A 57,671-nucleotide genomic window follows, 5' to 3' on the forward strand; every position below is an offset into this window, starting at 1 on the left:
AAATGACCCCGTAACTTCGGGAGAAGGGGTGCCTCGGTAGGGTGAATAGCCCGAGGGGGCCGCAGTGAAAAGGCCCAAGCGACTGTTTAGCAAAAACACAGGTCTGTGCGAAGCCGCAAGGCGAAGTATACGGGCTGACGCCTGCCCGGTGCTGGAAGGTTAAGGGGAGTGGTAAGCCCTTCGGGGCGAAGCTATGAACCGAAGCCCCAGTAAACGGCGGCCGTAACTATAACGGTCCTAAGGTAGCGAAATTCCTTGTCAGGTAAATTCTGACCCGCACGAATGGCGTAACGACTTGGGCGCTGTCTCAACGAGAGATCCGGTGAAATTTTAATACCTGTGAAGATGCAGGTTACCCGCGACAAGACGGAAAGACCCCATGGAGCTTTACTGCAGCTTGATATTGAATTTGGGTACGATCTGTACAGGATAGGTGGGAGCCGTAGAACTTTGAGCGCCAGCTTGAAGGGAGGCATCCTTGGGATACCACCCTGATCGTATCTAGGTTCTAACTTGGTACCGTGATCCGGTACGAGGACAGTGTCAGGTGGGCAGTTTGACTGGGGCGGTCGCCTCCTAAAGAGTAACGGAGGCGCCCCAAGGTTCCCTCAGAATGGTTGGAAATCATTCGAAGAGTGCAAAGGCAGAAGGGAGCTTGACTGCGAGACCTACAAGTCGAGCAGGGACGAAAGTCGGGCTTAGTGATCCGGTGGTACCGCATGGAAGGGCCATCGCTCAACGGATAAAAGCTACCCTGGGGATAACAGGCTTATCTCCCCCAAGAGTCCACATCGACGGGGAGGTTTGGCACCTCGATGTCGGCTCATCGCATCCTGGGGCTGAAGTAGGTCCCAAGGGTTGGGCTGTTCGCCCATTAAAGCGGTACGCGAGCTGGGTTCAGAACGTCGTGAGACAGTTCGGTCCCTATCTGTCGTGGGCGTAGGAAATTTGAGAGGAGCTGTCCTTAGTACGAGAGGACCGGGATGGACGTACCGCTGGTGTACCAGTTGTTCCGCCAGGAGCACCGCTGGGTAGCTATGTACGGAAGGGATAAGCGCTGAAAGCATCTAAGCGTGAAGCCCCCCTCAAGATGAGATTTCCCAGTATGTAAGACCCCTTGAAGACGACGAGGTAGATAGGTTGGGGGTGGAAGTGCAGTAATGCATGGAGCTGACCAATACTAATCGGTCGAGGGCTTATCCTAAAGATAAAACGCAATGAAGTTTCGGATCCAGTTTTCAGGGTGTAACACCTTGAATTAGGCTTGATATTCAGTGTAATATGTAGAATAACTAGTTTGACTATCGCTAAGTGTGTCTATTTATTTGGAGAGATACCCAAGTGGCTATAAGGGGACCCTCTGCTAAGGGGTTAGACTGCGAAAGTGGTGCGAGGGTTCGAATCCCTCTCTCTCCGCCATTTAAGACAAGCTTGCGAAATATATGTTATGGCGGTGTAGCTCAGCTGGCTAGAGCGTACGGTTCATACCCGTGAGGTCGGGGGTTCGATCCCCTCCGCCGCTACCATACATACCCAGGAGGCTTAGCTCAGCTGGGAGAGCATCTGCCTTACAAGCAGAGGGTCGGGGGTTCGATCCCCTCAGCCTCCACCACCGTGCCGGTGTAGCTCAACTGGTAGAGCAACTGACTTGTAATCAGTAGGTTGGGGGTTCAAGTCCTCTCGCCGGCACCATTTATGAAAAATATAGGGAACTGTGGTGTAGAGGCCTAACATGCCTGCCTGTCACGCAGGAGATCGCGGGTTCGAATCCCGTCAGTTCCGCCATTTTTCAAATTTTATAGTTTACCGTATTAAAGTGGGAAGGGGAATCCCTCCGCACTTTATTTTTGTTAATGGATATGGCTCGGTAGCTCAGTCGGTAGAGCAGAGGACTGAAAATCCTCGTGTCGGCGGTTCGATTCCGTCCCGAGCCACCTTTATATGGAGGATTAGCGAAGTGGCCAAACGCATCAGACTGTAAATCTGCTCCCTTACGGGTTCGGTGGTTCGAATCCATCATCCTCCACCAGTTTTTATGAGCCATTAGCTCAGTTGGTAGAGCACCTGACTTTTAATCAGGGTGTCGAAGGTTCGAGTCCTTCATGGCTCATCGAAAGTCATCAACTATAGGTTGATGGCTTTTTTTGTGTTGTTTAGGTTATGTTTTTAATCACTTTTTTATTTTACGGTATCGACAGGTTATAATGATTTCATTATGTTCGCTTTGTGCATATCAAAAAAAGTGAAGTGGTGATCGCGTGACTCTGAATACGGAATGGATTCAGCAACAGCTTCAGAATATTATTCAAGCGCCTTTTACCATAGTGCCCTGGTGTGCAGAAATGATGGCGGAAGGTCAGACAGCAGATTCAGTTATGCCGGATAGATCGTTTATACGTGATAGCAAGTTATACTTCCCGTTTCGTGCATCGGTAGGTGAACTGGCTGCCTTTATGGTAGAGGCCAGACACTTGACCGACCGGGAACGACAGTTGGTAGAGGCGCTGTTGGGGAACATGGAGCAGGTTTGGCAGAATGGGACACAATTGGCGATGAATCCGATTTATAGCGAAGAAGAGCGAATGAATCGTTTTGGACAATGGCTCATACAGCAGGCTGCTAATCTGCACAATGAAGAGGAGGCTCCTGATGAATTGCAGCTTCATGATTCGCTCTCGGCCTGCATGGTTCCGATTTTACTCCATGGTGAGGGAACACAGGAGGGGGGGATTGCCTTCCCGCAGCTGCATCGACTGTTAGTCAGTTATTTTGGCGGAGAGCTGCTGCTTGTTCCACTTGATAAGCAATCTTGGTTGATTATGGCTAAAAAAGAGCTTCTGTTGGGAGCTGACGACGAACGGGATAAAGACACAGAAACCAAGGATGCAGATTTTATGGAATCGCTGGAGGAGGTCCTTACGGCTTTTAGTCTGGGCTTATACGAGCTTATCGCGAATGAGTGGGTAGGTGTATTCCATTTGGCGGTATCCAAGCCGTTTATACCTTCACGGAATCTTCCCAAGGAGCTGAATATGCTATGGGAGACGATCCACCTTGGGAAAATTTTTCGCGTAACAGAGCACATTCACTTTTCATGGGAACTTCATTTGGAAAGGCTGTTAAACCGTATTCCCAAGGAACAACGGATACTATTTTTAGAGCAGTTAATGAAGTCATCTGTCATATTGAAAGACTCAGAAACGGTGGCTACATTAGATATCTTTTTTCAACTGGACTGTAATGTAAGTGAGACAGCTAAGCGTTTGTATGTACACCGGAATACGCTGATTTATCGTCTGGACAAAATTAAACAGGAGACGGGGTTGGATGTACGGACGTTTAATGACGCAGTTTTGGTCAAGCTATATCTACTATTGTACAAAGTGACAAAAAGGAAATAGCATTTTTGTGCAGTTTGCGAATAGCCATGCTTTGGGTACTAGGGTAAGATACAAGTAGAAAATGTATTCGATTTCAAAACTTGATCTTGGGGAGGCAAAAGCTATGGCTGGTGTACGTTTAGAGCATATTTTCAAGAAATATCCGGGTGCAGAAAAAGCTACGGTTGTTGATGTCAATTTGGACATTCAAGATAAAGAATTTCTCGTATTGGTTGGTCCTTCCGGCTGTGGTAAATCTACTACACTCCGTATGATCGCTGGTCTGGAGGAAATCTCGGACGGTAAATTGTACATTGGAGATCGTGTTGTGAACGACGTGGCTCCAAAGGATCGCGATATCGCGATGGTTTTCCAATCCTATGCCTTGTATCCGCATATGAACGTGTACCAAAACATGGCTTTTGGTCTGAAGCTTCGTAAGGTGAAGAAAGAAGAAATTGACAAACGTGTACGTGAAGCGGCTAAAATTCTTGATATTGAGCATCTGCTGGATCGCAAGCCGAAAGCGCTGTCCGGTGGTCAGCGTCAGCGTGTTGCCTTGGGACGTGCGATTGTACGTGACCCGCAAGTCTTCTTGATGGATGAACCGCTGTCCAACTTGGATGCCAAGCTCCGTGGTCAGATGCGTGCTGAAATCACGAAGCTGGCTAAGCGCCTGGAAACAACCGTTATCTACGTAACGCATGACCAGGTCGAAGCCATGACAATGGGTGATCGGATCGTAGTTATGAAGGATGGTATTATCCAACAAGCTGCATCACCGGATGAACTGTACAACCGTCCAGTGAATCTGTTCGTGGCTGGTTTTATCGGCTCTCCGACGATGAACTTTATCACAGGTCAGCTGGTTGAAAAAGAAGGTGCCTTGCATTTCACTGCACCAGGTCTGGATCTGTTCGTACCTGAAGGTAAGGGGCAGATTTTAAAAGCGAAGGGTTATATCGGTAAAGAAGTAATCTTGGGCATCCGTCCTGAGGATATTCATGAAGAGCCTGTATTCCTGGAGGCTTCTCCGAATACGATCTTTACATCCACTGTGGATGTAACGGAAAATCTCGGTCATGAAATGCTGTTGTACCTGAGTGGTGCCGGAAATGATACGATTATTGCCCGTGTAGATGGACGTTCCAATACTCGTGATGGTGTCAAAGCGAAGTTGGCTGTCGATATGAACAAGGTTCATATTTTCGATAAAGGATCGGAATTGAGCATTTTGGTTGGTGAATAAGACCAGCCTGTTGAAGGAGTCGCCGTTTTCCCAATCGGGAGATGGCGGCTTTTTTTGTATATGTCCTACAGCTGCAGCTTCGGCATTGCATTCATTGGAAAATTCCGATACGATGGGTACAATGGTACAGGTCTGGGTTCAGGCAAGCTTTGTAGCTGGGTCATAAATGTGATCAATCCAACTGTCGGAACAGAGATAGCCTGAAATCATATGATTAAATACAGTGAGGCTTGGGCTGGTGCAGAATAGACTAGCGTTGGGCTGTATGGTTGATAGGGTAAAGCTACATAAATCAAATAACGTATAGAATCCGGTTTTGCAGATGAAGGGGAGAATACGATGGCTAAACAGGTAAAGGTATCCGAGCTTGTACAGCAGTTTCAAATGGAGGTTATTTCCGGTGAAAAGGGTCTGCGCAGACTGATCACAGTTGACGATTTGAATCGTCCGGGTTTGGAGATGGCCGGGTATTTTGAATACCATGCACAGGAGCGGGTGCAGCTTTTGGGAAGGTCTGAGTTGGCTTTCCTGGGTATGCTGCCTCCTGAGGAGAGAAAGGATCGGATGGAGCGCCTGTGTACAGAGCTGACTCCATGTATTATTGTTACTCGTGGTCTGGAGGTACCCGCTGAATTAGTGAAGGCGAGCGCCGAGCGAGACGTTCCTGTACTGCGGACCAATATGGCGACGACGATTTTATCAAGCCGCATTACGGGCTTTCTCGAAAGAAAGCTGGCTCCTACGGCGACTATTCATGGTGTGCTATGTGATGTCTATGGCGTAGGTATGCTCATCACAGGCAGTAGCGGAATTGGTAAAAGTGAAACCGCGTTGGAGCTGGTTAAACGTGGACACCGTTTGGTAGCGGATGATGCGGTGGAAATTCGGCAGACGTCTGACTTTCAGCTGCATGGTACTGCACCTGAGCTGATTCGTCACCTCCTAGAAATTCGAGGCGTGGGCATTATTAATGTGATGACGCTGTTTGGTGCTGGTGCTGTTCGTAATAATAAGCGGATTACATTGGTTGTCCGTCTGGAGGCATGGCAGCAGGATAAGCAGTATGACCGTCTTGGCCTAGATGAAGAAACGACACGTATTATTGATACGGAGGTTCCACTTGTTACGATTCCGGTTCGTCCGGGCCGAAATTTGGCTGTTATTATCGAGGTGGCAGCGATGAACTATCGTTTGAAGCAAATGGGCGTTAATGCAGCTCTGCAATTTACGAACAAGCTGACGGCTACGATCTCCGAAGATATGGAAGATATGGATTAAGGTTCAGTTGCTTGCAAGGAAGAAGAAGGAGTGAGAGAAACATATGTCAACGGCAACATTATTGCTGAATCCGATTGCTTTTTCAATCGGGGCAATTAAGGTCCACTGGTATGGGCTAATTTTGGGGCTGGCGGCGCTTGTGGGTTTATATCTCGCCATCCGTGAAGGAAAAAAATTTGGTATTCCGCAAGATTTTTTTATGGATATGCTGTTGTTGGGGGTACCATCGGCTATTATTGGAGCGCGTATTTATTATGTGGCCTTCAAGTGGGAAGACTATAAAGATAATCTATGGGATGTTTTCAAAATTTGGAATGGCGGTATTGCGATCTACGGCGCGTTGATTGGCGCGATTATCTGTGCTGTCATTTATTTTCGCTATAAAGGGTATAACTTCTGGCGTATCGCTGATATTTGTGCGCCGGGGCTACTGATTGGCCAAGCGATTGGACGCTGGGGTAACTTTGTCAATCAGGAAGCCTATGGTGGACCGACAGAAGAAACCTTTTTGCGGAATCAACTGCATTTGCCGGATTTCATTGTGAATCAGATGAACGTTAACGGAGTATTCCACCACCCTACGTTCCTGTACGAATCGCTGTGGAGTATCGTAGGTGTGATTTTGTTGCTTGTGATTCGCCGCATGAAATTTGTACGTGCGGGCGAAATGTTTGCATTCTACTTCATTTGGTACTCTATCGGTCGCTTCTTCATCGAGCGTGTGCGGACGGACAGCTTGGCCTTTCAGGGGCCGGACTGGATGGCTTCTTTTTTGAATGCACTCTGGTCCCCTATGGTGTGGCTAGGGTTTGAACCAGGGTACTTGGACCCGAACTATGGTAATGTACGGATTTCACAGCTGCTTGCTATCTTCATCATTGTAGCTGCCGTGATTTTTATCCTGGTTCGTCGCCGGAAGGGCTCATCCGTTGCAAGTTATAGCGACCCGATTGTCTCCAGCAAGACGGGGATTGATCAGGTACCTGACGTGACGCCAGAGCAAGCATCCCGCCCAGGACAAGATACGGTTCCTCCGACTGCTACAGCAGATAAGCTTCCCAAGGAGGAAACGGACGAGGATAAGAAGGAGCATCTATGATAAACACGATTTTGTTTGATTTGGATGGCACCATCATGGATACGAATGAACTGATTATCAGCACGTTTTTGCACATTATGAATCATCCAGATGCTGATCCGCTAACTCGGGAGCATATTATTCCACATATGGGTGGAACGCTGGATGATCAGCTCCGTACTTTTTCAGGATTAACGGATGTGTCTGAGCTGGTTAAAGCCTACCGTGCTTATAATCATATTCATCATGATCAAATGGTGAAGCCATTTCCGTATGTGATTGAGGTTATTCAGGAACTGCGTGCACGGGGAATTAAGCTAGGGGTCGTGACAACCAAAATACGACCATCCACGATGCGTGTACTTGATCTTTTTAATATGACCTCCTCTATGGACTATATTGTGACGGTAGACGATGTGGAGCATCCGAAGCCACATGCAGAGCCAGTGCTCAAGGCATTGGCTGGCTTGAACGCTGAAGCAGAGCATACGTTGATGGTCGGAGACAGTTCCTTTGATATTTTGTCAGCTAAGGCGGCAGGTGTGAAATCTGCGGGTGTTGCCTGGTCGCTCAAGGGTGAGGAGACTCTGCGTGGGTATGGACCAGATTACATGTTGCATGATATGCGCGACTTGCTAAAGCTTGAGCTTCAAGGTGTCAATGTATCGTGAGAAAGGTGAAACGCTATCCTGTAGAAGGTCCTAACGCGTTGTGGCAGATTTATCGAACGGTGAGCCCTTGGAAAGGCGTTAAAAATTTTATTTTTATACAGGTTGCCCGGTATTGTCCTATGCTTTCTCTGAAAAACGTCATTTACCGTAAAATGCTGGGTATGAAAGTGGGCCAACATTCGGCCTTCGGCTTGATGGTCATGGTAGATGTTTTTTTTCCAGAGCATATTACGATAGGAAACAATTCGGTTATCGGATATAACACGACTATCCTGGCCCATGAATACCTTATACAGGAGTATCGTATCGGTAAAGTGGTGATTGGCGATCATGTGTTGATTGGTGCAAACACGACCATTTTGCCAGGGGTCACCATCGGTGATGGAGCAATCGTGGCCGCTGGAGCGGTGGTGCATAAAGACGTGCCTGCTGGAGCGTTCGTAGGCGGTAATCCATTGCGTGATTTAGGACGACCCGATGTGGAGGTATAGTAAATAGCACACAAGAAAGGCCCCTTTATGGATTAAGGGGTCTTTTTGCACTGTTTTTTGTATAATAAGTAGAGGAATGGATGTTGGTTATGTTTAAATATAGAAAATAAATATATTTACAAGGCGATATGGGAGCGTGTTGATTTGGTCAAAAAGGAACGTATACCGGAGCTTGATATTTATCGGGGAATATTGATTGCAGCCGTTGTTACTATTCATGCGACTTCAATGGCTTTGATTGATGCTCGTCATTCGCTATTATTTTATCCTTTTTTATTTTTAAATGTGTTCAGTAGCTTTGCAGTGCCGGTGTTTATCTTTGTGAGTGGATTTGTTTTATTTTACAATTATGTGGATCGACCGCTTCGGGGTAAGAATATGCTTGTGTTTTTTCGGAAAAGGCTGATGTTTATTGTATTGCCTTATATTTTGTTTTCACTTCTCTACTATTTGACCCTGGTGACACGCGGGCTAATGCCGCTCAGTGATCTTCCTCTGGTGCTGTTAACAGGAAAGGCATATACGCATTTGTATTATGTAATCATCATTATCCAATTTTATTTGGTCTTTCCGCTGTTGCTCTGGGGAGTACGACGTTTAAGACAGTGGATAGTAAGCCCACGGAGAGCAGCCCTTGTTATTTTGGCAGCAGGTCTGGCCATTCAATGGGGGTTTGTATTACTGAACAAATACGTTTGGGGAGTCGAAAGAGGAAGTCTTGCGATTACATATATCAGTTACTTTGCTCTGGGTGCAGCTGTAGCGATTGGCTATGAAGAGATCAAAAAGTGGCTTTTTCCATTACCAGGAACAACAATCAGTCGCAGACAGTTGATGAGCTGGTGTGCCTTGTGGACGGCTTGGTTACTGGTGGGCATAGCTTATGTGCAGATATGGTTTGTAACGTATCGCAAAGCCATCTATGCAGACTCACTGGTCTATGAACTGCTCCGCAATGCACATGCCCTCGTATCTGCGCTAGTGCTGTTTCAGTTTTCTGTTTTATTCTATCGCCATGTGAATGGGAGGCTGCGAGCCTGGATCAGTTGGATGGGTGCATGTTCGTTCGGTATTTATTTACTTCATCCGGCATTATTGCGAGTGTATCGCAAGCTGGATCTGCATGGAACGCCGATAGAATATATTTTCTACGTTGCCGGTGGATGGTTGTTGGCACTGTTTGGCTCATGGCTGATTGTGACGTTATGTTTCCGATATCTACCGTTTTCCTGGGTCGGATTGGGCACGATTCCGAAATTACCTCCTTCACGGACTAAAGGTGAACAGGTGAGTGGCTAAATATTTTAAGATGGACTGTTGGCTGAGAGGCTGGCAGTCTTTTTTTAGGATTCATGAATTCGGCAGTGGATACAATATAGAGCGGGGTAGCGTATGGATGAAAACTTTAAAAATGGGCAGCTCCGTTCGGTTGACGTTGACAAGCAGGGCATGATAATATATCGAATATACTTTAGTTTGTTAGCACTTTACCATGATAAAGATATTGTGAAATCATGAGGTGATAGAGATGTCTAAGCCAAAAGGGTTTGAAATTCCTGTAGGGGTTCGGGATTACCTCCCACGTGCAGTGTCGAAGCTGCGGGCGATTGAATTGAATGTGCTCGAATGCATGGAGCGTTGGGGCTACCGTCAGATTATGACGCCTACGATGGAGTACTACGATACAGTGGGTGTAGCCAGCTCCACCTCGGATCAGAAGCTGTTTAAGCTGCTCAATAACCGGGGGACTACGCTGGTGTTGCGGTCTGATATGACTGCCCCCATTGCACGGGTGGTATCGTCGCTATTGAAGGAAGAGGAAGTGCCCCTTCGGCTTTCCTATCACGCCAATGTATTTCGGGCGATTGAGGAAGAGGCGGGAAGAGAAGCTGAATTCTTTCAAACGGGTGTGGAACTGGTAGGCGATGATTCGGCGGAGGCTGATGCAGAAATTGTAGCCTTGGCGATTGCATCGTTACAGGCCGCAGAAGTCACCTCTTTTAAAATTGCCATGGGACATGTGGGATTCCTGAACAGTCTGTTCGAGGAAATCATTCCAGGTCGCCAGGGTGAACAGGAGGCGCTAAAGGAGCTGTTGCTGGGCCGTGATGTAGTAGGCTACCGCACAGCGATTGAGGCTTTGGGCTTGGCTGCTGAACATCGGGATAAGCTGGAGGCTATTCTTCGGCTGCGTGGTGGAAAAGAAATTTGTGAACAAGCTACCCGTCTTAGCGTAGAGCAGCAGACGCTTCAATCTATTGCACATTTGTGCGAGGTGTGGGAAGTACTGGAGGCTTATGGCGTATCTGAGCATGTGCTAATTGACCTTACCATGATCGGGGATTTTTCATATTATACAGGAATGACTTTTGAGGGCTATGCGGCGGAGATTGGATTTCCCGTATGCAACGGAGGTCGCTATGACAATCTGCTTCAGCAGTTTGGTCGGTCTGTACCTGCGACGGGATTTGCACTGAAGACGAACCGGATCGTCGACGGTGTAGACGGCATTGAGATTGAGACGAAGCGGCCTGCGCTTATCCTTTATGACGAACAGGGACGCCAAGAGGCGTTATCGGCTGCAGCGCAGCTTCGTACAGCCGGCCGGATTGTGGTTACAGGCTTGGCGGGAGGGCCAGAGGATGGGCGGCGCCAGCAGCAGGACTTATATGCGGAGGTATACAGCTATACAGCCGCAGAAAGGCGACCGGTAAAAGGGAGGGAATTGCCATGACGGAAACATTGAAGGTAGCCATGCCGAAGGGACGGATTTATAAGCAGGCTTCCGAGCTGTTTCGCCGAGCGGGTGTACCGATTCCCCTAGATGTGGATGATACGCGCAAGCTGGTCATTCCGCTGCCTGAGCTGGGAATGGAGTTCATCATGGCGAAGCCGGTCGATGTCCCTACGTATGTGGAGTATGGGGCTGCGGACATTGGCATTGTAGGCAAGGATGTATTGCTGGAGGAAAGCAAGGATGTGTACGAACTGTTGGATTTGGGAATCGCCCGTTGCCGGATGTCGGTGATTGCTCTGCCGGATTGGCAGCCGGGTATTCGCCAGCGGGTCGCTACCAAATATCCGAATGTGGCTTCCCAGTATTTTCGGGAGCAAGGCCAGCAGGTGGAGGTTATTAAGCTGAACGGTTCCATCGAGTTGGCGCCGTTAATCGGCCTGGCAGACCGCATTGTTGATATGGTGGAGACAGGGCAGACCTTGCGGGAGAACGGATTGGTCGAGCAGGTCAGCATTCTGGATATTACCAGTCGCCTGATTGCCAACCGGGTCAGCTATCGGATGAAAAACGGCCCGATTCAGGCATTGTGTGACCGATTGCATCAGGTGATTCCAGCTGCGGTGGCACCGCGGGACTAATCTAATGGAATGAGGCCAATGGTTGAAATAGCTTTTTGCAAAGCAAGCTGCAAGTGAGGGGGAGTGGACAAATGAAGATCGTATCAGCCCGTGATTTCAGTCTTCAGCGTGAGGTGGATTACGGTACACCAGAGCAAAATGAGGCTGCTCGTGCCATTATCCGATCAGTACGGCAGGAGGGAGATGCGGCTGTCCTGCGGTATACGGAATCGTTTGATGGAGTATCGCTGACAGCGGAGCAGCTTCGTGTGACAGATGAAGAATTGAAGTCGGCATATGACAAGGTGGAGCCTTCTTTTATACAGGCGATTCAAGAGGCGGCGGAAAATATCCGTGCTTTTCACATGAAGCAAAAACGAAATTCGTGGATGGATTGGCAGCCGGACGGCAGCCTGCTCGGCCAGATTATCCGACCGTTGCAGCGTGTAGGCGTGTATGTTCCGGGCGGTAAGGCGGCCTATCCATCCTCGGTGCTGATGAATGTCATTCCTGCTCAGGTGGCGGGTGTACCGGAGATTGTCATGGTGACACCCCCGGCAACAGGCGGCAAGGCGGGTATTGATCCATATACACTGGTAGCTGCGGCAGAGGCTGGTGTGACGGAAATATACCGGGTGGGCGGAGCACAGGCGATTGCCGCTCTCGCATACGGAACACATCGCATTAAACCAGTCGATAAAATTTGCGGTCCCGGCAACATTTATGTAGCGCTGGCAAAGCGTGAGGTGTACGGTGCGGTGGATATCGACAGTATTGCTGGACCGAGTGAAATTGTCGTGCTGGCTGATCATACGGCGAATGCTGCTTACGTTGCAGCAGATCTGCTGTCGCAAGCTGAGCATGACGAAATGGCCTCGGCCATTCTGGTTACACCCTCGCAGCGCTTGGCGGAAGAGGTATCTGCTGAGGTACAGCGCCAATTGGCCGATCTGCCCCGCAGAGATATTGCCTCTGCATCGGTAGAGTCCTACGGGGCCATCATTGTCGTCGACACTCTGGAAGAGGGCATCAGTATTGTCAATCGGCTTGCACCGGAGCATCTGGAGATCATGACAGAGCAGCCAATGGAGCATGTGGGTCTGATTGAAAATGCGGGAGCTATTTTCCTGGGAGCGTACAGCTCGGAGCCGGTAGGCGATTATTTTGCCGGGCCCAACCACATTATTCCGACGAATGGAACCGCGCGGTTTTCTTCGCCGGTGGATATTGATGATTTTATCAAGAAGTCGAGCATGATCTATTACAGCAAGGAAGCGCTGCTGCGTAATGGAGAGACGATTATGCAGCTTGCCCGGCATGAAGGGCTGGAGGGCCACGCACGGGCGATACAGGTTCGATTGGACAATGAAAAGAAGGCGGTGGATGGCGATGGGGAACGAAAATAACGAAGCAGGACGCACAGGGAGCGTCAGCCGGAAGACGAACGAAACGGATATTCAGCTGTCTTTTGCGGTAGATGGGACAGGACAGGCCGAGATCGAAACGGATGTTCCTTTTCTAAATCACATGCTGGATTTGTTCACGAAGCACGGACACTTTGACCTGAGTGTGCAGGCCAGAGGGGATGTTGACATCGACGATCACCATACTGTGGAGGACATTGGTATCTGTCTGGGGCAAACCTTGCTGGAAGCACTGGGTGATAAAAAAGGAATCAAGCGCTATGCCAGCGTCTTTGTACCGATGGATGAGGCGCTCGCGCAGGTCATCATTGATCTCAGTAACCGACCTCATTTTGAGTATCGTGCGGAGTATCCGTCACAGCAGGTAGGGAGCTTTTCGACGGAGCTGGTGCATGAGTTTCTGTGGAAGTTTGCATTAGAGGCCCGTATGACGCTGCACGTTATCGTTCACTACGGGCAAAATACCCATCATATGATCGAGGCGGTGTTCAAAGCACTGGGACGAGCGCTGGACGAGGCGACCTCCATTGATCCACGGGTAACGGGAGTGCCTTCAACGAAGGGAGTGCTATAGTCCATGTCCATTGCTATTGTGGATTACGGCAGAGGCAATCTGCATAGTGTGAGCAAGGCGGTTGAGCGTCTTGGATATGAGGCTGTAGTCACAGGAGATGCCCAGGTGATTTGTTCCTCCAGCGGTGTGATTTTGCCGGGTGTAGGGGCATTCGGAGATGCGATGGAGCATTTGCGTTCCAGTGGATTGGATCGGATTATCCAGGAGGTGGCGAGCGCTGGACAACCGCTGCTCGGTGTTTGCTTGGGTATGCAGCTGTTGTTCACTCGTGGTGAAGAATATGGCAGTCATGAAGGGCTTAATATTTTACCGGGCGAGGTCGTCCGCTTTGCTCCCGATAGGGGCGTCAAGGTGCCGCATATGGGCTGGAATCGTCTGCGTATGACACAGCCGGGCCATCCGTTGCTCCAAGGGCTGGAGGAAGGACATGTGTATTTCGTGCATTCCTATCATGCGAAGCCGGAGGTTGAAAGTGACCTGCTGGCAGTGACCGACTACGGCGGGCCTGTAACAGCTATCGTTGGCAGAGGCCATGTATATGGCATGCAGTTCCATCCCGAGAAGAGCGGAGAAATGGGCATGCGGCTGCTGCGTCAGTTTTTGGAGCTGGCGGAGGCGGCAAAGCGAGCGTAATTATGCATCAGTGCGCGGGAGTGTGGTACGGCCAGCTTTGGGCGTTGATGGATGTGAAGGCCTATAAATGTTGAATAGCTCACAAGGGGGTCATACTTTGTTCACGATATATCCGGCGATTGATATTCGCGATGGCAAATGTGTACGGTTGGTACAGGGGGATTACAACCAGGAGACGATATACAACGAAAACCCGGTGGAGGTAGCCCGGGAATGGGAGCGCAAGGGCGGCTCTTACATTCATCTGGTTGATCTGGACGGTGCTAAAGCAGGCCAACCGGTGAACGATGAATTAATCGGGCGTATCGCTTCTGCAGTGCAGGTGCCTGTACAGGTGGGTGGCGGCTTGCGTACACGCGAGCATGTGGAGCGACTGTTGTCATTGGGCGTGAGCCGCGTGATTTTGGGCACGGCGGCAATTGAGGACCGCGCCTTTACCGAAGCAGTGCTCTCTGCCTACGGTGATCGGATCGCTATCGGTCTGGATGCGCGAAATGGCTATGTAGCTACGCGCGGGTGGCTCGAGACCTCGGAGGTACGCGCGGATGAACTGGCCGCTGAGCTGGCCGCCAAGGGGGCGCAGACGTTCATCTTTACAGACATTTCACGCGATGGAATGATGCAGGGACCGAATGTGGAGGCGATCGTAGCGCTTGCAAAAAGCAGTGGACGTACCGTAATTGCTTCCGGGGGTGTCAGTCAGATGGATGACCTGATCACACTGAGCACGTATGCACAAGCAGGTGTAGGCGGTGCCATTGTGGGTAAGGCATTGTATACGGGAAGCATTGACTTGCAGGTCGCCGTACAAGCTGTAGCGAAGGCATAGGGGGAGTAAACATGCTGGCTAAACGTATTATTCCCTGTCTGGATGTAAAGGATGGCAGGGTGGTCAAGGGCGTCAATTTTGTGAATCTGCGCGATGCTGGCGATCCGGTGGAGCTGGCGGCGCTGTATGACCGGGAAGGTGCAGATGAGATTGTATTTCTGGATATTTCCGCATCGGTTGAAGGTCGTGCCACTATGGAGGCGGTCGTTCGCCAGACAGCCGGGGAGATCGCTATTCCCTTCACGGTCGGCGGCGGGATTTCCCATGTCGATGATATGAAACGCATTTTGCGTGCCGGGGCCGATAAAATTGGCGTGAATACGGCGGCTGTGCGTAACCCTCAGCTGATTGCGGAGGGTGCACGCAGCTTTGGTTCACAATGCATCGTTGTTGCGATTGATGCCAAGTACAATGAGGCGTGGGGCGAGTGGGAAGTATATACGCACGGAGGCCGCACACCATCCGGTATCCGTGCCTTGGCCTGGGCCAAGGAGGCTGAACAGCTGGGGGCTGGAGAAATTCTGCTGACCAGCATGAATGCGGACGGAACCAAGGATGGATTTGACCTGCCACTCACGGCTGCGGTGTCGGATACGGTGGGGATTCCGGTCATTGCGTCCGGTGGAGCTGGCAAGCAGGAGCATTTTTATGACGTGTTTACGACGGGCAAGGCGGATGCTGGATTGGCGGCAACGATTTTTCATTATAAAGAAATAGGAATCCCTGAGCTAAAACGGGATTTAAAGCGCAGAGGAGTGGAGATACGATGAGCAACGAATTAAACCAGCAGCTATCTCTGGAGCAGATATTGGAAAATATCCGCTGGAATGAAGCGGGGCTTGTCTCAGCCATTGTCCAGGATGTTGCTACGCTTCAGGTGCTGACCTTGGCCTACATGAACCGCGAGTCGCTGAAGCTGTCTCTGGAATCGGGAGAGACCTGGTTTTGGTCTCGTTCCAGACAGGAGCTGTGGCACAAGGGGGCAACCTCCGGGAATACGCAAAAAATCTCCTCCATCCAGCTGGATTGTGACGGTGATGCTCTGCTTGTACGTGTCATTCCCAACGGTCCTGCCTGTCATACAGGAGCAACGAGCTGTTTCTCCCGCGAGATTTCTGCGCCGGGAACGGCTGTAGCATCTGCTGCCGGGCATGCAGTTCAGGCGTCGGCTACCCAAACGGACGGCACTGTAAGGGCTACAGCAGACCGCTTTGAGGTGCTCGCCCAGCTGGAGGCGATCATTAAGGAACGTGAAGAGACACGCCCTGAAGGAGCTTACACGACCTATCTCTTTGATAAAGGAGTAGACAAAATCCTGAAAAAGGTTGGCGAAGAAGCGTCCGAGACGATCATTGCTGCCAAAAATAAAGATAATGAGGAGCTGCGTCTGGAGGTCAGCGATTTGGTTTATCATCTGTTGGTGCTGTTGCAGGAGCGGAAGCTACCGCTGGATGATGTGCTGTCTGAGCTGAATCGTCGCCATGAGCGTCCTCGTCGAGATTAAATGGGTGTTTTAGTGCAGAAAGGGGCGAGGGCTGCATGAAAATTGACTATCATACGCATCATGCCCGTTGCGGTCACGCGATAGGAAGTCTGGAAGAGTATGTGCAGCAGGGGATTCGATTGGGACTGGATCAGCTTGGCTTATCAGATCACATGCCCTTACTGCATGTAAAACCAGCCGACTATTACCCGGAAATGGCAATGCCTATGGAGGAGCTGCCCCGATATGTGGAAGAGTGTCTGGAACTGAAGGACCGCTATAAAGGGCAGATTGATATACGTGTCGGCCTGGAAGGTGACTACATTGAGGGCTGGGAACGGGAAATCGAAGATATTATTAGCGCGTATCCGTGGGATTATGTGATTGGTTCCGTTCACTTTCTCGGTGAATGGGATGTCACGGACTTCCGTCAGGTACATCATTGGGAAGGCAAAAACGTGCTGGAGGTATACCGTACGTATTACGATGCGGTTTCCAAGGCGGCAGCTACCGGCTTATATGACATCATGGGTCATTTGGATGTCATAAAGCGCTTCGGCCATCATCCGAAGCCGGAGGAAGAGGAGGAGCTACGTGAGCTGGAGCGCTCTGCACTCTCAGCCGTGGCCCACAGCGGGCGGGCAATGGAACTGAATGCATCAGGGCTATCCAAGCCCTGTGCGGAGATGTTCCCAAGCCGCCGCATGCTGGAGGAGGCATTATCGCTAGGCATCCCGCTGACCGTCGGCTCGGATGCCCATGATCCGGCGAAGCTGTCCGAGCATTTGGAGAAGGCGCGTGCTCTTCTATATGAGGTCGGCTATCGCGAGCTTGCGGTATTTCAGCATCGCGAGCGTACGCTAGTATCGCTTACGCTTTAATATCCATATTTATTGGGTCCAAATATATATCCATTGACTAGCCGAACGTGCCTTTTAAAGAGGAAAACGCGTTCGGCTATTGGCATATCCTCTTATATGTATCTATCAGTGTGTATTTATTGGAAAACAATCCTGCATATGCGGAACGACTGACTGTCAAGTCGTTTTGAAGTTGTGGTATACTGAAGGGTATGAACATGCTAGCTATATTTAAAGGAGGTGCCTTGGTTATTTATGAAAGGGAAACATCTGCGAGCATCGGAACAACCTAGCCCTAAGATTATTGCTTTGCGTTTCGACGCATCTTTCTTTTTTGAGAAAGCTGTGCGCTCGCTGGACCGCAATCATTATGACAAGGCATTGAAATATTTTCGTAAAGCCGTTGAATATGAACCGGATAATCCGGTGAATCATTGCAATATGGCGGGTATATTATCAGAGATGGGGGATTATGCAGGCTCGAACGAGATCCTGTCCTCTGTTCTGAGCGACGTAGATCCGTCGATGACAGAGTGTTATTTCTATATGGCGAATAATTACGCTAATATGGAGCAATTTGAAGAAGCGGAGAAAGCTTTAGTCACGTACCTGGAGGAGGACGAAGAAGGACAGTTTCTGGATGAGGCCGAGGAAATGATGGAACTGCTCTATTATGAGCTGGACCGTCCAACCAAGCTGAACCGCATTAAGGCCCGGCAGGGAGTGGTCGAGCATGATCAGGCCCGCGTCCTGCTGGAGGAAGGGAAATTCGCTCAGGCAGCCCAATTGCTCAAGCAAATTTCGGAGGAACAGCCCGATATGTTCGCTGCGCGAAATAATCTGGCGCTCGCCTATTACTACATGGGATTATTCCAAAATGCCAAAACGGTCATTCTTCGAGTGCTGGAGGATGAGCCGGGCAATTTGCACGCGTTGTGCAACCTGGCGATCTTTTATCAGCATGAGGGAGGCGGCCCGGAATTGGATCGCTTGGTTCAAACCTTGGCGGTCACCATACCGTTTCAGGAGGAGCAGGTGTTCAAGCTGGCAACCACCATGGGCATTCTTGGACGCCACGAGGAGGCGTACAGACATTTTCGCAGATTGCTGCATGGCACGGGAGAGAACAGTGCGGACGCTTCTTTGTACCATTACACGGCAGTAGCTGCCAGCAACACAGGAAGATATGCAGAAGCCCGGCGGTTGTGGAGTCATTTGCAAAAGCAGGATGCTTCCTCGGAAGTTCCGCGCTTTTTCCTGTCCCGGCTGGAGGAACTCCAGCAGGAGGGCACACCGCTACAAGTGCTCAGCTACCATTATCATCTCCCTTTTGAGGAGCAATTCCGCATGTGGGAGAAGTTCGGCGCTGATCAAGTGCCTGACAGCATGAAGAAGGACCCGCTTATACGGTCATCCTTCTTCTGGGCTTTGCGCCACGGAGATCGGGCAACTCAGCTTCAGGTCATTCAGGCGCTGAGTCTGATCGGTGATGATGAGGTGCGCCAGGCACTGGAGTCATTTGTAGATGACCCGGATCAGGAGGGTGAGCTGAAACAGCGTGCCTTGCAGGTGCTGCAAGAGCTGACGGATCAAGATTATGGCGTGCAGGAAACGGCCCCGCAGGCAGAACAGATGGAGCAATCGGAAGCTGAAAGGGATTGTCTGTTAACCGAAGGCGATGTATCTGCTGCTCCGGTCGATCCGCAATGGCAGGCAGTGCTCGATAAGGTGCTGACCGTCATGAGCAAGCCGTCAGATTTGGCCATGCAGCACGATTTGCGGTCGCTTTGGCTGGAGTATTTGGATCGGCTTGCTCCTGAAGTGCCGATGATTCAGCATACTGAGGGATGGGCAGCGGCGCTGGAATATTTGACAGCCAAAATGCATCATCATTCAGTCACCTATCAAGAAGTAGCCGACCGTTACGGTATTTCTGTGTCGACCGTAAGCCGCTATGCACGCCAGATTGACAGTGTGTGTGGTATCAAACAGAAGCTGAAGCAGCCGCTCTCCACGTTTAAAAAGCAGGTCTGAGACCTGCTTCAAACATCACTTAAAGGAGGCAACAAACGTATGTATAAATCCATAATTATTGGTACAGGTCCCGCAGGCTATACAGCCGCTATTTATTTGGCGCGCGCTAACATGAATCCGCTGATCATTGAGGGAATGCAGCCCGGCGGGCAGCTTACCACGACGACCGAAATTGAAAATTTCCCGGGTTTTGAGCAAGGTATCCTTGGTCCTGAATTGATGGATAACATGCGCAAGCAGGCTGAACGTTTTGGCGCTGAATTTACTTCCGGTTGGGTAGAGGAAGTGGATTTCAGCAAGCGCCCTTTTAAAGTGAAGGTAGAGGGTAAAGGCATCATTGAGGCGGAGTCGGTTATTATTGCTACAGGCGCGTCTGCCAAATATCTTGGTATTCCAGGTGAACAGGATAATGTAGGGCGCGGAGTTAGCACGTGCGCAACCTGCGACGGCTTCTTTTTCCGCGGGAAAAAGATTGTCGTGGTCGGCGGCGGCGATTCGGCGATGGAGGAAGCAAGCTTCTTGACCCGGTTTGCTTCCAGTGTAACCTTGGTTCATCGTCGTGATGAGCTGCGGGCATCCAAAATCATGCAAGACCGTGCACACGAGAATGAAAAAGTACACTGGGCATTAAACCGGACTCCTCTGGAGGTCGTAACAGGTGAAACCGGATTAAAGGGCTTGAAGGTACACAATAATGAAAACAATCAGGATGAGTTGATTGAGGCGGATGGTGTGTTCGTAGCGATTGGACATACACCAAACACAGGCTTCCTGAACGGTCAAATCCATACAGACGATCACGGCTATATTCAAGTGAAGCCAGGCACGACGGAAACGAACATCCCCGGCGTTTTTGCGTGTGGGGACGTGCAGGATAATCGTTACCGCCAGGCTATTACGGCTGCGGGAACGGGCTGCATGGCGGCTATGGACTGTGAGAAGTATCTCGAGGGCAACGCTGTTCATGACTGGAGCGAAACACTGGATCAATAAAGATAGCCTATAGCTCACAATATGGCAAGAGTGGGGTAAGGTAGCCCTGTTATAAAGCGATATTTCGATGTTGAGGAAGAGAGGCCTGTTGCGTTTGCACAGGCCTTTTCCTTTTTATGGATAAAGTAAGGGCAAAAGTTCCGCTAATCGTACATTTTTCAATAGGTAAGTGTCCTTGACCGTAACGGGGGCTTCAATTATAGTTGGAACGTAGGATTACTATTATGAAGTCAAGATTTTAATCATATGTTTCATACAAGGTTTTTAAGTAAACATAAAGGTGGCTTGAAACATGTCTGAAAGTATCTATGTGGGTGTCGATCTGGGCGGTACAGCGATTAAAGTCGGCATTTGTAATGAAAACGGGCAGCTTTTGCACACTTATGAGGGACCAACCGAAACCGATAAGGGCGTAGATGTTGTAATCAGCAATATCGAAAAATATGTGCGGCACATTGTTGAGCAATCCCCCTATGAATGGGATCAACTGATGGGTGTCGGTGCTGGCGTTGCGGGTTTTACGAATGTTCGCAATGGTATTATTGTCCTCGCTCCCAATATTGGCTTTCGTGATGTACCGATCCGTGCGCTTTTGGAGGAACGAATCGGTAAGCCTGTAAAAATAGACAATGACGCTAACGTTGCCGCACTTGGTGAAGCATGGGCCGGAGCGGGCAAAGGCATAGATAACTGTGTATGCTATACCCTGGGTACGGGTGTTGGCGGCGGCATTATTATTAATGGTAAAATATATCAAGGATTCTCGGGTATGGCCGGAGAAATTGGGCATATGAGTGTCGTGCCTGATCTGGAGGCTATCCAGTGTGGATGCGGCAAAATGGGTTGTCTAGAAACCGTATCTTCTGCAACAGGCATTATCCGTATGGCAAAAGACGCTGTGGAACGTGGCGATCGTACTTCTCTGGCACTGGAGGATCAAATTGCTGCTAAAGAAGTATTTGATGCTGCTAAAGCCGGTGATGAGGTCGCGCTACGTATCGTGAACCGGGCTGCTTTTTATTTGGGGAAATCTATGGCAGCCGTGGCAGCAGTGCTCAATCCGGAGTTGTTTATTATAGGCGGCGGTGTTTCCAAAGCTGGCGACTTTTTGTTTGAAGAGATGCGCCGCGTATACACTAAGCAGGCACCTGAGCCACTTCAGCAAGGAGTATCGATTGTTCCGGCAGTACTGGGCAATGACGCAGGTATCGTAGGGGCTGCAGGCTTGCTGTTGCGTTCCTGATTTACAGGCTGCTGATATACAGTTACTGACATAGAGCGAAGAAGCAAAAGGAGAGGGAAGTCCATATGACAGACAACCTAAAAAATGCTGCGCCGTGGGCAACGCTCATTATTATTACGGGGATGTCAGGTGCAGGGAAGACCATTGCGGTGCAGAGCCTGGAAGACTTGGGCTTCTTTTGCGTTGATAATTTGCCCCCTGTGCTGATTCCCAAATTCGCTGAGTTAATCGAGCAGTCCAACGGAAAAATAGGTAAAGTGGCGCTCGTCATTGATTTGCGTGGCCGAGAATTCTTTACTGCCTTATCGGAATCATTGAATTATATTAAAGAACATTTTACGATTCATTGTGAAATTCTATTCTTAAATGCCAACGATGGCGTTCTCGTGCAACGCTACAAGGAAAGCCGTCGACGTCATCCGCTTGCTCCAGACGGTATGCCTTTGGATGGAATCCGACTGGAGCGCAAAATGCTGGAGGAGCTGAAAAGCTCGGCTTCTGAGGTTATTGATACAAGCACGATGAAGCCCGCAACCTTAAAGGCCAGGATTATTTCGAGATTTTCACATCTGGAGAGCAGCATGCTTTCCGTGAATATTACTTCTTTTGGCTTTAAATATGGTATTCCCATTGATGCCGATCTTGTATTCGATGTGCGCTTCCTGCCCAATCCTCACTATGTGGACCAGCTTCGCCCCCATACGGGACAGGATAGCGATGTATATGATTATGTTATGAAATGGCCTGAGACTCAGGCTTTCCTGACCAAGCTGCTGGATATGTTGCATTTTTTGATTCCACAATACCGTAAAGAAGGCAAGAGTCAGGTGATTATCGGTATTGGCTGTACCGGCGGTAAGCATCGTTCTGTTGCGATATCGGAATATTTAGGAAAAATGCTGGGTGCCAGCGAGACAGAGTCCGTTTCTGTTTCGCATCGGGATGCTGATCGGGACCGGCACTAATGAGGTGAAATGATGAAAGAGACCGGATCACAACGGGAGCGCCCGCGTATTGTTGTTATGGGCGGGGGAACCGGCTTGTCTGTCATGCTGCGGGGCTTGAAGCAAAAGCCACTGGATATTACGGCTATTGTTACAGTTGCTGACGATGGCGGAAGCTCCGGGATATTGCGCAGTGAGCTGCAGATGCCCCCTCCAGGGGACATCCGCAATGTGCTGACTGCCTTGGCTGACGTAGAACCAGTGATGTCAGATATGCTAAAATACCGTTTCGGTGCAGGATCAGGATTGTCAGGCCATAGTTTGGGCAATCTGATTTTGGCAGCGATGACCGATATATCAGGTGATTTTGTAACGGCGGTGCGTGAGCTTAGCCGTGTGTTTGCTGTCCGGGGGCGTGTACTGCCGGCAGCCGAAGAAGGTGTTGTGTTAAGTGCCGAAATGGAGGATGGTACGGTTGTTACCGGGGAGTCCAAAATCCCGGAAGCGGGCGGCAGAATCAAACGTGTTTTTCTTGAGCCGACTCACGTGGAGCCGTTGCCTGAGGCTGTAGAGGCCATTAATGAAGCCGATGCGATTCTGATTGGCCCCGGAAGTTTGTATACCAGTATTTTACCCAATCTGCTCGTACCGAAGCTCGCTGAGGCTGTAGTGAAATCCGATGCTATCAAAATATTTGTCTGCAATGTCATGACCCAGCCGGGTGAAACCGATGGCTATACGGTGGGAGATCACCTGCAGGCTATTTACGAGCATGTAGGCCACCATCTCTTCGACTATGTCATTGTGAATAACGGGGAAATCCCGCCTCAAGTGCAGGAAATGTATGCCGAGCAGGGAGCCAAGCCAGTTCAAGTCGACATGAGCGAACTGAATGACCGGGGATATAAAGTAGTGGCAGATACGTTAGTTCTGTTCCGCACGTATTTACGGCATGATGCAGACAAACTAAGCCAGCACATTTATCAATTAGTACAAAACTGGATATTAAGAAGGAGGTGAGTCCCTTGTCCTTTGCGGCACAAACGAAAAAAGAGCTTACAATGATTGAAAGTCAGCCCTGCTGTGAAAAAGCCGAGCTGTCTGCGCTTATACGTATGCTCGGATCCGTACAACTGTCGAATAAAAGGGTGATATTGGACGTGTCCACAGAAAATGCCGCGATTGCAAGGCGGATTTACTCCTTGATCAAAAAGCACTTTCAGCTTCACATTGAACTGCTTGTACGGAAAAAAATGCGCTTGAAAAAAAACAATGTGTACATTGTCCGTATTCCTAACGGTGTACAAGAGCTGCTGAAGGATTTGTACATCGTATCAGAAGGCTTCTTGTTCACGGACGGGATTAATCGGGAGATCATTCGGAAAAACTGTTGTAAGCGGGCTTATCTGCGGGGCGCCTTTATGGCTGGTGGCTCTGTAAACAACCCGGAGGGATCGTCTTACCATCTTGAGATTTCCTCGATGTATGAGGAGCATTGTCAGGCCCTGGTAGATCTTGCGAATGAGTTTCATCTGAATGCCCGCTGTATTGAGCGAAAAAAAGGGTTTATTCTCTACATCAAGGAAGGCGAGAAGATCATTGAACTGCTCAGCATCATTGGAGCGCATCAAGCCTTGTTCAAATTCGAGGATGTACGTATTATGCGCGATATGCGCAACTCCGTAAATCGTATTGTCAATTGCGAAACAGCCAATTTGAACAAGACGATCGGCGCTGCTGTTCGGCAAATTGAGAACATCAAGCTGCTGGAGAGGGAAGTTGGTCTGGAGACCTTGCCGGACAAGCTGCGTGAAGTGGCGGAAATCAGACTCGCCCATCCTGATTTGAACTTGAAAGAAGTCGGGGAAATGCTCAAAGGGGTCGTTAGTAAATCCGGTGTAAATCACCGTCTTCGCAAAATTGACGAGATGGCGGACAAAATCAGGGGAGAAAATGGCCTGATTCCGTAAAAAAGAATGTCCTTGGGGCTTTTTGTCGCTTTAATTAGTTTTTTTTCTAGTGTCTGTCCCGGGTTAATGTTATAATGTGATAAATAAAATGGAGTAAGTAGTGTCCAGATTTATTTGATGAGGGGGTAAGCTGACATGTCAAAACATCCGGTAGTCGTACGCTTGAAAACAGGACTGCACGCCAGACCTGCTGCGTTATTCGTACAGGAAGCGAATAAATATTCATCTGAGATTTTTGTGGAAAAAGAAGACAAAAAGGTTAATGCCAAGAGCATCATGGGTATTATGAGTCTTGCCATCAGTACAGGTACTGAAATTAATATTAGTGCTGAAGGTGCGGACGCCGAACAGGCTGTAAACGCTTTAGTAAGTCTGGTTAGTAAAGTAGAGCTGGAAAACCAGTAAGCGACTGTTTATATTTGTGATACGGTATACGCTCTTTCGTGAAAAGCCCCTCGGGGCTTTTTTTATATCCGTAAAAAAACTAGATGTTTTTCCGAAAAGCTGTTTATCTTTGTAAAGCTCTAAAGTAACGTTTTGTTGAATATGCCAACTGGAATTAGTCCAACCTACACCTAATTTATATTCCGTGCTGATCCTTTATTTTGGAATGCGAATGCTTGACTGCAACCTTTTTTCGTCCTTTCCGTCTGGAAGGTACAAACATTTTCAAGAAAGAGGTTGGATACGATGAGACATTGGACAAAAATAGTAAGTACAGCAGTTCTCACAGGAGCATTATTGGCCGGAGGAGTAGCTGGAGGATTGTGGACAGGAGCAGATCGTGCTTATGCCGCATCAACAGCCGCGACGGTGAATAGTGTAATAAATGTGAGCGGAAGCGGTGAAATACTGGCTAAGCCCGATATTGCTTATCTTTCCATCGGTGTGCAATCGGAAGGAAATACAGCGGCCGCTGCTCAAAAAGCCAATGCCACGAAAATAAACAAGGTTACACAATTGCTGAAAGAAAAATGGAGCATTAGTGCAGACGACATTCAGACTAGCCAGTTCTACGTGCAGCCTAACTATATCTACAACGAAAAAGAAGGTCAGAAGCTCAAAGGCTTCATTGCCAACCATACACTTTCCGTTAAATACCGTGATCTGGATAAAATCGGTCAACTGCTGGATGAGGCTACAAATTCCGGGGCGAACAACGTGGATAATGTACGCTTTTCAGTAGAAGACCCTTCCACCTACGAAGAAGAAGCGATTGCCAAGGCGCTCAGTAACGCTCAATCTAAAGCCAGTGCTGTAGCAAAGGCAGCCAAACGTGGGTTGGGAGGCTTGGTAAATGTGACGGTAGATGGCGGAGAAGCCCAAGTATTCACACAACGTGAGACTGCTATGAGCAAGTCTCTTTTGGACGCAGGGAATGGAACAGAGATACAGTCTGGTCAAGTGACAGTGAAGGTTCAGGTATCGGCCCAATACGAAATGAACTAATACAGTACGTTAAACGAAGCCACAAGCGGCTTGCATCATGTGCAGGTTGGCTTGCTGGCTTTGTTTGTATATCGAAACCATTTTGCAATGAGTCTGTCATAGCTAAGGGGTGTTAGGTGTATAGATTGAAATCGGAGGGTGTACAGATTGTAAACCACATATAATAGGGTACAGATATAATAAGAAAAGCAATCAAAACACATAGATAATACAGATCCACCACAGGAGGAATACTTACGATGAACAAGCATACGAAAAAATGGGGCTCCGCTCTCCTGGCAGCAGGAATTTTAGTAGGAACCGCAGTTATTCCCGTTTCTTATATTGAGGCAGCATTGACCAAACAGCAAGCTACGCCACAGCAACCGGGAATCTCCATTCAATGGGACGGCAAAACCTTGGCGACCAAAGGAGTTCAGGTAAACGGAAGCACACTGATTCCAGTAGCAGCACTGCGCGACAGTCTGGGAATTTCGGTGAGCTATGATGCCAAAACAGCGACATATACCGTAGGCAGCGGGTACAACAAGCTTTACATCATTTCTTCTTTCTCGGATACCTATGTCAATGTGAATAGAATCGGCACGCGCAACATGGACGCCAAACAGATTGCCGGGAAGCTATACATTCCTATGGGTCTGTTGAAAGACTATCTGGGTATCGATGCCCAGTGGAATGCAGCCCAAAAAACAGTAACGTTGAGTAAAAGCCAGCTAAATCCAATCACAATTGCGTCCCAATCACTTTCCGCTTCGAGTAATGCGAAGGTGTCCTACAAGATTAAGTACCCGCAAATCAGCGGCAGCCAGCTGAATCCTGAGGCTCAACATGCCATTAACAGTGTGCTTAAAAAGCAAGCAGACAGAGTATTGGCAGCAGGCAAAAAGATGATGGCTGAGGGAGAGGCTACAACAGAAAGACCGTATGAGTTTGGGAATGATTTTGCGGTTGCCTATAACAAGGATGGTATTTTGAGTGTGATTATGCAGGATTACTCGTATACAGGCGGCGCACATGGCATGACGGCACGCAAGGGATATACGTTCTCGCTTGCTGATGGCAAGCTGCTGCAATTATCCGATGTGCTGAAGGCAAACCCCAAATACAAGCAGTTTCTCAATAACGACCTAAAGAAAAAAATTGATGCGCTTCAGGGTGGAGAAGGTTTTGATAAATTTAAAGAGTTGAAGGCAGATCAGAATTTTTATGTGACCAACAGTGGGGTAACAGTCGTGTTTGATTTGTATGAATATGCACCATACGCGTATGGAATTCCAGAGTTCACCTACTCGTTTGCCCAATTGCTGCCTCAGGGCGGAAAGCCCTTTGCAGGACAGTAAAGCAAAAAAGCTGCCTACCGGATACGAACATCCGGGGCAGCTTTTTCGTTTACCAGCTATCGAGCGATGAATTTCCCCTCTTATACACCTTCTGGAGAAGAGCTGGTTAGCACTTTATCAATAATACCGTATTCCTTGGCATCATCAGCGGACATGAAATAGTCACGGTCTGTGTCTTTTTCAATGCGTTCCAGTGGCTGGCCTGTGCGATCTGCGAGAATGCGGTTCAATTTGTCACGCATTTTCAGAATGCGACGAGCGCGGATTTCGATATCCGTTGCCTGACCTTGTGCACCACCCAATGGTTGGTGAATCATAATTTCACTGTTCGGCAAAGCAAAACGTTTGCCTTTGGCACCTGCGTTCAGCAAGAACGCACCCATGGAAGCAGCCATACCTACACAAATCGTAGACACGTCAGGTTTAATGTATTGCATCGTATCGAAAATGGCCATACCGGCTGTAATGGAACCGCCAGGACTGTTAATATACAAGTGAATATCTTTTTCAGGATCTTCGGCAGCCAAAAACAGCATTTGCGCAATAATAGAGTTGGCTACAACGTCATTGACGTCCGAGCCCAACAAAATAATGCGATCCTTCAACAGTCTGGAATAAATGTCATAGGCGCGTTCGCCGCGGTTACTTTGCTCTACTACCATAGGAACATAGCTCACGTCAAAAAACCTCCCTTAAATATCGTTAATGGATTTGGTGGACATGCCGATCTACATGCCCCTACTTTATAAACTGTTACCGTATTAACCACATGATAAACAATTTCAAACAAAAAGTCAAAGAAAGTCAAACTAATGGTCAAAAAAAAGAGCCCTCAGCGCTCTTATTGGTTAAAACATGATATAGAAGCATTAAAGCATTCATTTAAAATGGCGCGCCCGCGAGGAATCGAACCTCGATCTCAGGCTCCGGAGGCCTACGTCATATCCGTTGGACCACGGGCGCACAGATAATTGGAAACAAAGATGATTATATGATATACGGCATTGAATTGCAAGCTTTTATTATGTGCGCATATTCACATAAAAAGTTGAGAAATATAGGATCAGATAGACTTGCATGTGGAGCAAATATTGGTTAAGATATACGTGGGACTTAAAAAGTTATCCCGGGACGTTTTAAGACCAATCAGAGATATAGCTTAGAGACAGAACTTAGAAGTGTGCGGGAGTGGAAAGCATGCGAAAGATATTAGAAATACAGAAGCAGCTTCTGCCCGACCTCATGGATGTTTTGAAAAAAAGGTACACGATCCTGCATCAGATCATGCTGTCCGATGTTATTGGACGCAGAACACTGGCAGCTTCACTGGATATGACCGAGCGCGTGCTGCGCGCCGAAACCGATCTCCTTAAAGCCCAAGGGCTAATTGAGATTGAGAGTGTGGGCATGAAGGTGAGCAAAGCAGGACTGGATCTGCTGGAACAGCTGGAGCCGATTGCGAACGACTTGTTCGGCCTGTCCCAATTGGAGGATCAGATTCGTCAAGCCTATGGTTTGAAGAAAGTGGTTGTCGTTCCAGGGGATTCGGATGCTTCACCGTTAGCGAAGCAGGAGCTGGGCCGTGCTGGTGCAAAGGCGCTGCTGAGTGTTATGGATGACGAGGATGTTGTCGCTGTAACAGGTGGCACGACAATTGCAGATGTGGCGGAACAACTGACATTACCTGCTAGCGGCCCGCTTAAGGGCGGATGGTTTGTACCGGCACGCGGGGGTTTGGGAGAGAGCATGGAAATGCAGGCTAACACTATTGCTTCCACGATGGCTCGCAAGGTCGGCGCTCAATACCGTCTGCTCCATGTACCGGATTTGCTCAGCAATCATGCTTACAACTCCTTGCTTGAGGATACGAATATTCAGGATATATTAAGCCTGATTCGAGAGAGCCGTATCATCATTCACGGGATAGGCAACGCCATAGCGATGGCCCACAGACGCAAGCTTGACCCCGTAACCTTTGCCCAGATCAGCAGTGAAGGCGCGGTTGCCGAATCGTTTGGTTATTATTTTAACGAAGACGGCGTCGTTGTTCACAGAATGCTGACGCTTGGACTCCGCTTGGAGGACATTAGGCGTACGGAGACGGTGCTAGGTGTAGCTGGAGGCAAGAGCAAGGCGGCTGCTATTCATGCAGTATTGCGCTTCGGGCAAGAAGACATTCTTGTCACCGACGAAGGCGCTGCTGTCGAGATTGTAAGCCGTTATTTAAAAGGTTAATATGGATTGATTAATTGTGTTGTCTTGACGGGCTTTCGGGTCTGTCTTGAATATATAAACTAAACGAACTTTGGGAGGAACTCACTCATGACAGTTAAAGTTGGTATTAACGGTTTCGGACGTATTGGACGCCTTGCTTTCCGCCGTATTCAAGACGTGGAAGGTATTGAAGTAGTAGCAATCAACGACTTGACAGATTCCAAAATGCTGGCACATCTGTTGAAATATGATACAACACAAGGTACTTTCCAAGGACAAGTAGAAGTACATGACGGCTTCTTCAAAGTAAACGGTAAAGAAGTTAAAGTTCTGGCTAACCGCAACCCTGAAGAACTGCCTTGGGGAGACCTGGGTGTAGACATCGTTCTGGAATGCACAGGTTTCTTCACAACTAAAGAAGCTGCTGAGAAACATTTGAAAGGCGGCGCTAAAAAAGTTGTTATCTCTGCTCCAGCTACTGGCGACATGAAAACTGTCGTTTACAACGTTAACCATGAAATTCTGGACGGAACTGAAACTGTAATTTCCGGTGCTTCTTGCACAACAAACTGCCTGGCTCCTATGGCTAAAACACTGCAAGACAAATTTGGTATCGTTGAAGGCTTGATGACTACAATTCACGCTTACACTGGCGACCAAAACACTTTGGATGCTCCACATGCTAAAGGTGACTTCCGTCGTGCTCGCGCAGCAGCTGAAAACATCATCCCTAACACAACTGGTGCTGCTAAAGCAATCGGTCTGGTTATCCCTGAGTTGAAAGGTAAACTGGATGGCGCGGCTCAACGTGTTCCAGTACCAACAGGTTCCCTGACTGAGCTGGTAACAGTTCTGGAGAAAACCGTAACTGCTGAAGAAATCAACGCAGCGATGAAAGAAGCTTCCGATCCTGAAACTTACGGATACACTGAAGATCAAATCGTTTCTTCTGACATCAAAGGTCTGACTTTCGGTTCTTTGTTTGATGCAACTCAAACTAAAGTCCTGACTGTTGGCGACAAACAACTGGTTAAAACTGTAGCTTGGTATGACAATGAAATGTCCTACACTGCACAATTGATCCGTACATTGGAATACTTCGCTAAATTGGCTAAATAAGAATTCCTTATCGAGCAACATCATAGAGCGGAAACAGCAGTTATTGTTTCCGCTCTTTATATATCAAAATGTGCCTTAAATTCCTGTTTCGTAAAATTAAAAGGGTGCGGAGGAATATGGAGATGAACAAAAAGAGCGTACGTGATATAGAACTGAATGGAAAACGGGTGTTTGTTCGTGTAGATTTTAACGTTCCGGTTGAGGACGGTAAAATTACGGATGACAAGCGTATTCGTGAAACCTTGCCAACAATTAACTACCTGATTGAAAAAGGTGCAAAAGTTATCCTGGCGAGTCACTTTGGACGTCCAAAAGGTCAGGTCGTTGAATCCATGCGTCTGACTCCTGCTGGCGTGCGTTTGTCTGAGCTGCTCAAAAAGCCTGTTGTTAAAGTGGACGAAGCAGTTGGTGAGGCTGTTAAAGCAAAAGTGGCTGAACTGCAAAACGGTGACGTGCTGTTGCTTGAAAATGTACGCTTCTATCCAGGAGAAGAGAAAAATGATCCTGAACTGGCAAAGCAATTTGCTGAGCTGGCTGACATTTTCGTAAATGACGCTTTTGGCGCAGCACACCGTGCTCATGCTTCCACAGAAGGTATCGCGCATCTTCTTCCGGCTGTTTCCGGCTTGCTGATGGAGAAAGAACTGTCTGTAATCGGTAAAGCTCTTTCAAACCCAGATCGTCCTTTTACAGCCATTATCGGCGGTTCCAAAGTAAAAGACAAAATCGACGTGATCGACAACCTGCTGAACATTGCAGATAACGTAATTATTGGCGGCGGCTTGGCTTATACATTTTTTAAAGCTCAAGGTCATGAAGTGGGTCAATCCCTGTTGGATGAGTCCAAACTGGACGTAGCTCTTGGATTTATCGAAAAAGCGAAGAAGCTCGGCAAAAACTTCTATCTTCCAGTAGATGTTGTTATTTCTGACGATTTCAGCGCTACAGCGAACACAAACATTGTGGACATCGACGGTATTCCTGCAGATTGGGAAGGCGTGGATATCGGACCAAAATCTCGTAAAATCTATGCAGATGTAATCAAAAACTCTAAATTGGTTGTTTGGAATGGACCAATGGGTGTATTTGAAATCGAACCTTTTGCTGGCGGTACTCGTGAAGTAGCCGAAGCTTGCGCAACAACAGAAGCATACACCATCATTGGTGGCGGTGATTCTGCGGCTGCGGCTGAGAAATTCCACCTGGCTGACAAAATGGACCACATTTCCACTGGCGGCGGCGCATCTTTGGAATTTATGGAAGGCAAAGCACTTCCGGGTGTTGTTGCACTTAACGATAAGTAATCAAACGCTTAGCGCGTAATATAGCTTTAGGGCACCTAATAGTTAGGAGTTGAAACCATTGAGAACACCGATTATCGCGGGTAACTGGAAGATGTTTAAAACCGTGCCAGAAGCTAAAACCTTCATCGAAGAGATCAAAGGTAAAGCAGAGGTTGCAGGAGTGGAAAGCGTTATTTGTGCTCCATTTACTAATCTTCCTGCTCTGGTTGAAGCAGTAAAAGGCACATCTATTAAAATCGGCGCACAAAACCTGCACTTTGCAGAAGATGGCGCATTTACAGGTGAAATCAGCGGCGGTATGCTGAAAGACCTGGGCGTAGATTACGTTGTGATCGGACACTCCGAGCGTCGTGAATATTTCAACGAAACAGACGAAACGGTAAACAAAAAGGTTCATGCGGCATTCCGCCACGGTCTGACTCCGATCGTATGTGTAGGCGAAAAGCTGGAAGACCGTGAGGCAGGTCAAACCAAAGAGGTTGTAAAAGTGCAAACTGTAGCAGCTTTCGCTGGCTTGGCTAAGGATCAGGCTGCACAAGTGGTTGTTGCTTATGAGCCAATCTGGGCAATCGGAACAGGAAAATCCTCCACTTCGCAGGATGCGAATGAAGTGATCTCCTACATCCGCAGTCTGATTAAAGAACTGTATGATGAAAATACAGCAAATGCTGTACGTATTCAGTACGGTGGCAGTGTAAAACCTGAAAATGTTACTGAGTACCTGGGTCAAAGCGATATCGACGGCGCGCTTGTTGGCGGTGCCAGTCTTCAACCGGCGTCGTACATCGCGCTTGTTGAGGGGGCGAAGTAAGATGACAGCACCAAAACCGGTAGCTTTAATTATTATGGACGGATTCGGACTGCGCGACAAAGTGGAAGGCAACGCGGTTGCACAGGCCAACAAACCGAATTACGACCGGTATTTAAAACAGTATCCTCATGCAACACTGACTGCTTCTGGTGAAGCGGTGGGTCTGCCGGAAGGCCAAATGGGCAACTCCGAAGTAGGTCACTTGAATATCGGCGCAGGCCGCATTGTATATCAAGACTTGACTCGTATTTCGAAGTCCATTCGTGAGGGTGAATTTTTCGATAACGAAACATTGGTTAAAGCAGTTCAGCACGCCAAGAAGAACAACACCAAGCTTCACCTGTACGGACTTCTGTCCGACGGCGGCGTGCATAGCCATATCAGCCATCTGTTCGCTATGCTGGACCTGGCAAAAAAAGAAGGATTAACAGAAGTGTACATTCATGCTTTCATGGATGGACGCGACGTTATGCCTGACAGCGGCGTCGGCTTCATGCAACAGCTGATCGCTAAAATTCAGGAAGTGGGCATTGGCCAAATTGCGACCGTACAAGGACGCTATTATGCAATGGACCGCGACAAACGTTGGGAACGTGTAGAGAAGTCCTACCGTGCAATCGTATACGGAGAAGGTCCTCAATATACTGACCCACTGGAAGCATTAAAGGAATCGTATGAAAAATCAGTGTTCGATGAATTTGTGGAGCCAACCGTTATTGTGAAGGCCGACGGAAGTCCTGTAGGGCTGGTTGAGAGCAATGACTCTGTTGTTTTCCTGAATTTCCGTCCTGACCGTGCGATCCAATTGTCTCAAGTATTTACCAATGAGGATTTCCGTGGTTTTGACCGTGGGCCGAAATGGCCTAAGGATCTGCACTTTGTTTGCTTGACCTTGTTCAGTGAAACGGTTGGAGGCTTTGTAGCCTATGAACCGAAAAACCTGGATAATACGTTTGGCGAAGTGCTGGTACAAAACAACAAAAAGCAATTGCGTATTGCTGAGACGGAAAAGTATCCGCACGTTACTTTCTTTTTCAGTGGCGGACGCGATGTCGAGCTGCCTGGCGAAACCCGTGTTTTGATCAACTCGCCTAAAGTAGCTACGTACGACCTGAAGCCTGAAATGAGTGCGTACGAGGTTGCGGATGCTGCAGTGAAGGAAATCGAAGCTGACAAGCATGACGCAATCATCCTGAACTTTGCCAATCCGGATATGGTTGGACACTCCGGCATGCTGGAGCCGACCATTAAGGCGGTAGAAACGACGGATGAATGTGTTGGACGTGTTGTTGATGCAGTTAAAGCCAAAGGCGGTGTGGTTGTTATCATTGCCGACCATGGCAACGCCGATATGGAAATTGATGAGCAGGGACGTCCGTTCACAGCTCATACAACGAATCCGGTTCCGTTCATTTTGACTGATGAGAATATCGTTTTGCGTGAGCATGGAATTCTGGCTGACGTAGCTCCAACGCTTCTGGATTTAATGCAACTTCCGCAACCTGCGGAAATGACAGGAAAATCTATGATTGCATCCCGCAAGTAAGCTTGATTTAATAAGTATAGGCTTGACCAATAAATTATGATTCACAAAGGAGATTAAGTACAAATGACTATTATTTCTGACGTGTACGCTCGCGAAGTCCTCGACTCCCGTGGTAACCCTACTGTTGAAGTTGAAGTATATCTGGAATCCGGTGCTATCGGTAGTGCCATCGTTCCTTCCGGTGCCTCTACTGGTGCTCACGAAGCTGTAGAGCTTCGCGATAACGACAAATCCCGTTACCTGGGTAAAGGCGTTCTTCAAGCCGTTAAAAACGTGAACGAAATCATCGCTCCTGAAGTAATCGGTATGGACGCTATAAACCAAGTAGAAATCGACACATTGATGATCAAATTGGATGGTACGCCAAACAAAGGCAAACTGGGTGCAAATGCCATTCTGGCTGTATCCATGGCTGTAGCTCGCGCTGCTGCTGAAGCTCTGGGCCTGCCATTGTACACATACCTGGGCGGATTCAATGCTAAACAATTGCCAGTACCAATGATGAACATCGTTAACGGTGGCGCTCATGCCGACAACAACGTTGACGTTCAAGAGTTCATGGTTCTGCCTGTAGGCGCTCCTACTTTCAAAGAAGCTCTGCGTATTGGTGCGGAAATCTTCCACAACCTGAAATCTGTACTGAACTCTAAAGGCTTGAACACAGCTGTTGGCGATGAAGGCGGTTTTGCTCCTAACTTCAAATCCAACGAAGAAGCTCTGTCCACTATTATCGAAGCCATCGAAAAAGCTGGTTACAAACCAGGCGTTGACGTATTCCTCGGTATGGACGTTGCTTCTACTGAGTTCTACAAAGATGGAAAATACACACTGGAAGGCGAAGGCAAATCCTTCACTTCTGCTGAGTTCGTTGACCTGCTTGCTTCTTGGGTTGATAAATACCCAATCATCACAATCGAAGATGGTTGTTCCGAAGATGACTGGGAAGGTTGGAAATTGCTCACTGAGAAACTGGGTGGCAAAATCCAATTGGTTGGTGACGACCTGTTCGTAACGAACACAGAACGTCTGGCTAAAGGTATCGAAGAAAACATCGGTAACTCCATCCTGATCAAAGTAAACCAAATCGGTACGCTGACTGAAACATTCGACGCTATCGAATTGGCTAAACGTGCAGGATACACAGCTGTAATCTCTCACCGTTCCGGTGAATCCGAAGACAGCACAATCGCTGATATCGCTGTTGCAACAAATGCAGGCCAAATCAAAACAGGTGCTCCTTCCCGTACTGACCGTATTGCGAAGTACAACCAATTGCTCCGCATTGAGGACCAACTGGGTGAACTGGCTCAATACCACGGCCTGAAATCTTTCTACAACCTGAAAAAATAATATTGCGATAAGATGCTAAAGCTGTTCTAAGCTTCGTGGTTTAAGATAACGAAGCTTGGACGCTCGAAGCTAGACGCAATGATTAAACAGATCTGCTCGCTACTGTGAGCAGGTCTGTTTTTGTTATTTTTGTATGCATAGTGCAGATCAGCAGATCAGCATATAGATGTATCCTTGCAAAGACTTGGTGCGAGCCAATCGGCAAAGCTGGTTGTTATCTACTGGAAGCTGTGGTAGAATGAAAGTAGTGTTTTGCGTTAATTTCCGGCTATTCATAACATGATATGGACATGTTTTCATAAAAGAGGCTGTGTTGTTTTGCAAAACAGATGTATAAGCTCAGGAGGTGGGATTTTTCATGGAAATCTTTTTGAAAGTGCTGCTCGTAGTGTTCTCGATTGCTGTTATTGCGGTTGTTTTACTGCAAAAGGGGAAAAGTGCAGGTTTGTCCGGTGCCATCTCTGGCGGTGCTGAGCATCTGTTCGGCAAGACAAAAGCTCGCGGTATGGATTTGATTTTGCAACGCGTAACTGCCGTTTTGGGTGCGTGTTTTATGATTATTGCCGTACTGGTTGCATTTTTTGCAAAATAAGATAAATAAATACCTTAAGCCTTCGTTTCACGGGAAACGGAGGCTTTTTTGGATTTTAGGCAAGCAGGGATGCCGTCGATTAAATTCGTGTATACTAGGGTATGAGTATATAAGAGCCTTGTAACAGGAACAAGGAACATGCGGATTATTACTGAAAATTAAAGGTCGCCCGAGGTGGACAAAATTATGATAACAGAGCAACAACTACTTGATTTTATGCGCGAGACCGCATACAAGCCTATGACATACCAGGAGTTGGAGCAGCATTTTGACATTAAGGATGCAGACGATTTTCGCGAATTCCTTAAGCTCTTGAACGCATTGGAGGAAGACGGGAAAATTCTGCTGACCCGCACAAACCGTTATGGCGTGCCGGAACGAATGGATTTGCAGCGTGGGCGTTTGCAGGCTCATGCCAAGGGCTTTGCTTTTCTCATTCCGGAGGACCGGGAGCACCCGGATGTATACATTCACGCTAACGACTTAAAGAGCGCGATGAATGGAGACACGGTACTGGTAAGAGTGACGTCGAAGGGACCTGCGGGTGGCCGATTAGAAGGCGAAGTCGTGCGGATCGTGAAGCGCGCTGTGCTTCAAGTGGTGGGCGTGTTTCAGAGCCACGAAGCATACGGTTTTGTTTTGCCGGACGATAAACGCATTAACCGGGATATTTTTATTCCAAAGGATAGCTTCAATGGAGCTGTAAACGGGCAAAAGGTCGTTGTGCGTATTGTGAGCTACCCGGAAGGACGGGCGGCGGCGGAAGGTGAAGTGCTGGAAGTTCTGGGTCACAAGGATGATCCAGGCGTCGATATTTTGTCAGTGATTCGCAAGCATCAGCTTCCAGAGGCTTTTCCCGACGAAGTGACAGCGGAAGCGGATCAGGCTCCAGACGCGATTACGGAAGAAGAAATTGTACGTCAGGGTCGTCGCGATCTGCGTGATAAGATCATTGTTACGATTGATGGCGAGGATGCCAAGGACCTGGATGATGCGGTCAATGTAGAGCGTCTGCCGAACGGGAACTACCGCCTGGGCGTTCATATTGCCGACGTAGGGTATTATGTGCGAGAGAACTCCAAGCTGGATCAGGAGGCCTATAATCGCGGTTGTAGCGTGTATTTGGTTGACCGCGTCATTCCGATGCTTCCACACCGGCTTTCAAACGGCATTTGTTCTTTGAATCCGCAGGTGGATCGTTTGACTTTGTCCTGTGAAATGGAATTCAACGAGCATATGAAGGTTGTAAAGCATGATATTTTCACCAGTGTGATTAAAACGAAGGAACGAATGACATACACCAACGTTCGCAAGATCCTCGAAGAGGAAGATGCTGAACTGATGGAACGGTACAAGGATCTGGTAGAGGTATTCCGCACGATGAAGGAGCTGGCATTGAAGCTGCGTGCTAACCGGATGCGCCGGGGTGCGGTTGATTTTGATTTTGATGAAGCGAAAGTTATTGTAAATGATGAAGGTAAAGCTGTCGATATCGTTAAAAGAGATCGTACGATCGCCGAGCAAATTATCGAGGAGTTTATGCTGGCAGCCAATGAAACTGTGGCCGAGCATTTTCATTGGCTCAAGGTACCATTCTTATACCGGATTCATGAGGACCCGGACCCGGAGAAACTGCAAAATTTCATGGCGTTTGCGGCTAATTTTGGACATCAGATTAAAGGCCGCGGGAATTCCATTCATCCGCGTGCGCTGCAAACATTGCTGGAAGATATCGAGGGTACAAAGGAACAGACAGTGCTTAGTACCATGATGCTGCGTTCGATGAAGCAAGCAAAGTATGATGCGGAATCGACAGGACATTTTGGACTGGCAGCGGAGTATTATTCTCATTTTACATCGCCAATTCGCCGTTATCCTGATTTGGTGATTCACCGTGTTATTCGTGAGGTATTGGAAAATGGCGGGGCTTTGACAGCTGAGCGTCAAGAATATCTGACTGCACGTATGCCTGATATTGCGCAGCAATCCTCTGAGCGTGAACGTGTGGCTGTGGATGCAGAGCGCGACACAGAGCAAATGAAAAAGGCTGAATACATGCTGGACAAGGTTGGCGAGGAGTTCGAGGGCATCATTAGCAGCGTAACCAGCTTTGGTATGTTCATCGAGTTAGACAATACGGTGGAGGGTCTGACGCGCTTGAGTGCGCTTACGGACGACTATTACCATTTTGATGAGCAGCATATGGCGTTAATCGGTGAACGCACCTCCAAGGTATTTCGCATCGGGGATGAGGTCAAGGTTCGTGTCGCCCGCGTCAACATGGAGGATTACACGATTGATTTTGAGCTTGTCGATATGAAGCCGCGTCAACGCCGTGAGCGGACGGGCGGATCGGGCCAAGGCAGTGGTTTTGCACGTGGCGAGGGGCGTGGTAAAGGCCGCGAAGGACGTGACCGCAAGGGCGGCAAGGACAAGACTGGCAGAGAGCGTAAGGGCGGTCGTGAAACGGCTGGGAAGCCTAAAGAGGCCGGCAACGGAGGTATCAGCACTGCAGGTCGCACAGGCCGTGGTGGTGGAAGCGGTGGCGGAGCCAGTTCGGCGGGCAGCTTTGGCTTTGGCAGTGGCAAGGGCGGATACACTTCGCCAGCAACGGGCGCAAGCAAGCGGCGGAAGAAGACGTCTGCCAGCGGTATTTTTATCGGTGGCGCAGCTACACCTGGGAGTGATGCAAGACCAGGCGGTGACGGCGGCACGCGTCGCAAGCGGAAAAATAAGAGCGGCGGTGGCGGCAATAGCACCGCTGGATTTGTGAGGAAAAAGAAAAAGTAAGTTGATATAACATACTCGTTAGAAGGCTGGAGTTTTCGTGCCAGTAAATGAGCTGATGGGGCTTAAGTATAAAGGCGGTTTCTGTCTGTAGTAATGGATGGAAACCGTTTGCTTTTAGTGTGATACGTGTAAGTTAGAAATGTAGAAGGCTTGACCTTTCTTGCTTTTATCATCTGAAATTTGTTACAATATATTTCTAGGTAGCTCTTTGTAGCTGGATTCTTGTGCCTGGATTTATATTTGAATTAAGTTATTTATAAGGAGTGGTATTCATGGGTAAGAAGGCAGACGGGAAAGTGCTCGCCCAGAACAAAAAAGCTTCCCATGACTATTTTATTGAGGACACCTACGAGGCGGGCATGGTGTTAACGGGAACGGAAATTAAGTCTCTGCGGAATGGCCGCTCCAATATCAGTGATGCCTTTGCTACGATCCGTAATGGCGAAATTCATATTCACAATATGCATATCAGCCCTTTTGAGCAAGGTAATCGTAACAATCCGACCGATCCTACGCGCACGCGTAAGCTGCTGTTGCATAAAGAGCAGATTCGCAAGCTTATCGGTCTGTCCAAACAGGAAGGCTACACGATCGTGCCGCTGAAGATTTATGTGCGCAACGGTTATGCCAAGCTGCTGCTTGGACTGGGTAGAGGTAAAAAGCAGTATGATAAACGTGATGCAGCTGCTAAACGTGATGCACAGCGTGATATTCAACGTGCTTTGCGGGAGAAGCAAAAAATTGCGAGATAGATTGCTGCAATATTGTGTATGGCACAAATTACGTGAATAAGTTACATGTTCCTGTAATGGTGCTATTTTATCGAGCTGAAATGGCTTCATTCCGTTTCGTTATGACATGTTATATGTTATACTAACGAAGTAGTAAGTTTTAATGTATTTTAATTTGTTCGACTGTTGAATCTCAGAATTCAGCTTCCGATATTATGCATGCTTATGCTCCGGTATTTCCGGATTTATCCGTGGAGCCCTTTTTATAACAAGGGGGCGTTTATGGATTCGACGGGGATAGTTCGAGCATGGGTAGCGGGTAGTGGGGACGCGTCCGCTTCATCAACGCTAAAGCCTATTAAACGGCAAACAACAAAACAACTACGCTTTCGCAGCTTAATAACCTGTGAGCGTGCTTCTACTCTGCATCGCCCATGTGACAGGGATAGGGGCTAACAAATAGTGGGATACGCTGTCTCATCTCCGCCTGCGGTGAGCTGAAGAAGACAATCAGGCTGACCCAACGTATAGCCGGTTACGGGGCGATACTCGGGTGACATCAAAACTGTGACTACACCCGTAGAAGCTTATGTGTCGTTATCTTCGGACAGGGGTTCGACTCCCCTCGCCTCCATTTAAGTACTATGAAAAAAGCGACCGTAATTGGTCGCTTTTTGTTTTTCCAGCTCATGTTGAAGCAATGCTGGATTAATTCGATGCTCAAGTGTTCGGATGGCACTCTACTAAAGAAATTTAAATAAATTCATCTGTACCGTATCATAGAATCGATGAGTAATCCCCAGAAAAAAATCTAGCATGGACTTTCTCTAACTCCTGTATCAAACCTAATGTTTCTTCGTAGGCTCCGATCTCCTTCAACAGTTCAACGTCCTTGATTTTATAGACTGCAACTGACCAATTCTCATTATGCTTACTACATATATCGCTATTACTCTTCAATTCCTTAAACTTACTTTTACTTAGTTGTTTAGGATACGGGTCCCAATTTTTAGTAATGTTTAAATCTCAAACATTGATAGCTCATCAGAAATGAAAGCAGTCGAAGAGCGGGGGGTTCCGGAATCATCATAATAAAATTCATATTTGCAGAGAGAAAGATGATTTAATACTTTGCTTTCTTCACATTCATAACTAAGTTGATTTAAGTAACCTTCAATTTTGGGGCTAACATATAGTCGATTAAATTGGAAGGGGTCTAATTCTTGATACATTCTGTACATGCGCCCCTCCCAATCATAATTTTTAAAATAGTAGATTCCGAATTCAGCATAATAAATACTATTCTGAGTTTCTTTATTGTATTTAATTGTACGTTTTAATTTGTCAAAATTATTACCCCACACCTCTTTCCAGAACTCTTGGCAGGATTCTCCATCGGAATCTTCTTCATTCCTGTACTCCATGCATGTTGTAAAAGCATAACAGAAAGTGTAAATAGGAATGTGAAGGAAACGGACCCATTGTGAATCTTGGAGGACAAAATTTCCAAAGACAATCTCGCAAAGAACAGGATCGTTTTTCAAATAGTGATTGTATATATCGCTTGATAAAAATTCCGAGGCACGGATCACGGGTTCATCTAAATACATGAATGAACCAAAAGTTTCAGCACAGAAATCAATTAGGTTAGTAAGTTTTGAATTTGTGTTTTGTTGGAGTAAATGTTGAATTATTATTATACATAAACTGCTTTCCACATCAGGAAGATTCCCAATGTCATGCAATGCTGCGAGAGACAGTGTAATTGATTCCCTTGTTTGCAAATAGTCATGAATATAGTGAAGGCGATTGTTTTTAAATATTCTTCTTAGTTCTTTTTTTAGAGAGGGTTGAAGATCGCTCTCAGTTATAAATTCTGAAATCTGCTCATCATCAAGGGGGAGTTCATTTGGGCCGAAAAGCCAATTTTCTGCGTCTTCTTTTACCATTTCTAATGATTGTTCTTTTTCCACGCCTGTTGAATAACCAAAATAAGTAACTCAATTCATGAAACAAGAGGTGCACTGAAGAAGAACGCGCTGAATCTGAATCAGCCATTCAACAGGTAAGTTTTGAAGAAGAAATAGACGAGAAAATCGCGCAAAGGAAAGAACGGCATGTTGGGGCCATGAAGTCTGAGCAGCAACAAATAGCCAATTGAGCAGGACATAGACGATTAGAGCACAGAATAATTGCCCATAGACCGCATTTTCAGTCGTACCAAACAGCGTTGGGATATTCAAATGTTGCTTGATCCAACGAAAGAAGACTTCAATCTGCCATCGAGCCTTATAGATCTGTGCGATTTGTTCTGCGGTCACCTGCATTAAATCGGTAACCACCCGAATTTCCCGACCTTCAAAATCCCGAAACATCACCACACGATGGCGTTGTGTGGAACGACACTGAGGGGTTCCCAACTGGCAAGTGATATCCCGAATGACGGATGAATCTGGCTTCGTAAGGCGACGTAGCGCATGAGGCTTTTCCAAATGGACGTTGTCGCGAAGCCGAATGACAAACGATTGTCCATGGGTTTTGAAGTGATCCAGACGCTCCAGTTTCCCATAAGCACGGTCCATCACCAAAATGTAGTCCGGTTGAGCCAACGCTTCACTCATGGGGCCATCATGCTTGGAGCCCAGCGTTTCGACCACCTGAAGGGGTTGCCCATTTTCTGCTCGTAAAGCGACATGAAGTTTAATACCTGCACGCTCCCCGTGATAAGGAGCCCAAGGCAAACGCGTTTTCCCCACCGTCATCGTGGTTAAATCGATGAGTAATAATTCTTTGGGGAAAGTCAGTTTCCGACGTGCTTCCCGGTTACATTTGCAAACAAGTAGATGGAAAAGTTCCTTAAATACGGCGGCTTTGGTTGAAAAGCGTGAGTAGTGGACGACAGGCAAGCCACAGAGAGCCGCATAATCTACGCTGGATCGATAGCTACCCCATTGTTCCAACGCAGCCATGCACCAGTATTGAAGTAAATGGTACACCGTAAACTTGCGGGCTTTGTCTTCATAACCTATTAACTTCACAACCCTTTGAACTTCTTCAGGAGTCAGCATGGATTGAAGGATAGATGTAATCGTGATAGAATTTTTCATGAGATCGTCTTCTTTCGGATTCGTTTGGATGGTACCAACGATTCTACAGAAAAGACGATCTTTTTTCTACCATTTTGTGGTTATTCAACAGGCGTGTTCTTTTTCATCTCTATATATATTGTTATCAGTGTTAACTATACTTTCTTTTTGCACTAATATCGGCTTCCGGCCGCATAAAGAGGATATCTTCTCTCCAAATTGATTGGTATATCGAAGGCCAAAATGATTGAGTATTTCCGGAATATTATCAACAAGCATGTCAAGTTCAATATCCATACATAAATCATCAAGTAATTCTATTTCAGTCAACAAGATAGCTTTTAATTCTTTTTTTATTTTTGGGAAATAATTGTCATGGTAAATGCTATACTCATCTGGAAATACTTCCTGAAATTTTTCCATAGCCATGTAATGATACACACTAAATGCTTCTTGGTAAAATTGATTTATAATATTTCTACCATTGAAATGCATTCCTTTTTTTATGCATCGAAATATAATATCAGGTAAGTTATGAAGATCCATATACTGCGCTTCTATATTTCCATGCCCCATAGTTAAACAATAATTATTAATTTCACTTTCCAAAAAATTAAAGAGTGTGGGATGTAAATGAGGATCACAACAATGGAGCACTTGAAAGAACCTATGAAGCTCTTCTTCCCCATTAGGTAAATCATCTAATCCATCAGATTCCCAATTCCAACTGCCATCAGGTTCGGTATAACAATAAGGATAATCTACATAATGTAATATACATTGTTGCTCGAGCATTTCCGTAATTTGTTTGCTAGAGCTCTTAGAAAAATGTTCAAGTAGAAACTGAAGTTGATTGTAAAAAGCACAGCATTGTATAAGCTCAGGAATAAACTGCTCAGTATTTTCTTGAATATAGGAATATAGAAAATCTTGTACAGAGGGCATATTGAACTTCAATAAAATTCCATTTTCCTCATCACTATAAAAGGACTTAATCATTGTTTTTTCAAGTTCGGAGATACTGTCGCTTAGCTTCTTTATCCCCATCCGGTTTGAACGAGTAGCTATATATCGTGCATAGCAGCGTTTCATATCTTCCAGATTCATGGGTGTTGAAGAAATTAGCAAAAGCAGGGCTACAATCTGCGCCTCTTGACTAAGTTCTAAAAAAATATCCTCCCAGAATGCGCCAGGGTTATCGAAATAATCACATAGTTCCATAAAACACTCTTCGGCGGAAGTTTCATTATCTGGTTCTTTATTTAGATAGAGCGCAAGTACCCGTGGGTTATAATTGTCATGATTAATTATTTCACCACAATTGTGAAAAAGATAAGTAACATGTTCATGTTTTAGGTTTGAGGCGTAGAGATGTTGAAATAAAATGTTGGCCTTTTCAATATTACTATATTTATCCATTGTGCATATCAGAGCATATTGCTCTAACGTTTCCTTCAACATAAGTTGTTTTTGAAGCCCTTGACGAAGAATGTATTCTCTTGTTGTTAAGATGAGACGCTTGTTTTCTCCATAGTCTATTATACGTTGGATCAGTTTAATAAGCCGACTTTCATCTTTCCTACTAGTGTTTTCATTATGAAAAATACTTCCCCAGAAATCATCTAAAATAATGACTTGTTTCCTATCGTCCTCTAGCATATTATAAATATTCTCAATAGAATTTCCCCATATGAATCCGTCTAGATCTTCTGGTTGCAAATATGCCAGTGCCAAAAGATAAGCTATCGTTGTCTTTCCAACACCGGGTTCTCCAGAAATTACAATTACATGATTATGTGACCATTTTTGTAATGCTTCGCGATAGATTTGCGTAGGAGCGAATTTAGTAGATGCTTTTATTGCTTCTTTGAGCTCTTCAGCCGATTCCCTGTATAAAGAGCGGTGTATTGACTCTATAAGGAATTTTCCTAATATATTAATGCTCAGTGGCCAAAGTTTTGGATGTGCCGATTCTATCCAATGATAATTTGGAATTTCCAATAGCCGATTAATATCTGTCCTGCTTAAAATATCATCTTCATTTTGAATAGACCCTTCAAACAAATCTATAATTTGTTCTTTCTCACCAGGTCGAAAATCAAATGACACCCCCAAAATATATCGGTCGGGCTTTAACTTACGCACCTTTGGTAGCTCGGAATTTTTTAAACTACTGAAAAGTTGCTTGAAATCTTTGTAGCGTTTTGCTTGAATAATAGTCTTCTTGCCGTGATTTATATAAGAACCATCAATGCCTGAGTCACGCCCTTCCTTGTACATTTGTACAAAAAAGCCTTCCCTAACTTGAACGACATCACAAACGAGCTTTTCAAATTCGAGTGGTTCTAACAGTTCATGAAAGTCGTATTTCGGCATAATTATTCCTCCTGTTTCCTTGAGAACCATATATATATATAGTAATTTTACATTATGAATACAACTTTCAACCTACGTAGAACATACAGACCCATTATCAGTACTGCTCAAATGGGTAGTGCCTCGCCTCCCCTAGGTTGTCGGTTTTTCATTTTGTGTTATAACGCCCTTAATCATAGAATTGGAGAGACTCAAGATGTTTGCGAATCGAGAACAACTTCAAGAATCTCAAAAAGGCTAATCAACATGCGCGCAAGCAAGCCAATGAGTCGAGTGCATCCGTTTACTATATAAAGAGCAATAACGAGTTCGTGAGGGTACAGAAGGAAATAAGTTCAAGATCATTTATGATGCAACTGGAAAACAACAGGAGTTTGAATATCATGAGTAAGCAAAAACCAGTAATGAAGGTTTTTGCTAGGAGAAAAAGTTCATAACTTTATCATAGCCGGAACCAACAGCGAATTCTTTGATATAAAGGGGAATCTTTCAGCAAATAAGGAAACTGTGGAGTATAATGGTTTGAGCCTTCAAGATTGTCTCCATATCTAACGACATAAGACCCCAGTCCCTTCAGCATAAGCTTGTTTTTTGTCTTTTCTGGAATAAGTATTGACACGGATAGGAAAGTATTATATCTTTATATCAAGATAAATAAATTAAAGATAAAAACGATCAGCAAATTTTGAATATGGAGGTATACACTTGCTTACAATTTTAAAAAGAATTAATCAGCTTGCCAAAAAAGCAAAAGAAGTCGGATTAACTGAAATTGAAAAAACGGAACAAATCGATCTTCGCAAAGAATACCTTCAAATCTTTCGGGGTTCTGTAAAAAGCATCCTTTTGAATGCTACTATCTATGATCCGAATGGAGATGATGTTACTCCTGAAAAACTAAAAAAAGAACAGGCGCAAATCGTTAAACAATGAATTTAATTTTATCTAATATCTTTAATTAAATAATCTTTAAACGAATATAATATGGAGAGTGATTTTATGTTGGCGAGTGGATTGTTACTGGTACGTTTGGTGGTTGGATTGTTATTGGTGGGACATGGAGCTCAGAAACTTTTTGGCTGGTTTGGTGGCTATGGTCCAAAAGGCACCGGCGGTTGGATGGAGTCAATTGGAATTAAGCCCGGAGTATTCATGGCAGTGTCCGCTGGGGTGATGGAATTGTTGGGAGGAACTCTATTTACTTTAGGACTGCTCACTCCATTGGCTGCATTGTTGATTACGGTGACTATGCTCGGAGCGATTTTCAAAGTACATGGTCAAAATGGGATCTGGGCCACAGCTGACGGCTATGAATATCCTCTAGTTCTTATTGCCGTTGTAATCGGTATTGCGTTGACAGGGGCAGGTTCATATTCCATCGATGCAATACTTAAATAAAACATGATAGTTAGGCCATTAAAAATCATCAACGACAAAAAATAAAGGTTCCTACGATTAAAGGAGGGTTTCATATGTCACTTCAAACTACAGGTATCCATCATATTACAGCTTTTGCCGGTAATCCGCAGGAGAATGTCGACTTCTATGCCGGCATCCTTGGACTTCGGTTATTGAAGAAAACAATCAACTTCGATGCTCCTGAGGTTTACCACTTGTACTTTGGTAACGAGGCAGGAGGCCCTGGAACCATCATTACATTTTTTCCTGCTCCAGGAACTCCCAAAGGGCGAATCGGAGGTGGCCAGGTGGGCATTACCTCATATGTAGTACCGCCAGGTTCACTTGATTTTTGGCAGCATCGTTTGCAAAGCTTTGATATTCAAGTTACGAAAACGATCCGCTTTTCTGAACAATATCTCCAATTCGAGGATAATGAGGGCCTACGTCTTGAGCTTGTCGAACGTGAAGCGGGAGCGAACAGTACTTGGTCTTACGGTGGCATTTCGGCTGATAAAGCAATTAAGGGGTTTGGAGGTGCCGTGCTATTTAGTGTCAAGCCTCAGAAAACGATGGATGTAATGGAAAGCATACTCGGATTTACAAAAATCGATGAAGACGCCGAATATGTCCGTTATCAGTCCGAAGGAGAAATCGGCAACATCGTGGATGTTCCAATCGCCAAAATGGGTTTAGGCTTTGGTGGAGCAGGCACGGTACATCACATTGCATGGCGTGCAAAAGATTTCGAGCAACATGAAGACTGGAGAAGCACTGTCCAGAATTATGGCTATCAGCCGACTCCAATCATAGACCGTCAATATTTTAATGCTATATATTTCAGAGAAGCGGGCGGCATACTATTTGAAATTGCTACAGATCCACCGGGATTTGCTAAAGATGAACCTGCTGAATCTTTGGGGCAGAAATTAATGCTCCCAGAGTGGTTTGAACCGCAGCGGGCTCAAATTGAGGCGAACCTGCTTCCTATTGAAGTAAGAACTTTAACGGGAAAATGAAGAGCACCCTTATGGGTGTTTTTTCGTTTGGGCATATTGCTTGATAGCCTTAATTTTCTCATCAGTAAAGACCCCTGAATCCAGCAAGTCCAGAATGGAGAGCACACTGCCGCGGGAACCCCAACTGCCTTCTTCAATGACTTGGAAAGATACCCACCAAGTCGGGGATGGTTCCGGTACTCCCAGTACTTTAGTCAAACTGCCAAGAATGTTCTCAAGCACTTCTTTGCGGATATCGTTAGGCCAGTCACCATTCATCACCAGAACATTGACAGTAACCACATCACGTTCAGGCTGATCCGACAGCAATTGCCCGCCAATTGCCATGTAATCTGTTGGACGTTCGGTGAAATGGACCTGGAACCCTTCTCTTGCTGGCGGACAATATTGACCTACTTCTGGAACGAGAACCGCATCCGTCAACCCTTCTGCCAAAAGTCGACGCTGTTCAAGCGTAATACGGCCTGCTGGATAGTTGACATTGATCATGGTCATGGTCTGAGATATCCTTATTGAGGTTTAACCAAGCAATGCCTTGGAATTCTTTATGATATATGTACCCAAGGCTTCATCTCGGCAAGCTCATTGATATTTTGTTGATATCGTTAATATAAAACGGTGCAAAACCCTTGTCAACATTGATTATTATAATAATATATATATTTTATAATATATAGTTTGGGTGTGGAGCTGGTTCAAATGGGCTATAATTATGTCTAGTCTAATGAAAGCATGACATACTACGGAGATTTGCTAGAGGTACTAGGAGGCATAATATATAATGGCGAGACAGTCAGGGAAAACCAATACAATGTTTGCGGTATTAGGCATTCTGAGTCTGGGTCCTCATACCGGTTATGATATAAAGCAACATATGGAGCAAAGTACTAGCTACTTTTGGAATGAGAACTATGGCCAGATCTATCCCAGCCTGGCAGAACTACTGGATCGAAAAGACATTGCACTCGAGGTCATTCGCCAGAAAGGAAAGCCTGACAAGAAACTCTACAGCATTACCGATCAGGGAAGGCAGACGCTGTCAGATTGGCTTTCCCAGCCCATGGAGCATGTGGTGATGCTTAAAAAAAATGAGCTGCTGTTGAGGGTGTTTTTTGGCGGCAATTCTTCGCCTGAAACAATTATAAGGCACATACAGGAGCATAAAGAAAAGCTAATGGAAAGCTTGCATATATTTGAAGAGCTTGAACGTTGGCTTATCAACGTAGAGCATAAAGACCATAATCATAAGTATTGGATGATCACAATGATTTATGGTAAAAGTCAGTTCAGCAGTTTAATTAGCTGGTGCGATGAAAGCATTAAAGTGTTGAGTTCTTAGGGCCTCGCCTCCTCCTCCATAAAGCTGCTTGCCAAGTTGGGCTCGCATCCTTATGGAGGAGTCTTTCTATTATTCCACCAGCTTTTCAGACTTCAGCAGCATTTCTCGCAGCACGTGAGCGACTCGGCTTTTTCGGTTCGCTACTTTCCTTTTGATTAGGTTCAATGATTCTTGGTATGCTGGATTATTTTTTTGATAAAAGAACTGCTTGGCTGCCAAACGCAGTGTCCTTCTTAACAGCAGGGCTGATGAGCGTGTCAGCTTGGAACGGAATCCCCTGTGTAATACTCGCAGTGTACTTTTGTAGATTTCCAAATCCACGGATGGTGGTACAAGGGCGAGCAGATTTAAGGAGGAATCATTGAATCCGTAGGTTTCAAACATGATTTTCAGATTTTCCGTATTTAAGATGTTCCCTCTAAGGTAGGTTGGGTGTTCTTGGTGATATCCGACAACCTCTTTGATGGAATAGAAAGGAACCCTTAGTCGATGCAGCCGGTAGCCAAGGTCCCAGTCTTCGAGTCCATAGAGTACAAATCGTTCATTAAAGCCACCAATACGGATCAATTGGCTGCGCCTGATGGATACACAACGTGTAATCAGGAGCAGCCAGGGAGCTACATCTGTAGTGGCGAATTGCTTTTTAATATTGAGGGGAACTCTTGTGGGGCTAACTACTTTAGACAAAACACCCGTTTGATGAAGGATATCTTCCGGGGTTATGACCGGAATGATTTCATTCGCTGCTTCAAAGTCGGGATTCCATAGGCCTGATTGTGTAAGTATGCTCCGACAATGCTCTTTTTCTTCCGGAGAAAAGTCAGGGTGATAATGGGTAAAAGCATCGTCCCACGAGTGAGGAATGCCTGAAAGCACGGATTTGGGATATTTGCGGTGATAACGGCTCACGATTCTAATGAAATCAGGTAACACCAAAAAGTCAGCGTCGCAGAAAATGATGTATAGCCCTTTTGCACGGCGCAGTCCCAAATTTCGAACGGCAGACCGACCGCGTTGCTCCGGATGGGATACGTAGATAAGAGGATAGGATGCTTTGAAGCCTTCGACCATTTCTTTCGTTCCGTCTGTAGAACCGTCATCAGCTACAATCACTTCAAATAGTTGCTTCGGATAGGTTTGTGTTTCAAATGAAGCGAGTGTTAGCAGCAACTGCTGGACTCGATTATAGGTTGGAATGATGACGCTGTAGCGGATAGCCAATGTGATCTCCCCCCACCATTTATTTTAAGAAACGCTCAAACAGGATAAATAATAACAATGTATTCAATGAGTCTAGGGTGGTCTGGTCAAACACCCTCTCCAGTTTCGAAACAGGCTTGGTCTTATTGTGGATGTTAAGACTACATGAATTGTGACTGCAATGCAAAGTGCCTGACCCCGTGCCTGAACGTACGATTTCGACGGGGCTCAGGCACTTTTTTTTGAGTTATCGCGTAGTGAGGACGGATGGCTAAATGGAATTAGCTATTGGAATCTAGCCATAATGATCACTTTGTACCAGATATGATGTATTATATGGTAGGATATAGTCTTTTCGAAGGGGGTTATCATGGGGATTTTGTCGAGGTTTACGGATATTATGAAGGTGAATGTTAACGCCATATTGGATAAGGTGGAAGATCCGGAGAAAACCATTGACGATTATATGCGGAGCTTGAACAGTGATCTGGGTAAGGTGAAAGCGGAAACCGCTTCAGTATTGGCTGATGAGAGAAGGGCAAAAAGAGTACTGGATGAATGCAGAGCCGAGATCAAAAAGCTCCAGCATTATGCCAGTAAGTCCGTGGAAGCTGAAAACGAAGAGGAAGCTCGAAAGTTTCTGGAGAGAAAAGGTTCGCAGGCTGAGAAGCTGGAACAATTACAAACCTCCTATGACTTAGCTTCGGCAAACGCCGTAAATATGAAACAAATACAGGATAAATTGGTGTCCGATATGGAGCAACTGGAAGCGCGGCGAGCCGGACTTAAAGGGAAGATGGCGGTTGCCAAAGCGCAGCAAACCTTGAATTCAATGGGCAACAGGGACTCCGTTTTCGAAGCTTTGGAAGATAAGGTAAACAGGGCATATGATGAAGCGATGGCGATAGCCGAGCTCCGGGTAGGAACAAAGGCCAACCTGGATGATTTATTCGCACAATATGAGAAGAGTACGAATGGAGAAGATGAACTGGCTGCAATCAAAGAGCAAATAAACAATAAGGAATCATAACAGTTTCTACATGATAGAGGTGAGCAGATGCCGGTTATTGAATACAAATGTCCCAACTGCGGTAGTGGCATGGTCTTTGACGGTGAGACAGGGATGTTATCCTGTCATAGTTGCGGAAGAGAGGATAATATCGAATCCATTCCTGATCCTCTTACGACAAATCGTAATTTTTCAGAAAATGAGGTTCAGGAGTATCATTGCAATAACTGCGGGGCAGTCATTATGACTGAAATGGAGACGAGTGCAACGGTGTGCAGCTTTTGCGGTTCAGCCGTGGTTCTCGGTGATCGACTGACCGGGAAACTGGCTCCGGCGCAGGTGATTCCTTTTTCGATCAGCAAGGAAGAAGCCATAGATGCTTTCAAAAAATGGTGCAAGAATGGTCGTCTAACACCGAACCGATTCATGACAGCAGATCGGATTAAGGGCATCACCGGGATGTATGTGCCGTTCTGGTTATATGATTTACATAACAAAATCGAGGCTTATGGTGAGGGTACCAAGGTACGAACCTATACGAGTGGGGATTACGAATATACGGAAACGCAGCATTTTGATGTATATCGGAAAATCCGTCTGAATTATGTGAAGGTTCCGATTGATGCTGCGGAGAAAATGAATGACGAGCTGATGGATAAATTGGAGCCGTTTCCTTATGATCAGCTAAAACCTTTTAAAACGCCATATCTGGCGGGCTATATTGCGGAGAAGTACAGCTACAACGAAGAAGAGCTTTTCCCGCGAGTTAAAGAAAAAGTGAAGGAATATATTGATTCCTATATTCATTCTACGGTGTCAGAGTATACGGCCGTGAACTACACAGAAAAGCAAATTGATACTACATTAAAACAAGCGGATTATGTCCTGCTTCCGGTATGGGTCATACACTATGATTACAATCAATTGGAGCATACGTTTGCGATGAACGGCCAGACGGGGAAAGTAGTCGGTAAGCCGCCGATTAGCAAGTTCAAGGTGACGGCCTGGTTTGCAGGTATTTTCGGTATTTCTCTCTTTTCATTGAGGCTAATCACTTGGTTGTTGATGGGAGGAGACTTTCAGTGAAAAGATACAGAGCGATTATGGCCGTTTTGTTGTTCTTTGCTGTTCTTCTAGCTGTTCCGCTGGAAATGAAGGGCGAAGCAGCTACGACAAAAATGAAGCCCCTGATTTATGATGAAGCAGGACTGCTTAATCAGGAAGAATATGATGTGTTGAACTCTATGGCTAATCAATACGGAGCCGAAAGAGAAACAGATATTATTATTGTTACTACCATGAATCCCGACAATAGGGATGTTATGAAAATGACGCAGGATTTTTATGACGATCATGGGCCGGGGTATGACAGGTCTCAAGGGAATGCGGTCATTTTGACGATGGACATGAGAAATAGAGAGGTATATCTGGCCGGATTTTATAAGGCTGAGCGGTATCTGGATGACGACAGACTGGATAAAATACGTCATGAGATTAGCCCGGATCTGACGAACGGCAACTATGGATTGGCATTTCAAAAGTATATTTTGAGTGCGCATAGATATTTGGCCATCCGCCCAGGGGTGAATCCGGACAGTATATTTTTTAAGGGCTGGCTTCATTTGGCGGTTGCACTGGGATTGGCGTCTATTATCGTGGGCAAGATGGTTTCCAACTCCGGCGGTCGAGTGACTGTAAATCGGCAGACCTACGAGGATGGAAGCACTTCAGGGGTTCTGGAGCATCGGGACGAGTACCTTCACACAACGACAACGAAACGGAAGATTGAAAAGAGCAGTAGCAGCAGCAGCTCGGGCGGAGGCGGAACCACCAGCGGCGGTCATTCGCATAGCGGCAGCAGAGGATCATTTTAACTGAAGGGATGGACGCGGAATGGGATTCTTTAGAAATCAATTTGCGAATGTGGTAGAGTGGGAAGAATTCAGAGATGACATGATTTTTTGGAAGTGGAGCAACCGCGAGATTAAAAAAGGCAGCAAGTTAGTTATTCGCCCCGGTCAAGATGCGATTTTTGTAAATAACGGTAAGATCGAAGGCATTTTTGAGAATGAAGGGTCGTATAGCATTGATTCTGACATTATCCCATTCCTGTCTACGTTAAAAGGGTTCAAGTTTGGCTTTAACAGCGGCATGAGGGTGGAGGTTCTATTCGTCAATACGAAGGAGTTTACCGTCAAATGGGGGACGCAGAATCCAGTGTTGATCCCGACTCCCCAGCTTCCGGGCGGTATGCCTATTCGTGCCAACGGCACGTTTAATTTTAAAGTGAATGATTATGTTACGCTCATTGATAAGATCGCCGGGGTGAAGGACAGCTATCTGGTTGAGGATGTTAAAATCCGCATTACTTCTGTGTTGGACCAGCTGTTAATGAAGTGGATCAGCAGAGAAGGGAAGGACATGTTTAATCTGCAGGCGAACGCTTCCGATATATCAAAAGGTATTCAAGAAGACCTGGACATGCAAGTGATGGACAACGGCATGACGATTACCGGCTTCCATGTGATGAGCTTCAACTATCCTCAAGAGATCCAGGATATGATTACGAAGACAGCTTCTCATGAAATGATCGGTAATCTACAAAAGTATCAACAGGTGACGATGACGGATGGGATTGCATCGGGCAACGTAAAAGGCGGCGGAGCTGCTTCGGATATGGCGAGTATGATGATGGGGATGAATATGGCGAATGAAATGATGAAAAATTTGAACCCAAGCCAGCAGCCCCCGGCTGAGACTCCGTCTGCCCCCGATGCCTCCACTCCTGCTGGCGAGCATAAAAAACCTAATTTTTGTCCAAATTGCGGTACAAAAAACGAGGGAGCTAACTTCTGCCCAAACTGTGGTCAGAAATTAAGCGTGTAGCTATAGCTACTGTCAAATTCCTTTCTTTGGAGAAAGGGCCGGCTAGCAGTGTGTCTAAAAGTCAAAAAGCAGTTGTTGCAGAGTATGCTCTGTGATGACTGCTTTTTTTATTGTGGTTCCTTCAAGAGTTTTCTTCCTAAGGCTGATTTATAGGATTGAAAAATATGCGCAGGATAGGGTACTATAGTTATATAGTATGTATTTATATTAATTAATTAGTTATTTCATTAATAAACTATATGTATAGGAGTGCGAAGATGACCAAATTTCAAGATCAGATCATTGCACGGTACAAGTTTGATGATGCAGGGGACGTCGGCAAGGATAGCTCAGGACAAGGCAATAACGGGGTAGCATCCGGCACGGATACACCTACGATTGCCAATGTTGGCGGAAGAGCAGCTTTGACGCTCGCGGGAGGCCCCAACGGCACATCTTATATCCAGTTGCCCTCCGATCTGTTTAAAGATGTAAGCGATAACACAGGTGTCACGGTGACTGCTTGGGTCAACTTTGGCAGATTCACGGATATGTGGGAGCGTGTGTTTGACTTTGGCAAAGCCCATACCGGACCCTATATGTTTATGACACGGAACCTGCGCGGAACGCTGTTCGCCGAGGCAGATTTGTCCGTAGACCCGGGAAGAGGCTTTGTCAGGGATGAGTGGATGCACATCGCCATGTCTGTGGTCGGCCCGGAGGGTGGCACATTAAGCAGCGCAGGTCCGATTGTATATGTTAATGGTGAGGTGGCAGCGGATGGCTCTATCAGCCAAACCTCCAGCGGCGACTATACCAGGCTGCGAAAATGGTTTGAAACGTTTGCGGACACGTCCAACTATAATAACAATTTTATCGGTCGTTCCCAGCACGCAGCGGATGTAGACTTTGCCGGCTCCGTTTCGGACTTCCGGATTTATAAAGCAGGCTTGTCCGCCGACGATTGTCACCAAGGACTTGTCTTTGCCAACGGTCCTGATGGGTGGACGGGTTAAGGTGACCTGGAAATCGAGCCGACCGGATATACTTTCTGATAATGGTCAGGTTCAGGCTATTGCCTCCGCACAAGGAGTGACCGTTACAGCCACCTTGACGAGAGGCTCAAGCCGGATTGAAGAAAGCTTTGAAGTATCGGTTCTTCCGGAACAACTGCCTCCGTACACGTTGAACATTCATGGGGACAAGGAAGTACTGGATATCAGCGAAGTGATGTACGGCTTGTTCTACGAAGATATCAATAATGCGGCTGACGGCGGGATTTATGCGGAGCTTGTTCAGAACCGCTCCTTTGAATCCTTTGAATTCGATACGTATTCCCATGCTTCCGGCGAATGCGGCTGCTCCACAGGACGGAACCGCAACCCGCTGTTTGCCTGGTCTGGTGATACGGATAAGATGACTCCGCAGCATAGCGGTGGCTTAAATGAGTTTTTGGGCGTAAAGGATAAAGAAGTGAACGCTTATTATGTGACGGTAGCGGATGGTGCAACCATTCGGAACAAAGGCTTTGCCGATTCTAACCAGCATTGTGCCATGTCCATCCAAGAAGGAGCCAAGTATGATTTCACCATCTGGGCGCAGGCCGAATCGGCAGGCACCATTACATTGCAGCTGCAGGATTCGCATGAACAGGCCATTAGTGATTCGGTAACCGTACAGGAGAGGGCGGCAACACGTGGAAGAAGTATGGCATTGATACCAAGCTGGTGATGACAGGCTCGGCTACGGTTCTGGGACAACTGGCGCTTACGTTTGCAGGTGACATTTCAATTGATATGGTATCCTTGTTTCCACAGGATGTGTGGGGCGCAGGAGAGGAAAAGAAATCTCCATCCGCACACGCTAACTTTCAGGGTAATCCCAACTACAGGCTGAGAAAAGATCTGGTGAACGCGCTGGTCGGCATGCATCCGAAGTTTTTGCGTTTTCTAGGTGGTTGTATCTCCGAGGGTTCGTTTATATGGGAAAATGTATACAACTGGAAGGAATCCATTGGCGATGTCGAGCTGCGCAAGGAAAACTTTAATGTATGGGGCTATATGATGACCATGGGGCTTGGCTATATGGAGTATTTCCAGTTGGCAGAAGACCTGAACGCGGCTCCACTTCCGGTCATGGCCTGCGGCGTGCTCTGCCAAGCCCGTTCCGATTATGCTCATCCGGCTGGAGGGGCGTTAAAAGAATACTATATCAAGAACTTTACAGATCTGATCGACTTCGCGATTAGCGTGGGTTTTGAACATAATGAATGGGCTGCCATGCGTAAAAAAATGGGCCATGAAGCTCCATTCGATCTGCATTACTTGGGAGTAGGGAACGAAAATTGGGGTACAGAATTTTTTGCCAACTTTGAAGTGTTCAAAACGTCCATTGATGAGTATATGGAGAAAAATTATCCAGGCTATGAGCTGCATATTATCTCCACGGTTGGCGCTCAAGCAGACGACGATGCATATCAGCAGGGCTGGAAGTTCCTGAGTGGTAACATCACGGGATCAGCCAAGGTTGCTTTTGCAGATGGTAACCAAGTGACGGAGGAGGTCGTGACCTGGTATGAGAAGCAGAAGGATTACATGGACACCATTGCGGATGAGCACTACTACCGTTCTAACGAGTATCTGTTGAATAATGTGGACCGGTATAACTACTACTATAGAGCTTATAACGCGGACGGCAGTATCAACTGGAAGGAAACGTCAAAGGTTTTCGTTGGTGAGTACGCCTCAACGGATAAAAATACATTGGCAGGTGCAGTAGCCGAGGCAGCGGTGATGACCGGCTTTGAAAATAATGCTGATGTCGTTTTGCTGGCTGCCTATACACCGCTGTTTAACAAAGTACTGACGGACGGAACCTACAGATGGACCCCGGATTGTATTTGGTTCGATAACGAAACCGTATGGTTTACGCCGAACTACTATGTGCAGCAAATGTTTGCTAAATATTTGGGCAATAAAGTATTGGCTACCTCTTTCTCTACCTATAAAAACGGCAAGCCGATAGAGCTTGTTCCCCGGGGTGGAATTGAGATTGCGACAGGCAACGCCGAGGCTGTGATTAAACGTGTGACCGTTACTTCCAACAGGGATGGCAGCGTGCTGTTGGATCAAGATTTTACCAAGGAATTGAATTCAGCTTGGCAAGTCATTCCCGGCTCCGTGGGATCTACGGTGGAGGAAGGCAAGGGGCTTGTTCCTCAAAGCCCAAGATAACGGCCTGAACGGCTTGTTCATCTTGAACGACCACTGGACGAATTACAAGGTGGAGGTGGTCGCTTCACGCATTTCCGGGATCGATGGTTTTTATGTGGGTGCAGGTCTCACGGATATTTCGGCCGAGAAAAAGACGGTTGTTGAATACGCGATCGGATACGGCGGCAAGGCTACCGGTGTGAAAGTCTACAAGCAAGGTATAGAAGGTTATACCATGGGTGACTATTCTTCCAGTACGGCGGCAGGCAACCTGAGAGCAGCCAGCTATGAAGAGCTTGCCGACAACACGGACTACACTATCACGGTGAACTACGGCGGTGAAACGGGCAATAACCTGATTTGCTCATACACCGACGGCAAGACAAGCAGCAAAGTGCTGGACTACAAGCTGGAGGCTTACAACAGTGATGTA

General features: G+C 46.8%; 49 protein-coding genes, 9 tRNA genes, 1 rRNA gene, 1 other RNA gene and 1 pseudogene (2 of these 61 running past the window's edge). 54 read left to right on the forward strand and 7 right to left on the reverse strand.

Annotated features, from left to right (window positions below; translation table 11 throughout):
* The 34 genes from GCU48_RS11575 to GCU48_RS11740 all read left to right on the forward strand — a co-directional run.
* Positions 1–1,204: ribosomal RNA gene (locus tag GCU48_RS11575) — 23S ribosomal RNA — on the forward strand; it begins 1,724 nt to the left of the window's first position.
* A gap of 123 nt (positions 1,205–1,327) precedes the next feature.
* Positions 1,328–1,419: transfer RNA gene (locus GCU48_RS11580), tRNA-Ser, on the forward strand.
* A gap of 30 nt (positions 1,420–1,449) precedes the next feature.
* Positions 1,450–1,526: transfer RNA gene (locus GCU48_RS11585), tRNA-Met, on the forward strand.
* 10 nt (positions 1,527–1,536) lie between these two features.
* A tRNA-Val gene (locus GCU48_RS11590) sits at positions 1,537–1,612 on the forward strand.
* A gap of 4 nt (positions 1,613–1,616) precedes the next feature.
* Positions 1,617–1,692, forward strand: a tRNA-Thr gene (locus GCU48_RS11595).
* Positions 1,693–1,708: 16 nt separating this feature from the next.
* Positions 1,709–1,785: transfer RNA gene (locus tag GCU48_RS11600), tRNA-Asp, on the forward strand.
* Positions 1,786–1,861: 76 nt separating this feature from the next.
* Positions 1,862–1,934, forward strand: a tRNA-Phe gene (locus GCU48_RS11605).
* Between the two features lie 9 nt (positions 1,935–1,943).
* Positions 1,944–2,029, forward strand: a tRNA-Tyr gene (locus GCU48_RS11610).
* 8 nt (positions 2,030–2,037) lie between these two features.
* Positions 2,038–2,110 (forward strand) — tRNA-Lys (locus GCU48_RS11615).
* Between the two features lie 148 nt (positions 2,111–2,258).
* Complete coding sequence (locus GCU48_RS11620) at positions 2,259–3,401, forward strand: PucR family transcriptional regulator (protein WP_152380094.1); 1,143 nt, start codon at positions 2,259–2,261, stop codon at positions 3,399–3,401.
* Between the two features lie 103 nt (positions 3,402–3,504).
* On the forward strand, positions 3,505–4,629 hold the full coding sequence (locus tag GCU48_RS11625) for an ABC transporter ATP-binding protein (protein ID WP_025721607.1): 1,125 nt from the start codon (positions 3,505–3,507) through the stop codon (positions 4,627–4,629).
* 339 nt (positions 4,630–4,968) lie between these two features.
* Complete coding sequence (hprK, locus tag GCU48_RS11630) at positions 4,969–5,907, forward strand: HPr(Ser) kinase/phosphatase (protein ID WP_152380095.1); 939 nt, start codon at positions 4,969–4,971, stop codon at positions 5,905–5,907.
* Positions 5,908–5,950: 43 nt separating this feature from the next.
* The gene (gene lgt, locus GCU48_RS11635) at positions 5,951–7,006 is read left to right on the forward strand and encodes a prolipoprotein diacylglyceryl transferase (RefSeq protein WP_025721610.1); all 1,056 of its coding nucleotides are present in this window, start codon (positions 5,951–5,953) and stop codon (positions 7,004–7,006) included.
* The gene (gene ppaX, locus GCU48_RS11640) at positions 7,003–7,656 is read left to right on the forward strand and encodes a pyrophosphatase PpaX (protein WP_152380096.1); all 654 of its coding nucleotides are present in this window, start codon (positions 7,003–7,005) and stop codon (positions 7,654–7,656) included. The genes lgt and ppaX overlap by 4 nt, the downstream gene beginning before the upstream one ends.
* Positions 7,653–8,147 carry an acyltransferase gene (locus GCU48_RS11645; protein WP_025721612.1) on the forward strand — a complete coding sequence of 165 codons (495 nt, stop codon included), beginning with the start codon at positions 7,653–7,655 and terminating at the stop codon, positions 8,145–8,147. The genes ppaX and GCU48_RS11645 overlap by 4 nt, the downstream gene beginning before the upstream one ends.
* Before the next feature lie 144 nt (positions 8,148–8,291).
* Positions 8,292–9,446, forward strand: a complete 1,155-nt coding sequence (locus GCU48_RS11650) for an acyltransferase (RefSeq protein ID WP_152380097.1) — start codon at positions 8,292–8,294, stop codon at positions 9,444–9,446.
* A 229-nt stretch (positions 9,447–9,675) separates the two neighbouring features.
* On the forward strand, positions 9,676–10,881 hold the full coding sequence (locus tag GCU48_RS11655; protein WP_152380098.1) for an ATP phosphoribosyltransferase regulatory subunit: 1,206 nt from the start codon (positions 9,676–9,678) through the stop codon (positions 10,879–10,881).
* Positions 10,878–11,522, forward strand: coding sequence for an ATP phosphoribosyltransferase (hisG, locus tag GCU48_RS11660; protein WP_152380099.1), 645 nt, complete (start codon positions 10,878–10,880; stop codon positions 11,520–11,522). Before GCU48_RS11655 ends, hisG begins: the two co-directional genes overlap by 4 nt.
* Positions 11,523–11,593: 71 nt before the next feature.
* Positions 11,594–12,907 (forward strand): histidinol dehydrogenase, encoded by a 1,314-nt coding sequence (hisD, locus tag GCU48_RS11665; RefSeq protein WP_152380100.1) that lies wholly within the window; start codon positions 11,594–11,596, stop codon positions 12,905–12,907.
* On the forward strand, positions 12,891–13,499 hold the full coding sequence (gene hisB / locus GCU48_RS11670; protein ID WP_152380101.1) for an imidazoleglycerol-phosphate dehydratase HisB: 609 nt from the start codon (positions 12,891–12,893) through the stop codon (positions 13,497–13,499). The genes hisD and hisB overlap by 17 nt, the downstream gene beginning before the upstream one ends.
* Before the next feature lie 3 nt (positions 13,500–13,502).
* Positions 13,503–14,132, forward strand: a complete 630-nt coding sequence (hisH, locus tag GCU48_RS11675; RefSeq protein ID WP_152380102.1) for an imidazole glycerol phosphate synthase subunit HisH — start codon at positions 13,503–13,505, stop codon at positions 14,130–14,132.
* 97 nt (positions 14,133–14,229) lie between these two features.
* Positions 14,230–14,961 carry a 1-(5-phosphoribosyl)-5-[(5-phosphoribosylamino)methylideneamino]imidazole-4-carboxamide isomerase gene (gene hisA / locus GCU48_RS11680; protein ID WP_152380103.1) on the forward strand — a complete coding sequence of 244 codons (732 nt, stop codon included), beginning with the start codon at positions 14,230–14,232 and terminating at the stop codon, positions 14,959–14,961.
* A gap of 11 nt (positions 14,962–14,972) precedes the next feature.
* The gene (hisF, locus tag GCU48_RS11685; RefSeq protein ID WP_025717827.1) at positions 14,973–15,731 is read left to right on the forward strand and encodes an imidazole glycerol phosphate synthase subunit HisF; all 759 of its coding nucleotides are present in this window, start codon (positions 14,973–14,975) and stop codon (positions 15,729–15,731) included.
* Positions 15,728–16,465, forward strand: coding sequence for a bifunctional phosphoribosyl-AMP cyclohydrolase/phosphoribosyl-ATP diphosphatase HisIE (gene hisIE / locus GCU48_RS11690; RefSeq protein ID WP_152380104.1), 738 nt, complete (start codon positions 15,728–15,730; stop codon positions 16,463–16,465). Before hisF ends, hisIE begins: the two co-directional genes overlap by 4 nt.
* Before the next feature lie 35 nt (positions 16,466–16,500).
* On the forward strand, positions 16,501–17,325 hold the full coding sequence (gene hisJ / locus GCU48_RS11695) for a histidinol-phosphatase HisJ (protein ID WP_152380105.1): 825 nt from the start codon (positions 16,501–16,503) through the stop codon (positions 17,323–17,325).
* A gap of 234 nt (positions 17,326–17,559) precedes the next feature.
* Positions 17,560–19,338, forward strand: coding sequence for a tetratricopeptide repeat protein (locus tag GCU48_RS11700; protein ID WP_152380106.1), 1,779 nt, complete (start codon positions 17,560–17,562; stop codon positions 19,336–19,338).
* Positions 19,339–19,377: 39 nt separating this feature from the next.
* Positions 19,378–20,331, forward strand: a complete 954-nt coding sequence (gene trxB, locus GCU48_RS11705) for a thioredoxin-disulfide reductase (RefSeq protein ID WP_152380107.1) — start codon at positions 19,378–19,380, stop codon at positions 20,329–20,331.
* A 292-nt stretch (positions 20,332–20,623) separates the two neighbouring features.
* Entirely contained in the window at positions 20,624–21,574 is a 951-nt protein-coding gene (locus GCU48_RS11710; RefSeq protein WP_152380108.1) for an ROK family glucokinase, read from the forward strand.
* A 65-nt stretch (positions 21,575–21,639) separates the two neighbouring features.
* Positions 21,640–22,539: an RNase adapter RapZ gene (rapZ, locus tag GCU48_RS11715; RefSeq protein ID WP_025717833.1), complete on the forward strand. Its 900-nt coding sequence runs from the start codon at positions 21,640–21,642 to the stop codon at positions 22,537–22,539.
* A 12-nt stretch (positions 22,540–22,551) separates the two neighbouring features.
* Positions 22,552–23,538 (forward strand): gluconeogenesis factor YvcK family protein, encoded by a 987-nt coding sequence (locus GCU48_RS11720; protein WP_152382144.1) that lies wholly within the window; start codon positions 22,552–22,554, stop codon positions 23,536–23,538.
* A gap of 5 nt (positions 23,539–23,543) precedes the next feature.
* Positions 23,544–24,488, forward strand: coding sequence for a DNA-binding protein WhiA (gene whiA / locus GCU48_RS11725; protein WP_007428149.1), 945 nt, complete (start codon positions 23,544–23,546; stop codon positions 24,486–24,488).
* Between the two features lie 135 nt (positions 24,489–24,623).
* Positions 24,624–24,893 (forward strand): HPr family phosphocarrier protein, encoded by a 270-nt coding sequence (locus GCU48_RS11730; RefSeq protein WP_013368811.1) that lies wholly within the window; start codon positions 24,624–24,626, stop codon positions 24,891–24,893.
* Positions 24,894–25,178: 285 nt separating this feature from the next.
* Positions 25,179–25,937 (forward strand): SIMPL domain-containing protein, encoded by a 759-nt coding sequence (locus GCU48_RS11735; RefSeq protein WP_152380109.1) that lies wholly within the window; start codon positions 25,179–25,181, stop codon positions 25,935–25,937.
* A gap of 239 nt (positions 25,938–26,176) precedes the next feature.
* Positions 26,177–27,277: a PdaC/SigV domain-containing protein gene (locus GCU48_RS11740; protein ID WP_152380110.1), complete on the forward strand. Its 1,101-nt coding sequence runs from the start codon at positions 26,177–26,179 to the stop codon at positions 27,275–27,277.
* A gap of 80 nt (positions 27,278–27,357) precedes the next feature.
* Here GCU48_RS11740 and clpP read toward each other — a convergent pair whose 3' ends face one another.
* Together clpP and GCU48_RS11750 are read right to left on the reverse strand one after the other, a co-directional pair.
* Positions 27,358–27,954: an ATP-dependent Clp endopeptidase proteolytic subunit ClpP gene (gene clpP / locus GCU48_RS11745; protein WP_013368815.1), complete on the reverse strand. Its 597-nt coding sequence runs from the start codon at positions 27,952–27,954 to the stop codon at positions 27,358–27,360.
* A gap of 211 nt (positions 27,955–28,165) precedes the next feature.
* A tRNA-Arg gene (locus GCU48_RS11750) sits at positions 28,166–28,240 on the reverse strand.
* Between the two features lie 234 nt (positions 28,241–28,474).
* On the opposite strand from GCU48_RS11750, the gene GCU48_RS11755 reads away from it, so the two are divergent.
* From GCU48_RS11755 to ssrA, 10 genes are all read left to right on the forward strand, one after another.
* A complete protein-coding gene (locus GCU48_RS11755) occupies positions 28,475–29,512 on the forward strand; it encodes a sugar-binding transcriptional regulator (RefSeq protein WP_152380111.1) in 1,038 nt (345 codons plus the stop codon).
* A gap of 87 nt (positions 29,513–29,599) precedes the next feature.
* Positions 29,600–30,610, forward strand: coding sequence for a type I glyceraldehyde-3-phosphate dehydrogenase (gap, locus tag GCU48_RS11760; protein ID WP_025717839.1), 1,011 nt, complete (start codon positions 29,600–29,602; stop codon positions 30,608–30,610).
* 122 nt (positions 30,611–30,732) lie between these two features.
* Positions 30,733–31,914, forward strand: a complete 1,182-nt coding sequence (locus GCU48_RS11765; RefSeq protein ID WP_025717840.1) for a phosphoglycerate kinase — start codon at positions 30,733–30,735, stop codon at positions 31,912–31,914.
* A gap of 58 nt (positions 31,915–31,972) precedes the next feature.
* Positions 31,973–32,725, forward strand: coding sequence for a triose-phosphate isomerase (gene tpiA / locus GCU48_RS11770; RefSeq protein WP_013308264.1), 753 nt, complete (start codon positions 31,973–31,975; stop codon positions 32,723–32,725).
* 1 nt (position 32,726) lies between these two features.
* Positions 32,727–34,271, forward strand: coding sequence for a 2,3-bisphosphoglycerate-independent phosphoglycerate mutase (gpmI, locus tag GCU48_RS11775; protein ID WP_025717841.1), 1,545 nt, complete (start codon positions 32,727–32,729; stop codon positions 34,269–34,271).
* A 63-nt stretch (positions 34,272–34,334) separates the two neighbouring features.
* Positions 34,335–35,621 (forward strand): phosphopyruvate hydratase, encoded by a 1,287-nt coding sequence (eno, locus tag GCU48_RS11780; protein ID WP_025717842.1) that lies wholly within the window; start codon positions 34,335–34,337, stop codon positions 35,619–35,621.
* 358 nt (positions 35,622–35,979) lie between these two features.
* Positions 35,980–36,213: a preprotein translocase subunit SecG gene (gene secG / locus GCU48_RS11785; RefSeq protein WP_025717843.1), complete on the forward strand. Its 234-nt coding sequence runs from the start codon at positions 35,980–35,982 to the stop codon at positions 36,211–36,213.
* 186 nt (positions 36,214–36,399) lie between these two features.
* Complete coding sequence (gene rnr, locus GCU48_RS11790) at positions 36,400–39,003, forward strand: ribonuclease R (RefSeq protein WP_152380112.1); 2,604 nt, start codon at positions 36,400–36,402, stop codon at positions 39,001–39,003.
* A 272-nt stretch (positions 39,004–39,275) separates the two neighbouring features.
* Positions 39,276–39,755, forward strand: a complete 480-nt coding sequence (smpB, locus tag GCU48_RS11795; RefSeq protein ID WP_013308270.1) for an SsrA-binding protein SmpB — start codon at positions 39,276–39,278, stop codon at positions 39,753–39,755.
* Positions 39,756–40,006: 251 nt separating this feature from the next.
* Positions 40,007–40,371, forward strand: a transfer-messenger RNA (tmRNA) gene (gene ssrA / locus GCU48_RS11800).
* 382 nt (positions 40,372–40,753) lie between these two features.
* Here the strand turns inward: ssrA and GCU48_RS11805 are convergent.
* From GCU48_RS11805 to GCU48_RS11815, 3 genes are all read right to left on the reverse strand, one after another.
* A complete protein-coding gene (locus GCU48_RS11805) occupies positions 40,754–41,707 on the reverse strand; it encodes a hypothetical protein (RefSeq protein ID WP_244316191.1) in 954 nt (317 codons plus the stop codon).
* A gap of 27 nt (positions 41,708–41,734) precedes the next feature.
* A complete protein-coding gene (locus GCU48_RS11810; RefSeq protein WP_152380113.1) occupies positions 41,735–42,841 on the reverse strand; it encodes an IS4 family transposase in 1,107 nt (368 codons plus the stop codon).
* A gap of 84 nt (positions 42,842–42,925) precedes the next feature.
* Complete coding sequence (locus GCU48_RS11815) at positions 42,926–45,196, reverse strand: nSTAND3 domain-containing NTPase (RefSeq protein WP_244316193.1); 2,271 nt, start codon at positions 45,194–45,196, stop codon at positions 42,926–42,928.
* 414 nt (positions 45,197–45,610) lie between these two features.
* Here GCU48_RS11815 and GCU48_RS26895 point away from each other — a divergent pair, with 414 nt between their 5' ends.
* The 4 genes from GCU48_RS26895 (at position 45,611) to GCU48_RS11835 (ending at position 47,613) form a co-directional block, all read left to right on the forward strand.
* Entirely contained in the window at positions 45,611–45,748 is a 138-nt protein-coding gene (locus tag GCU48_RS26895; protein ID WP_244316195.1) for a hypothetical protein, read from the forward strand.
* A gap of 153 nt (positions 45,749–45,901) precedes the next feature.
* Positions 45,902–46,129 carry a DUF896 domain-containing protein gene (locus tag GCU48_RS11825; RefSeq protein ID WP_025721379.1) on the forward strand — a complete coding sequence of 76 codons (228 nt, stop codon included), beginning with the start codon at positions 45,902–45,904 and terminating at the stop codon, positions 46,127–46,129.
* A 66-nt stretch (positions 46,130–46,195) separates the two neighbouring features.
* Positions 46,196–46,594: a DoxX family protein gene (locus GCU48_RS11830; protein ID WP_152380114.1), complete on the forward strand. Its 399-nt coding sequence runs from the start codon at positions 46,196–46,198 to the stop codon at positions 46,592–46,594.
* 74 nt (positions 46,595–46,668) lie between these two features.
* On the forward strand, positions 46,669–47,613 hold the full coding sequence (locus GCU48_RS11835) for a ring-cleaving dioxygenase (RefSeq protein ID WP_152380115.1): 945 nt from the start codon (positions 46,669–46,671) through the stop codon (positions 47,611–47,613).
* A gap of 9 nt (positions 47,614–47,622) precedes the next feature.
* Here the strand turns inward: GCU48_RS11835 and GCU48_RS11840 are convergent, their stop codons facing one another.
* Positions 47,623–48,108 (reverse strand): tautomerase family protein, encoded by a 486-nt coding sequence (locus GCU48_RS11840; RefSeq protein WP_152380116.1) that lies wholly within the window; start codon positions 48,106–48,108, stop codon positions 47,623–47,625.
* A gap of 286 nt (positions 48,109–48,394) precedes the next feature.
* On the opposite strand from GCU48_RS11840, the gene GCU48_RS11845 reads away from it, so the two are divergent.
* Entirely contained in the window at positions 48,395–48,952 is a 558-nt protein-coding gene (locus tag GCU48_RS11845) for a PadR family transcriptional regulator (protein WP_152380117.1), read from the forward strand.
* 69 nt (positions 48,953–49,021) lie between these two features.
* Here GCU48_RS11845 and GCU48_RS11850 read toward each other — a convergent pair whose 3' ends face one another.
* Positions 49,022–50,173 carry a glycosyltransferase gene (locus GCU48_RS11850; protein ID WP_152380118.1) on the reverse strand — a complete coding sequence of 384 codons (1,152 nt, stop codon included), beginning with the start codon at positions 50,171–50,173 and terminating at the stop codon, positions 49,022–49,024.
* A gap of 349 nt (positions 50,174–50,522) precedes the next feature.
* On the opposite strand from GCU48_RS11850, the gene GCU48_RS11855 reads away from it, so the two are divergent.
* The 5 genes and pseudogenes from GCU48_RS11855 to GCU48_RS11875 form a co-directional block, all read left to right on the forward strand.
* On the forward strand, positions 50,523–51,182 hold the full coding sequence (locus tag GCU48_RS11855) for a PspA/IM30 family protein (protein ID WP_152380119.1): 660 nt from the start codon (positions 50,523–50,525) through the stop codon (positions 51,180–51,182).
* Between the two features lie 27 nt (positions 51,183–51,209).
* The gene (locus GCU48_RS11860; protein WP_152380120.1) at positions 51,210–52,247 is read left to right on the forward strand and encodes a TFIIB-type zinc ribbon-containing protein; all 1,038 of its coding nucleotides are present in this window, start codon (positions 51,210–51,212) and stop codon (positions 52,245–52,247) included.
* Entirely contained in the window at positions 52,244–53,035 is a 792-nt protein-coding gene (locus GCU48_RS11865; RefSeq protein WP_152380121.1) for a TPM domain-containing protein, read from the forward strand. The genes GCU48_RS11860 and GCU48_RS11865 overlap by 4 nt, the downstream gene beginning before the upstream one ends.
* Positions 53,036–53,054: 19 nt before the next feature.
* A complete protein-coding gene (locus GCU48_RS11870; protein WP_152380122.1) occupies positions 53,055–54,047 on the forward strand; it encodes an SPFH domain-containing protein in 993 nt (330 codons plus the stop codon).
* Positions 54,048–54,304: 257 nt separating this feature from the next.
* Positions 54,305–57,671, forward strand: a pseudogene (locus GCU48_RS11875) (alpha-L-arabinofuranosidase C-terminal domain-containing protein) (it continues 288 nt past the right edge of the window).

Source organism: Paenibacillus brasilensis, assembly GCF_009363115.1.
GTDB lineage: Bacteria > Bacillota > Bacilli > Paenibacillales > Paenibacillaceae > Paenibacillus > Paenibacillus brasilensis.

Coding starts and splice junctions, on each gene's coding strand:
- GCU48_RS11625 (WP_025721607.1), top strand. CDS start 3,505: ATGGCTGGTGTACGTTTAGAGCATATTTTCAAGAAATATCCGGGTGCA.
- hprK (WP_152380095.1), top strand. CDS start 4,969: ATGGCTAAACAGGTAAAGGTATCCGAGCTTGTACAGCAGTTTCAAATG.
- lgt (WP_025721610.1), top strand. CDS start 5,951: ATGTCAACGGCAACATTATTGCTGAATCCGATTGCTTTTTCAATCGGG.
- ppaX (WP_152380096.1), top strand. CDS start 7,003: ATGATAAACACGATTTTGTTTGATTTGGATGGCACCATCATGGATACG.
- GCU48_RS11655 (WP_152380098.1), top strand. CDS start 9,676: ATGTCTAAGCCAAAAGGGTTTGAAATTCCTGTAGGGGTTCGGGATTAC.
- hisG (WP_152380099.1), top strand. CDS start 10,878: ATGACGGAAACATTGAAGGTAGCCATGCCGAAGGGACGGATTTATAAG.
- hisD (WP_152380100.1), top strand. CDS start 11,594: ATGAAGATCGTATCAGCCCGTGATTTCAGTCTTCAGCGTGAGGTGGAT.
- hisB (WP_152380101.1), top strand. CDS start 12,891: ATGGGGAACGAAAATAACGAAGCAGGACGCACAGGGAGCGTCAGCCGG.
- hisH (WP_152380102.1), top strand. CDS start 13,503: ATGTCCATTGCTATTGTGGATTACGGCAGAGGCAATCTGCATAGTGTG.
- hisF (WP_025717827.1), top strand. CDS start 14,973: ATGCTGGCTAAACGTATTATTCCCTGTCTGGATGTAAAGGATGGCAGG.
- hisIE (WP_152380104.1), top strand. CDS start 15,728: ATGAGCAACGAATTAAACCAGCAGCTATCTCTGGAGCAGATATTGGAA.
- hisJ (WP_152380105.1), top strand. CDS start 16,501: ATGAAAATTGACTATCATACGCATCATGCCCGTTGCGGTCACGCGATA.
- GCU48_RS11700 (WP_152380106.1), top strand. CDS start 17,560: ATGAAAGGGAAACATCTGCGAGCATCGGAACAACCTAGCCCTAAGATT.
- trxB (WP_152380107.1), top strand. CDS start 19,378: ATGTATAAATCCATAATTATTGGTACAGGTCCCGCAGGCTATACAGCC.
- GCU48_RS11710 (WP_152380108.1), top strand. CDS start 20,624: ATGTCTGAAAGTATCTATGTGGGTGTCGATCTGGGCGGTACAGCGATT.
- rapZ (WP_025717833.1), top strand. CDS start 21,640: ATGACAGACAACCTAAAAAATGCTGCGCCGTGGGCAACGCTCATTATT.
- GCU48_RS11720 (WP_152382144.1), top strand. CDS start 22,552: ATGAAAGAGACCGGATCACAACGGGAGCGCCCGCGTATTGTTGTTATG.
- GCU48_RS11730 (WP_013368811.1), top strand. CDS start 24,624: ATGTCAAAACATCCGGTAGTCGTACGCTTGAAAACAGGACTGCACGCC.
- GCU48_RS11735 (WP_152380109.1), top strand. CDS start 25,179: ATGAGACATTGGACAAAAATAGTAAGTACAGCAGTTCTCACAGGAGCA.
- GCU48_RS11740 (WP_152380110.1), top strand. CDS start 26,177: ATGAACAAGCATACGAAAAAATGGGGCTCCGCTCTCCTGGCAGCAGGA.
- GCU48_RS11755 (WP_152380111.1), top strand. CDS start 28,475: ATGCGAAAGATATTAGAAATACAGAAGCAGCTTCTGCCCGACCTCATG.
- gap (WP_025717839.1), top strand. CDS start 29,600: ATGACAGTTAAAGTTGGTATTAACGGTTTCGGACGTATTGGACGCCTT.
- GCU48_RS11765 (WP_025717840.1), top strand. CDS start 30,733: ATGAACAAAAAGAGCGTACGTGATATAGAACTGAATGGAAAACGGGTG.
- gpmI (WP_025717841.1), top strand. CDS start 32,727: ATGACAGCACCAAAACCGGTAGCTTTAATTATTATGGACGGATTCGGA.
- eno (WP_025717842.1), top strand. CDS start 34,335: ATGACTATTATTTCTGACGTGTACGCTCGCGAAGTCCTCGACTCCCGT.
- secG (WP_025717843.1), top strand. CDS start 35,980: ATGGAAATCTTTTTGAAAGTGCTGCTCGTAGTGTTCTCGATTGCTGTT.
- rnr (WP_152380112.1), top strand. CDS start 36,400: ATGATAACAGAGCAACAACTACTTGATTTTATGCGCGAGACCGCATAC.
- smpB (WP_013308270.1), top strand. CDS start 39,276: ATGGGTAAGAAGGCAGACGGGAAAGTGCTCGCCCAGAACAAAAAAGCT.
- GCU48_RS11810 (WP_152380113.1), bottom strand. CDS start 42,841: ATGAAAAATTCTATCACGATTACATCTATCCTTCAATCCATGCTGACT.
- GCU48_RS11815 (WP_244316193.1), bottom strand. CDS start 45,196: ATGCCGAAATACGACTTTCATGAACTGTTAGAACCACTCGAATTTGAA.
- GCU48_RS11830 (WP_152380114.1), top strand. CDS start 46,196: ATGTTGGCGAGTGGATTGTTACTGGTACGTTTGGTGGTTGGATTGTTA.
- GCU48_RS11835 (WP_152380115.1), top strand. CDS start 46,669: ATGTCACTTCAAACTACAGGTATCCATCATATTACAGCTTTTGCCGGT.
- GCU48_RS11840 (WP_152380116.1), bottom strand. CDS start 48,108: ATGACCATGATCAATGTCAACTATCCAGCAGGCCGTATTACGCTTGAA.
- GCU48_RS11845 (WP_152380117.1), top strand. CDS start 48,395: ATGGCGAGACAGTCAGGGAAAACCAATACAATGTTTGCGGTATTAGGC.
- GCU48_RS11855 (WP_152380119.1), top strand. CDS start 50,523: ATGGGGATTTTGTCGAGGTTTACGGATATTATGAAGGTGAATGTTAAC.
- GCU48_RS11860 (WP_152380120.1), top strand. CDS start 51,210: ATGCCGGTTATTGAATACAAATGTCCCAACTGCGGTAGTGGCATGGTC.
- GCU48_RS11870 (WP_152380122.1), top strand. CDS start 53,055: ATGGGATTCTTTAGAAATCAATTTGCGAATGTGGTAGAGTGGGAAGAA.